Origin of the sequence: Allobosea sp. TND4EK4, from assembly GCF_900156025.1 — a bacterium.
Classification (GTDB): domain Bacteria; phylum Pseudomonadota; class Alphaproteobacteria; order Rhizobiales; family Beijerinckiaceae; genus Allobosea.
The window spans coordinates 108,597-164,617 of sequence record NZ_FTMO01000005.1; the positions used below are offsets into that span (position 1 = coordinate 108,597).

A 56,021-nucleotide genomic window follows, 5' to 3' on the forward strand; every position below is an offset into this window, starting at 1 on the left:
GACCCGAGATCAGGCGCTGCTCGCCCGAGTTGAGGCGGACGATGACGTAGCCCTGGTCGCGGCCGACGATCTGGGCGTAGTTGCCCGCGGACCGCGCCAGAGCGCCGCCCTTGCCGATCTTCAGCTCGACATTGTGGACGATCGTGCCGATCGGCAGCGTGCCCATGGGGGCGGCGTTGCCGGGCTTCACGTCCACGCTGTCACCGGCGACGATGCTGTCGCCGACGGCCAAGCGCTGCGGCGCCAGGATATAGGCCTGCTCGCCGTCCTGATAGTTGATCAGGGCGATGAACGCGGTGCGGTTGGGATCATACTCGATCCGCTCGACCGTGCCCGGGATCCCGGCCTTGCCGCGACGCTTGAAGTCGACGAGGCGCAGCGTGCGCTTGTGACCACCGCCGCGGAAGCGGACGGTGATGCGGCCCAGGTTGTTACGACCGCCCGAGGAGCTCTTGCCCTCGGTCAGCTTCTTGACCGGCTTGCCCTTGTAGAGCTCGCTGCGGTCGACGATCACGAGCTGGCGAAGGCTCGGCGTGATCGGCTTGAAATGCTTCAAAGCCATTGTGCTTCCCTCACAGGCCCGTGGTCACGTCGATCGAATGGCCCTCTTCGAGGGTCACGACCGCTTTCTTGATGTCCGAGCGCTGGCCGAGACGGCCGCGGAACACCTTGACCTTGCCTTCGGTGACGATCGTATTGACGCTCTTCACCTTCACGTCGAACAGCTTCTCCACCGCAGCCTTGATCTGCGGCTTCGTCGCGGTCTTGGCGACCTTGAAGACGACCTTGTTGTGCTCGGAGAGCATCGTCGCCTTTTCGGTAATAACCGGCGCCACGATCACATCGTAGTGGCGCGGGTCGAGGTTCTTGGCGGACTGGCTCATTTGAAGCGCGCCTCCAGCGCATCGACGGCGGCGCGCGTCAGGACGAGCTTGTCGCGACGCAGGATGTCATAGACGTTGATGCCCTGAACCGGCAGCACATCGACATTCGGGATCGCACGAGCGGCCAGGCCGAAATTGGTGTCGATCTCGGCGCCGCCGACAATCAGCGCGCTCGACAGGTCGAGCTTGCCGAAATGGCCGAGCAGCACCTTGGTCTTCGGCTCGGACAGCGTGACGTCGTCGATGATGACGATGCCGGCGTCCTTCGCCTTGGCCGAGAGCGCATGGCGCAGAGCCAGCGCGCGGACCTTCTTGGGCAGGTCGTGCGAGTGATCGCGCACCACCGGACCGAAGGCCTTGCCGCCGCCGCGGAACTGCGGAGCGGAAGCCGCGCCGTGGCGAGCGCCGCCGGTGCCCTTCTGCTTGTAGATCTTCTTGCGGGTGCGGTCGACTTCCGAACGGCCCTTCGACTTGTGCGTGCCGGCGCGCTTCTTGGCGAGCTGGTAGCGCACCATGCGGGCGAGCAGGTCGGCGCGCGGCTCGAGGCCGAACACCGAATCCGACAACTCGACCGAACCGGCGTTGCCGCCTTCGAGAGTGACGATATCGAGTTTCATCACACGTTCTCCTCAGCCGCGGCCGCAGGAGCCTCAACGGTCTCGGCCTTGCTCTCGCCGGCCGCCTTGAACTTGCCCGGGAGCGGCGCATCCTTCGGAAGCGGCCGCTTGACGGCGTCGCGGACATGGATCCAGCCGCCGGCGACGCCGGGGACCGCACCCTCGACCAGGATCAGGCCGCGCTCGACGTCCGTCTGGACGACGCGCAGGTTCTGCGTGGTCACGCGCTCGGCGCCAAGATGGCCGGGCATCTTCTTGTTCTTGAAGGTCTTGCCAGGGTCCTGACGACCACCGGTCGAACCGATCGAGCGGTGCGACACCGAGACGCCGTGGGTGGCGCGCAGACCGCCGAAGTTCCAGCGCTTCATGCCGCCGGCGAAGCCCTTGCCGGTCGTGGTGCCGGAGACGTCGACGAACTGGCCGACCACGAAATGGTCGGCGGTCAGCTCGGCGCCAACCGGGATCAGCGCATCGTCGGACACGCGGAACTCGACGAGCTTCTGCTTCGGCTCGACCTTGGCGACGGCGAAGTGGCCGCGCTGCGCCTTCGAGACGTTCTTGACCTTGGCCAAGCCCGACCCGAGCTGAACGGCGGCATAGCCATTCTTTTCGACCGTGCGATGCGCGACGACCTGACAGTTGTCGAGCTTCAGCACGGTGACGGGAATGTGCTCGCCGGCATCCGTGAAGATGCGGGTCATCCCGACTTTCTGTGCAATCACACCGGAACGCATCGGTGCATACCTTCCCTTGGGGTCATGTCCATCCGGGGATGCCGGAAACAGAGGACCCGTTGAAACTGGATCCGAAGATGGTCCTGACGAAGCGGATCGTGCCTCGTCAGATGGACCAGCTCCGACTTAGAGCTTGATCTCGACGTCGACGCCGGCGGCGAGATCGAGCTTCATGAGGGCGTCGACCGTCTGGGGGGTCGGGTCGACGATGTCGAGAACCCGCTTGTGGGTCCGCATCTCGAACTGCTCGCGCGACTTCTTGTCGATGTGGGGCGAGCGGTTGACCGTGAACTTCTCGATGAGCGTCGGCAGCGGGATCGGGCCGCGCACCTGGGCGCCGGTCCGCTTCGCCGTCGACACGATCTCGCGGGTCGACGCGTCGAGGACACGGTGATCGAACGCCTTGAGGCGGATCCGAATGTTCTGACCGTTCATGGTCTCATGTTCTCCGTGACGTGAAAAGGCGAAGGCCCGAAAGGGCCCTCGCCCTCACGAAAACGCGTTACGCGATGATGCTTGCGACGACGCCGGCGCCGACGGTGCGGCCGCCTTCGCGGATGGCGAAGCGCAGCTTCTCTTCCATCGCGATCGGGGCGATCAGCGTCACCTCCATCGAGATGTTGTCGCCCGGCATCACCATCTCCGTGCCTTCCGGCAGCGAGACCACGCCGGTCACGTCCGTCGTGCGGAAGTAGAACTGCGGCCGGTAGTTGGTGAAGAACGGCGTGTGGCGCCCGCCCTCTTCCTTCGTCAGGATGTAGGCCTCGGCCTTGAACTTCGTGTGCGGCTTCACCGAACCCGGCTTGCACAGCACCTGGCCGCGCTCCACGTCCTCGCGCTTCGTGCCGCGCAGCAGCGCGCCGATGTTGTCGCCAGCCTGGCCCTGGTCCAGAAGCTTGCGGAACATCTCCACCCCCGTCACCGTCGTCTTGACCGTGTCCTTCAGGCCGACGATCTCGATTTCCTCGCCGACCTTCACGATGCCGCGCTCGACGCGGCCCGTCACCACCGTGCCGCGGCCCGAGATCGAGAACACGTCCTCGACCGGCATCAGGAACGGCTGGTCGATCGGACGCTCCGGCTGCGGGATGTACTCGTCCACCGTCTTCATCAGCGCGACCACCGCGTCATGGCCGATCGCCTTGTCGCCGTTGTCCAGCGCGACCTTCGCCGAGCCCTTGGTGATCGGGATGTCGTCGCCCGGGAAATCGTACTTCGACAGAAGCTCGCGGATCTCCATCTCGACCAGCTCGAGCAGCTCGGCATCGTCGACCAGGTCCACCTTGTTCATGAACACCACAAGCGCCGGAACGCCGACCTGGCGCGCCAGAAGGATGTGCTCGCGCGTCTGAGGCATCGGCCCGTCAGCCGCCGACACAACCAGGATCGCGCCGTCCATCTGCGCCGCGCCCGTGATCATGTTCTTCACATAGTCGGCGTGGCCGGGGCAGTCGACATGCGCATAGTGACGGTTCGCCGTCTCGTACTCCACATGCGCCGTCGAGATCGTGATCCCGCGAGCCTTCTCCTCCGGAGCCTTGTCGATCTGGTCATACGCCGTGAACGACGCGCCGCCCGTCTCCGCCAGAACCTTCGTGATCGCAGCCGTCAAAGACGTCTTGCCATGGTCAACGTGACCAATCGTTCCAATGTTGCAGTGCGGCTTCGTCCGCGAAAACTTCTCTTTGGCCATCGTAGCCTCCGTTCGATTCTTCAGTGTTCAGTCGATGGTTCCGGTCAGGCGTACTTGGCCTGGACCTCGGCGGCGACCGCCGACGGAACCTGCTCGTAATGGTCGAACTGCATCGTGTAGTTCGCGCGGCCCTGCGAAAACGAGCGCAGCTGGTTCACATAGCCGAACATGTTCGCCAGCGGGACCATCGCGTTGATCACGACGGCATTGCCGCGCATGTCCTGGCCCTGGATCTGGCCACGGCGCGAGTTCAGGTCGCCGATGACCGAACCGGTGTAGTCTTCCGGGGTCACGACCTCGACCTTCATGATCGGCTCGAGAAGGACCGAACCGGCCTTCTGCAGGCCTTCGCGAAGACCGGCGCGCGAGGCGATTTCGAAGGCCAGGGCCGACGAGTCGACTTCGTGGAAGGCGCCGTCAACCAGCGAGACCTTGACGTCCACCACCGGGAAGCCGGCGAGGACACCCGACGAGATGACCGAGTTGAGGCCCTTCTCGACGCCCGGGATGTACTCCTTCGGCACCGCGCCGCCGACGATCTTCGACTCGAACTCGAAGCCCTTGCCGGTCTCGTTCGGCTCGACCGTGAACTTGACGCGGGCGAACTGGCCCGTGCCGCCGGTCTGCTTCTTGTGGGTGTAATCGATATCGACCTTCTTGGTGATCGTCTCGCGATAGGCGACCTGCGGAGCGCCGATATTGGCGTCGACCTTGTAGGTGCGCTTCAGGATGTCGACCTTGATGTCGAGGTGGAGCTCGCCCATCCCCTTCAGGATGGTCTGGCCGCTCTCCTGGTCGGTCGACACGCGGAAGGACGGATCCTCGTTCGCGAGCTTCGACAGGGCGAGGCCGAGCTTCTCCTGGTCGGCCTTGGACTTCGGCTCGATCGCGATCGTGATGACCGGCTCGGGGAACTCCATGCGCTCCAGGATCACGGCCTGAGCCGGATCACACAGCGTGTCGCCGGTGCGGACATCCTTCAGGCCGGCCAGGGCGACGATGTCGCCGGCGAAAGCCTCCTTGATGTCTTCGCGGTTGTTCGCGTGCATCAGCAGCATGCGACCGACGCGCTCTTTCTTGTCGCGCGTCGAGTTGATGACGCCCTGCCCGGTCTCGACCTTGCCGGAATAGACCCGGCAGAAGGTGATCGTGCCGACGAAGGGGTCGTCCATGATCTTGAAGGCGAGCATGGAGAAGGGATCTTCGTCAGTCGGGTGACGAACGGTCTCTTCCTCGGTCTTGAAGTCGATGCCCTTGATGTCGCCGCGATCGATCGGCGACGGCAGGAAGTCGACCACCGCGTCCAGCAGCGGCTGCACGCCCTTGTTCTTGAAGGCAGAACCGCAGAGGACAGGATGGAAGGCGCGGCGCTGGACGGCCGTGCGGACCAGCTTGCGCAGCGTCTCGGCGTCGGGCTCGGTGCCTTCGAGATAGGCCTCCATCGCCGCGTCGTCCATCTCGACGGCGGCCTCGACCAGCTTGTTGCGATACTCGGCAGCCTTGTCGGCGAGGTCGGCCGGGATGTCCTTCTCCTCGAAGGACGCGCCCAGCGCTTCGCCGTTCCAGACGATCGCCTTCATCTTGATGAGGTCGATCACGCCAGCGAAATCGGACTCCGATCCAATCGGAATCTGAAGGCAAACGGGCTTGCCGGCGACGCGGTCGATGATGTCCTGAACGCAGCGATAGAAATCGGCGCCGATCTTGTCCATCTTGTTGACGAACACGACGCGCGGGACGTCGTATTTGTCGGCCTGGCGCCAGACCGTCTCGGTCTGCGGCTCCACACCCTGGTTTCCGTCGAGCACGCACACCGCGCCATCGAGCACGCGCAGCGAACGCTCGACCTCGATGGTGAAGTCGACGTGGCCGGGGGTGTCGATGATGTTCAGGCGATGGTCACGCCACAGGCAGGTCGTCGCGGCGGAGGTGATCGTGATGCCACGCTCCTGCTCCTGCGTCATCCAGTCCATGGTCGCGGCGCCGTCATGGACTTCGCCGATCTTATGCGACTTGCCGGTATAGTAGAGAATGCGCTCGGTCGTCGTCGTCTTGCCCGCATCGATGTGGGCCATGATGCCGAAGTTGCGATAACGATCGATGGGATGGGAACGGGCCATGGTCGTGCTCTGTCTCTCGGTTCAGCCGGCCGCTTACCAGCGGTAGTGCGAGAAGGCGCGGTTGGCTTCCGCCATCCGGTGCGTGTCTTCACGCTTCTTGACGGCGTTGCCGCGGTTGTTCGCGGCGTCCATCAGCTCGGCCGAGAGGCGCTCGACCATCGTCTTGTCGTTGCGGCCGCGGGCGGCCGTGATCAGCCAGCGAATGGCCAGCGCCTGGCGGCGCTCCGTGCGAACCTCGACCGGGACCTGATAGGTGGCACCGCCCACGCGGCGCGAACGAACCTCGATCGCCGGGGCGACGTTCTCGAGAGCCGTCTTGAAGACGCCGAGCGGCTCGGCCTTGGTCTTGGCCTCGATGATGTCGAAGGCACCGTAGACGATCCGCTCGGCGGTCGACTTCTTGCCTTCGTACATGACCGAGTTCATGAACTTGGTCACGACGATATCACCGAACTTCGGGTCCGGGATAACTTCACGCTTTTCGGCACTGTGGCGGCGGGACATCGTCTAGTCTCCGGTCAATCTGGAACGCTGCGGACCGGCCCGGGTCTCAAGACCCAGCCGGTCGGGCAGAAAATTACTTCGGACGCTTGGCGCCGTACTTCGAGCGGCGCTGCTTGCGGTTCTTGACGCCCTGCGTATCGAGGACGCCGCGCAGGATGTGATAACGCACGCCGGGAAGGTCCTTCACGCGGCCACCACGGATCATGACGACCGAGTGCTCCTGAAGGTTGTGACCCTCGCCCGGGATATAGCCGATCACCTCGAAGCCGTTCGTCAGGCGAACCTTGGCCACCTTGCGGAGCGCGGAGTTCGGCTTCTTCGGGGTCGTCGTGTAGACGCGCGTGCACACGCCGCGCTTCTGCGGGCACGACTCGAGCGCCGGGGCGGTGTTACGCGCCTTCACGGGCGAGCGCGGCTTGCGGATGAGCTGGCTGATTGTCGGCATTCTGGCCTCTCGCCCCACTGAGCGTTTGGAAATTCGTGGTCTCGATATCCAGATCGGCAAAAGCCATGACATAAACGAAGCCGCGCCATCGGCGCCCTGTTCGGGGCCTCAGGCGCGCTCGCCAGCAGAGGAACACGGAACCTCCGCGTTCATGCATCTTGCCATGTCGTCGTTCGACGCTGGAATTCCGACGGAGTTTCGGTCGCGAAACTCGCTTGCGAACGATGCGCAGGCGACAGACGTGTCCGACAACCGTCGACAGTGGCGCGCTTATGACTCACAGGGAGATTCGCGTCAACCCCGAAACCACCGGCAGCACCGCAGTTTCGCCGGGTGCGGCAGGCGCGCGCCCTCTCCTGCCCCACGACGCAACAAAAAGGCCGCCCGAAGGGGGCGGCCTTTCCGATCGTTGCCTGACCGTTAGCCTTACTCGGCAGCCGGAAGCACCGCCGCGGCCTGGGCAGCGGCCTTGGCCGCCGCATCCGCCTTCTGCCCGACGATGAGGTCGTCGCGGCGCGTAGCCACCTGCTTGATGCGGGCGACCTGGGCGCCGGTGCCGGCCGGGATGAGCGAGCCGACGATGACGTTCTCCTTGAGGCCCTCAAGCATGTCCGACTTGCCGTTGACCGCCGCCTCGGTGAGGACGCGGGTGGTCTCCTGGAAGGACGCCGCCGAGATGAAGGAGCGGGTCTGCAGCGAGGCCTTGGTGATGCCGAGAAGGACCGGCACCCCGGAGGCGGGCTTCTTGCCCTCCTCCCGCAGCTTCGCATTGACCTCTTCCAGCTCGATCCGGTCGATCTGGTCGCCGGTCAGGATGTCGCTGTCTCCCGACTCGGTGATCTCGACCTTCTGCAGCATCTGCCGGACGATGACCTCGATGTGCTTGTCGTTGATGGTCACGCCCTGGAGGCGATAGACCTCCTGGATTTCGTTCACCAGATAAGCCGCCAGCTCCTCGACGCCCTTGATCGCGAGGATGTCGTGCGGGGCCGGGTTGCCGTCGAGGATGTAGTCGCCCGTCTCCACGACGTCGCCGTCCTGGAGATGGATGTGCTTGCCCTTCGGGATCAGGTACTCGAGCCCGTCGGAGCCGTCATGCGGCGTCAGCGTGACGCGACGCTTGTTCTTGTAGTCCTTGCCGAAGCCGATGACGCCGGACTTCTCGGCGATGATCGCCGCATCCTTCGGACGACGCGCCTCGAACAGCTCCGCCACGCGCGGCAGACCGCCCGTGATGTCGCGGGTCTTGGCCGAGTCGGTCGAGACACGGGCGAGCACGTCGCCGGCCTTGATCGCGTGGCCAGGCTCCACCGAGATGATGCCCTCGACCGGCAGGATGTAGCGGGCATCGCCGCCACGGGCGAGCTTCGCGATCTTGCCGTCCGTCCCGAAGATCACCATCGCCGGCTTGAGGTCGGCCGTACGGGCCGAGCCGCGCCAGTCGATGACGACGCGCTTGGAGATGCCCGTCGCCTCGTCGGTCGTCTCGGTGATCGACATGCCGTCCACGAGGTCCTCGTAGCCGACGGTGCCGTCGACCTCCGCCAGGATCGGGCGGGAATAGGGATCCCACTCGATCAGGCGCTGGCCGCGCTTGACCTTGTCGCCCTCGTCGACCCGCAGCTTCGAGCCGAACTGGACGCGATGGACCGCGCGCTCGGCACCGTCTGGCCCGACGATCACGATGGCGATGTTGCGCGCCATGGCGATGAGGTCGCCATCGGAGTTCCGCGCGACGTTGCGGTTGCGCATCTTGACCGTGCCTTCGAAGTTCGACTCGACGAAGGACTGGTCGGCGATGGTGGCCGCGCCGCCGATGTGGAAGGTGCGCATGGTGAGCTGCGTACCCGGCTCGCCGATCGACTGCGCCGCGATGACGCCGACCGCCTCGCCCATGTTGACGGGCGTGCCGCGGGCCAGATCGCGCCCGTAACAGGTGGCGCAGACGCCGTTCTTGGTCTCGCAGGTGAGGACCGAACGGATCTTCACCTCCTGGACGCCGGCGGCGTTGATCTTCGCGATGTCGCTTTCCTCGATCACGATGCCCTTGGCGACGATGACCTTGCCCTCGACATCGACGATGTCTTCGGCGGTCGCGCGGCCCAGGATGCGCATGCCGAGCGAGGCCACGACCTGGCCGGCATCGACGATGGCGCGCATCTTGATGCCGTTGTCGGAGCCGCAATCCACCTCGGAGATGATCGCGTCCTGCGCCACGTCGACGAGACGGCGGGTGAGATAGCCGGAGTTGGCCGTCTTGAGCGCCGTGTCGGCGAGCCCCTTGCGGGCGCCGTGGGTCGAGTTGAAGTACTCGAGAACGTCGAGGCCTTCCTTGAAGTTCGAGATGATGGGCGACTCGATGATCTCGCCCGACGGCTTGGCCATCAGGCCGCGCATGGCGGCAAGCTGGCGCATCTGCGCCGGCGAGCCACGGGCACCGGAGTGCGACATCATGTAGATCGAGTTGATCTGCTTGTCGCGGCCGAGATCGTCCTTCTGGACGGTCGAGATGCGGGCCATCATCTCCTGGGCGAGCTTGTCGGAGCACTTCGCCCAGGCGTCGACGACCTTGTTGTACTTCTCGCCCTGGGTGATCAGGCCGTCCTGGTACTGCTGCTCGTAGTCCTTGGCGAGCGCGCGGGTCGTGTCGACGATCTCCCACTTGTTCTCCGGCACGACCATGTCGTCCTTGCCGAAGGAGATGCCGGCCTTGAAGGCGTGCTTGAAGCCCAGCCCCATGACGCGGTCGCAGAAGATCACCGATTCCTTCTGACCGCAGCCGCGATAGACGGCGTCGATCATTCCGGAGATTTCCTTCTTCGTCATCAGCTTGTTGACGACGTCGAAGGACACGGCCGGGTGCTCCGGCAGCGCGGTCGAGAGGATCACGCGGCCCGGGGTGGTGTCGTAGATCTTGGTGTACGGCTTGCCGTCCTGACCGACGCCGGTCCAGCGATATTTGATCTTCGAGTGCAGCGTGATGACCTTCTCATGCAGCGCGTGCTCGAGTTCGCCGAAATCACCGAAGGCCTTGCCCTGGCCGGGCTCGCCGTCCGAGACGATCGAGAGGTAGTACAGGCCGAGCACGATGTCCTGCGAGGGCACGATGATCGGCATGCCGTTCGCGGGGTGCAGGATGTTGTTGGTCGACATCATCAGCACGCGCGCTTCCAGCTGCGCCTCGAGCGACAGCGGGACGTGCACGGCCATCTGGTCGCCGTCGAAGTCCGCGTTGAACGCGGCGCAGACCAGCGGATGCAGCTGGATCGCCTTGCCCTCGATCAGCACGGGCTCGAAGGCCTGGATGCCGAGGCGGTGCAGCGTCGGGGCGCGGTTCAGCATCACCGGATGCTCGCGGATGACCTCGTCCAGGATATCCCAGACCTCGGGCTTCTCCTTCTCGACGAGCTTCTTGGCCTGCTTGACCGTGGTCGAGTAGCCCTTGGCGTCGAGGCGCGCATAGATGAACGGCTTGAACAGCTCCAGCGCCATCTTCTTCGGCAGGCCGCACTGGTGCAGCTTCATCTCCGGGCCGACGACGATGACCGAGCGGCCGGAATAGTCGACGCGCTTGCCGAGCAGGTTCTGCCGGAAGCGGCCCTGCTTGCCCTTCAGCATGTCGGCGAGCGACTTCAGCGGGCGCTTGTTGGCACCCGTGATGACGCGGCCGCGGCGGCCGTTGTCGAACAGCGCATCGACGGATTCCTGCAGCATCCGCTTCTCGTTGCGGATGATGATGTCCGGCGCGCGCAGCTCGATGAGGCGCTTCAGGCGGTTGTTGCGGTTGATGACGCGGCGATAGAGATCGTTCAGGTCCGAGGTGGCGAAGCGGCCGCCATCGAGCGGAACGAGCGGACGCAGATCCGGCGGGATGACCGGAATCTGGGTCATCACCATCCATTCCGGCTTGTTGCCCGACTCCTGGAACGCCTCGATGATCTTGAGGCGCTTCATCAGCTTCTTGGGCTTCAGCTCCGACGTCGTCGTCGCGATCTCATGCTTGAGATCGGCGTTGATCTGGTCGAGGTCGAGCGCGCGCAGCATCTCGCGGATGGCTTCCGCGCCGATCATGGCAGTGAAGGTGTCCGCGCCGTACTCTTCCTGCGCCCGGACGTACTCCTCCTCCGACAGCAGCTGCCGGTCCTTGAGCGGGGTCAGGCCCGGCTCGATGACGACGTAGCTTTCGAAATAGAGGATGCGCTCCAGGTCCTTGAGCGGCATATCCATGAGCAGGCCGATGCGCGAGGGCAGCGACTTCAGGAACCAGATATGCGCCACCGGGGCGGCGAGCTCGATATGGCCCATGCGCTCGCGCCGGACGCGGGCGAGCGTCACCTCGACGCCGCACTTCTCGCAGATGACGCCCTTGAACTTCATGCGCTTGTACTTGCCGCACAGGCACTCGTAGTCCTTGATCGGCCCGAAGATGCGCGCGCAGAACAGGCCGTCACGCTCCGGCTTGAACGTGCGGTAGTTGATCGTCTCGGGCTTCTTGATCTCGCCAAACGACCAGGACAGGATCTTCTCCGGGCTCGCGATCGAGATCTTGATCGCGTCGAAGGCCTGCTGGACCGGCTGCTGGCCGAAAAGGTTCATGACCTCTTGCTTCATCGCCTGTCTCCTTCCGCCGGCGGGGGCGAAGGCCACCCTGCCCGGCTCGTCAATTCCGTCTGCCGGCGGCGTGAGTGCCGCCGGCGAATGTCCAAGGTTCGTCTAGCGGCTCACTCGGCCGCTTCGGCCGGCGGCAACTCGCCCGGCTTCACCTTGTTGTTGATCAGCTCGACGTTGAGGCCGAGCGAGCGCATTTCCTTGACGAGAACGTTGAAGCTCTCGGGGATGCCCGCCTCGAAGTTGTCCTCGCCGCGCACGATCGACTCGTAGACCTTGGTGCGGCCCGCGACGTCGTCCGACTTCACCGTCAGCATCTCCTGCAGCGTGTAGGCGGCGCCATAGGCTTCGAGCGCCCAGACCTCCATTTCGCCGAAGCGCTGGCCGCCGAACTGCGCCTTGCCGCCCAGCGGCTGCTGGGTGACGAGCGAGTAAGGACCGATCGAACGCGCGTGGATCTTGTCGTCCACGAGATGGTGCAGCTTGAGCATGTAGATGTAGCCCATCGTCACCTTGCGGTCGAAAGGCTCGCCCGTGCGTCCGTCATAGAGGGTCGACTGGCCCGACGAATGCAGCCCGGCCTGCTCCAGAAGCCGCTCGATGTCGGCCTCCTTGGCGCCGTTGAACACCGGCGTCGCGACGGGAACGCCGCGGCGCAGGTTCTGGCCCATCTCGACGAGTTCCTTCTCGTCCATCGAGGCGATGATCTCGTTGTCCTCGTAGACGGCATCGAACTCGGCCTTCAGCGCCTTGAAGTCGTTCGACTTCTTGTACGCGTCGAGCGCCTTGCCGATCTGCTTGCCCAGGCCCGCAGCCGCCCAGCCCAGATGGGTCTCCAGGATCTGGCCGACATTCATGCGCGAGGGCACGCCGAGCGGGTTCAGCACGATGTCGGCATGGGTGCCGTCCTCGAGGAACGGCATGTCCTCCACCGGCACGATGCGCGAGACCACGCCCTTGTTGCCGTGGCGGCCCGCCATCTTGTCGCCGGGCTGGATCTTGCGCTTCACCGCGACGAAGACCTTGACCATCTTCATCACGCCCGGAGGCAGCTCGTCGCCGCGCTGCAGCTTCTCGACCTTGTCGAGGAAGCGCTGCTCGAGGCGCTTCTTCGACTCGTCGTACTGCTTCCGCATCGCCTCGATCTCGGTCATCAGCGAGTCTTCGGCGGTGGCGAACAGCCACCACTGCGAGCGCGGGAACTCGCTCATCACCTCGCGGGTGATGACCGTGTCCTTCTTGAAGCCCTTCGGGCCGGCGAGGCCCGTCTTGCCCGTCAGGATCTCGGCGAGGCGGGCGAAGGTGTTGCGGTCGAGGATCGCCTGCTCGTCGTCTCGGTCCTTGGCGAGACGCTCGATCTCCTCGCGCTCGATCGCCTGGGCACGCTCGTCCTTGTCGACGCCGTGGCGGTTGAACACGCGCACTTCGACGATCGTGCCCTGCACGCCCGGGGGGACGCGCAGCGAGGTGTCGCGAACATCCGAAGCCTTCTCGCCGAAGATGGCGCGCAGCAGCTTCTCTTCCGGCGTCATCGGGCTCTCGCCCTTCGGCGTGATCTTGCCGCAGAGGATGTCTCCGGCTGCCACTTCCGCGCCGATATAGACGATGCCGGCTTCGTCGAGGTTCTTCAGAGCCTCTTCCGACACGTTCGGGATGTCGCGGGTGATCTCCTCAGGCCCGAGCTTGGTATCGCGCGCCATGACCTCGAACTCCTCGATATGGATCGAGGTGAAGATGTCCTGGGAGACGATGTTCTCGGAGAGAAGGATCGAGTCCTCGAAGTTGTAGCCGTTCCACGGCATGAACGCGACCAGCACGTTGCGGCCGAGCGCAAGCTCGCCGAACTCGGTCGACGGGCCGTCCGCGACGATGTCGCCCTTCTTGACGACGTCGCCGACGCGCACCAGCGGGCGCTGCGTGATGCAGGTCGACTGGTTGGAGCGCTGGAACTTCTGCAGCCGGTAGATGTCGACGCCCGGCTTGGTCGGGTCCGTCTCGCCGGTGGCGCGGATGACGATACGGGTCGCATCGACCTGGTCGACGATGCCGGCGCGGCGGGCCGCGATCGCGGCGCCCGAGTCACGGGCGACGACCGCTTCCATGCCGGTGCCGACGAAGGGCGCGTCCGCGCGAACCAGCGGCACCGCCTGGCGCTGCATGTTCGAGCCCATCAAGGCGCGGTTGGCGTCGTCGTTCTCGAGGAACGGGATCAGCGCCGCGGCAACCGAGACGAGCTGCTTGGGCGAGACGTCCTGGAAATCGACCTTGTCGACCGGCGTGACGACGACTTCACCCGCGCGGCGGCAGACGACGAGGTCGTCCGTCAGGCGGCCTTCCTTGTCGACGGCGGCATTCGCCTGCGCGACGTTGTACTTCATCTCCTCCATGGCGGAGAGATAGATCACCTCGTCGGTAACCTTGCCGTCGCGGATGCGGCGATAGGGGCTCTCGATGAAGCCGTACTTGTTCACCCGCGCGAAGGTGGCGAGCGAGTTGATCAGGCCGATGTTCGGGCCTTCCGGCGTCTCGATCGGGCAGATGCGGCCGTAATGGGTCGGGTGCACGTCGCGCACCTCGAAGCCGGCGCGCTCGCGGGTGAGACCGCCCGGGCCAAGCGCCGAAAGACGGCGCTTATGCGTGACTTCCGACAGCGGGTTCGTCTGGTCCATGAACTGCGAGAGCTGCGAGGAGCCGAAGAACTCGCGCACGGCGGCGGCCGCCGGCTTCGCGTTGATCAGGTCCTGCGGCATGACCGTGTCGATATCGACCGAGCTCATGCGCTCCTTGATGGCGCGCTCCATGCGCAGGAGACCCAGGCGATACTGGTTCTCCATCAGCTCGCCGACCGAACGGACGCGGCGGTTGCCGAGATGGTCGATGTCGTCGATCTCGCCCTTGCCGTCGCGCAGGTCGACCAGCGCCTTGACGACCGCGAAGATGTCCTCCTTGCGGAGGATGCGGACAGTGTCCTCGGCATCGAGATCGAGGCGCATGTTCATCTTCACGCGGCCAACGGCCGAGAGGTCGTAGCGCTCCGGGTCGAAGAACAGCGACTGGAACATGTTCTCGGCGGTCTCGAGCGTCGGCGGCTCGCCAGGACGCATCACGCGATAGATGTCGAACAGGGCTTCCTCGCGGCGCGAGTTCTTGTCGACGGCGAGCGTGTTGCGAATATAGGGGCCGACCGTGATGTGATCGATGTCGAGCACCGGGATCTCGGTATAGCCCTTGGCGATCAGGTCGACGAGATTGCCCTTCATCTCGCCGGTCTTGGCCTCCGCCGCCATGACCAGCTCTTCGCCGGCCTCGGCGTGGACCTCGCCCGTCTCCGGATCGACGATATCCTCGGCGACATACTGGCCGACAAGATCCTCGTCGGAGGCGCGCAGGAACTTCAGCCCCTTCTCGGCCAGCTGGCGAGCAGTGCGGGCGACAAGCTTCTTGCCGGCCTCGACCACGACCTCGCCGGTATCGGCATCGATCAGATCGACGGTCGCCTTGAAGCCCTTCATGCGCTCCGGGTCGTAGGGAACGCGCCATCCGTCGCCGTCACGGACATAGGTGATGTGGTTGTAGAAGCGGCCGAGGATCTCCTCGCCGTCCATGCCGAGCGCGAACAGCAGCGAGGTGACCGGAATCTTCCGCTTCCGGTCGATACGCGCATAGACAATGTCCTTGGCGTCGAACTCGATGTCGAGCCACGAGCCGCGATAGGGAATGATGCGCGCGGCGAAGAGCAGCTTGCCCGAGGAATGGGTCTTGCCCTTGTCGTGGTCGAAGAAGACGCCCGGCGAACGGTGCATCTGGGAGACGATGACGCGCTCGGTGCCGTTGACGATGAAGGTGCCGTTGTCGGTCATGAGCGGCATGTCGCCCATGTAGACATCCTGCTCCTTGATATCTTTCACCGACTTCGCCTGGGTGTCCGGATCGATATCGAACACGATCAGGCGCAGCGTCACCTTGAGCGGCGCAGAATAGGTCATGCCGCGCTGGCGGCACTCGTCGACGTCGTATTTCGGCGGTTCGAAGGTGTACTTGACGAACTCCAGCAGCGAGGCGCCGGAGAAATCGCCGATCGGAAACACCGACCTGAAGACGGACTGAAGGCCCTCGTCGGCGCGGCCGCCCTTGGGCTCGTCGACCATCAGGAACTGGTCATAGGACGCCTTCTGAACCTCGATGAGGTTCGGCATCTGAGCCACTTCCTTGAGCTTGCCGAAGAACTTGCGGACGCGCCTGCGGCCCTGAAGCGAATTGACCATGTTGTTCCTCGCGTTCTCTGGCACCGTCCGACGCAGGGCGACCACGAGGCCACCATGTTCCGGCAGATACCGACCTCTCCGTTCAGAACCGGCCCCGGCGCATCCCTTCGGGCGCCCCGGCTTCGGCTCCATGGACGGCTCACCGGGCGGTCGGCACAGCATGCGCTGGCCGCCGGGTGAACCGTTTGGCGCTTGATGCGCCGCCCTCAACTCGTTGTCGAAAGCCTCGCCGCGCGGTTGCAGCGGGCCTCCTGCGACAACTCCCGCGCAAATCCGCGGAAACGACGCAACAGCCCCGGAGGCAAGGCGCCCCCGGGACTGTCTGTTTTGCTAGAGCAGGACCGGCACCAGCCGGCCCGGGCTCACTTGAGCTCGACCTTGGCGCCGACGGCCTCGAGCTGCTTCTTGAGCTTCTCGGCCTCGTCCTTGCCAACGCCTTCCTTGACGGGCTTCGGAGCGCCTTCGACCAGGTCCTTGGCTTCCTTGAGGCCCAGGCCGGTGATGGCGCGGACTTCCTTGATGACTTCGATCTTCTTGTCGCCGGCCGAGGCCAGGACAACGGTGAACTCAGTCTGCTCCTCGGCGGCGGCAGCCGGGGCGCCGGCGGCCGGGCCAGCCGCAACGGCGACGGCGGCGGCGGCGGAGACGCCCCACTTCTCTTCGAGCATCTTGGCGAGGTCAGCGGCCTCGAGAACGGTGAGCGACGACAGCTCGTCGACGAGCTTGGCGAGATCGGCCATGGTTTAACTTCCTGTCTTAAGAGGTTCGAACGATAAGGGTTTGCTGGCTATCAAGCCGCATTCTTGTCGGCATAGGCCTGAACCACGCGAGCCAGCTTGCCGGCGGGCGCGTTCGTGAGCTGCGCGAGCTTCGTAGCCGGGGCCTGGACAAGGCCGATGAGCTTGGCGCGCAGTTCGTCGAGCGAGGGCATCGTGGCCAGGGCCTTGACACCATCGGGGTTCAGGGCGGTCGTGCCCATCGCGCCGCCCAGGATGACGAGCTTGTCGTTCTCCTTGGCGAAAGCGGTGGCGACCTTCGGCGCCGCGACCGGATCGTTGGAATAGGCGATCAGGGTGGGACCCGTCAGCAGCTTGCTGATGGACGCGACGTCGGTGCCTTCAAGAGCGATCTTGGCCAAGCGGTTCTTTGCGACCTTAACAGTGGCGCCATTCGCCTTCATCTCGCGACGAAGCTTCTGGAACTGGGCCACGGTCAAACCCGCATAGTGGGCCACGACGACGACCGACGTGTTCGCAAACACGTCGTTCAGCGAAGCGACGGCATCTTTTTTTGCCGCTTTATCCACTGGGCTCTCTCCGGTTGACGACGAGCATGACACTCGCCGCCGGTTGCAAATGCCGCTTCCAGAACCCCGGTTGACACCGGCGTGCCGTGAAGCGACGCTTGGTGCCCTGTCCCCGCTCGAAGACCTCTTGATGAGGCTGCGACCGGGCGAGATGGTTCGAACCGTCTTCTTCCGGATCCTGCGATCCGGGACTAAGCTCTTGCACCGTCTATGCAGGCCTCTTGGCGAAATTATGCCCGCAGCCGAAGCTCCGGAGCACCTGCAGTCTCAGACAGGACTGGGTGATTCCATGCCGCAAGATCGCTCTTTCGGCCCCGAAACACCCATTTTTCAGCGGAATTCCGCCAAAAAACGCGAAATAGACCCCTGCGCGCGAAGCGCGCCGGAGCCCTGTGACTCATGGAAACAGGCGAGCGTCATAACGTCTTCACCCGCTCCTGCCAAGTAGCCTCTCGATTCCTTGAAATCAAGAGCGACCGGAGCGGGGCGGGCCTGGCGGCCTGCCCCGCTCGGGCGAATTACGCACCCATGACGGTGTTCGGCTCGATCTTGACGCCCGGGCCCATCGTCGAGGACAGCGCGACGCGCTGGATATAGGTGCCCTTGGCGCCGGCCGGCTTGGCCTTGGCGACCGAGTCGACGAACGCCTTGATGTTCTCGGCGAGCTTCTCGGCCGAGAACGAGGCCTTGCCGACCGCGGCATGCACGATACCGGCCTTCTCGACGCGGAACTCGACCGAACCGCCCTTCGAGGCGGCGACGGCGGCGGTCACGTCCATGGTGACGGTGCCGACACGCGGGTTCGGCATCAGGCCGCGCGGGCCGAGCACCTTACCGAGGCGGCCGACGAGGCCCATCATGTCCGGGGTCGCGATGCAGCGGTCGAAGTTGATCTCGCCCTTCTGGACGGACTCGACCAGATCCTCGGCACCGACGATGTCCGCACCGGCCTTCTTGGCCTCCTCGGCCTTGGGGCCGCGGGCGAAGACGGCGACGCGCAGCGTCCGGCCCGAGCCGTTCGGCAGGTTGCAGACGCCGCGGACCATCTGGTCGGCGTGACGCGGATCGACGCCGAGATTCATCGCGATCTCGACCGTCTCGTCGAACTTGGCGTTGGCGCGCTCCTTGATGAAGGTCACGGCCTGATCGAGCGTGTAGAGCTTGGTGCGGTCAATGCCTTCACGGCCCTTGACGACGCGCTTTCCCACATGTGCCATTGTCAGATCTCCCTCAGCCCACGACTTCCAGGCCCATCGACCGGGCGGAGCCCTTGATCATGGACGCTGCGGATTCGACGGTGCTGCAGTTGAGATCGGCCATCTTCTTCTCGGCGATCTCATTGATCTGAGCGACGGTCACCTTGCCGACATTGCCGCCGCGGCCCGGGGTCTTGGAGCCCGAGGTCAGGCCGGCGGCCTTCTTCAGCCAGTACGAGACCGGCGGCTGCTTCATTTCGAAGGTGAAGGAGCGATCCGCATAGGCGGTGATGATCACCGGGATCGGCATGCCCTTTTCCATCTGCTGGGTCTTCGCGTTGAAGGCCTTGCAGAATTCCATGATGTTGAGGCCGCGCTGACCCAGCGCCGGACCGATCGGCGGCGACGGATTGGCCGCGCCCGCCGGAACCTGAAGCTTCACGTAGCCCGTGATCTTCTTCGCCATGATGGCTGCTCCTGCCGCCTGCCCCGCTGCCTGGCGGAACGACGACGCCCCTGCCCGTGGAAGCTCTCCAGGGGGGCCGGGGTGGTTGCAGTGCGTGGTGCGGCGCCTGTGATCCGGCTGGCGACCGGCACGCCTCCCACGCGGTTGAGGCGCGCCCTATGGCACAGAAGGCGCGACAGTGGAAGTCCCTTTCGCGGGCGCCCGCTGACTCGTCAGGCCGCTTCGCCCTCCGGCTGGGCCTGCCGCGTCTGCGCGATGAAGCTCTCGACCACCTCGCGCAGGCCTGCCGCCTGCCGATCGAGGTCGGTGGAAGCCTGCATGGCAGCCTCCGCCGTCCGGCGCCACTGCTCGGTCATGGCGGCCACCTGCTCGACCTGCTCGGCGACGAGGCGCACATCCCCTGCCGTGCTGGCCGTGCTCTCGGCGATGGCGGAGGAATTGGCTTCCTGCTGGCGGGTCAGCTCGGCGATCGAATCCGCGGCCGCCTCGACATCGTCGATCGAGTCCACCAGCGTGCCGACGCGGCAGGTGAGCCGGTCCGCAGCCACGCGGATCAGGTCGAGACCGCTCTGCACCTCCACCGTCGCCTGCGCCGTGCGCTGCGACAGCTGCTTGACCTCGGAGGCGACGATCATGAAGCCTCGCCCGGCTTCGCCCGCACGCGCGGCCTCGATCGTGGCGTTGAGCGCCAGCAGATTGGTCTGGCTGGCGACGGAGGAGATGATGTCGATGATGCTGGAAATGCGCCCCACGGCCTCGTGCAGCGCGCCCGTATCCGCCCTCGCCTCTCCGACCAGAGCCTTGGCCCCGATGCTGACCTCGGCGCTGCGCTGCGCCTCGCGGGCCGCTTCCCTGACCAGGGCGGTGATCTCGCCGATGGTCGACGCGACGTCGCCGACATGGGCAGCGACACGCTGCGTCGATTGGGCGGCGGCGCTGGCGCGGCGATCGACATCTCCGGAATAACCGCCGAGTTCACGAGCGGCCTGCGACATCCGGCTGGAATGGGTCTCGAGCGCGGCCCCGATCGCCGCGATGCGATCCTGGAAGGCAAGGCTCTGGGTTCTGGCCTCCTCTCGCCGCTGGATATCGTCGGCCATCGCAGCCATGCGCTGGACCGCAGCCTCCTGCCCGGCCTTTTGATCATTCAGATGAGCGCTTAGCGCCCTGGCTAAGGCACCGATCTCGTCGCTGCGCGCAGCCACGCCGGACAGCCAGGACGTGCTGCCCGGCCCCTCGCGCAGCACCCGCGCCATCTCGATGATCGGCCGGACGAGCCAGCGGTATTCCAGCCCGACGATCAGGAAAAGGGCCAACAGACCGGCAGCCCCGAGCACGGCCTCGATCCGCTCGGATTCGTCGATCTGGCTTCTGAGCCGCGCGCCGATATCCATCAGCGCACCGTTCAGGGCGAGATGCATGTCCTCGTGGATCGCCGGCCACTGGCGGAACACGGCGAGGTTTTCGCTGCCCTCGGGCGCTTGCTGGCGCGCCGTGCCGAGGAGGACCTCGGACTGGCGGGCACGATCACGGACCTCGCCTTTCGTCCAGGCGCCGATGTCGGCTATGGCCCGCGCCATCTCGTCGATCGGCGTCGTGCTGGTAGCATGAGCCGGATCGCCATGCAGCACCGTGTGCAGCTTCTCGAAAGCCGCAGCGGCCTCTTCAAGCCGCACCAACGCCCGCCCGCTCGTCGATAGCTCGCTTGCGATATGGTCCAGCCGCTCCGAGCGGAGGACTTCGTTGATCGTGTATGCGCCGAGGAGGGGGCCGAGAATGGCACCCCAGAGCACCATGCGCTGGCCGACCGTCGCTTTGAAATGCTGCAGAACCATGTCGACCAAAAGGAGCTCTTTTGACGACTCACTGTCAGCCCGACCCCTTAAAGTCGGCTTAACGCAACGTCACATAGTACTATGGGATAGTGATCGCGGCGATCAGAGCTTCTCGACCTGGCTGTATTCAAGCTCGACCGGCGTGGCGCGGCCGAAGATCGAGACCGCGACCTTGAGCCGCGCGCGGCCATGGTCGACATCCTCGACGACGCCGTTGAACGAGGCGAACGGACCATCCGCGACCTTCACCTGCTCGCCGACCTCGAACACGATCGTCGGCTTCGGGCGCTCGACGCCCTCGGCGACCTGACCCTTGATGCGCATCGCCTCGCTCTCGGGGATCGGCATGGGCTTGGCCTTGTCGGCGCCCAGGAAGCCGGTGACCTTCGGCGTATTCTTGATGAGGTGGTAGACCTCGTCGGTCATCTCGCACTTCACCAGCACATAGCCCGGGAAGAACTTGCGCTCGGCCTCGACCTTGCGGCCGCGGCGAACCTCGACGACCTTCTCGGTCGGCACCAGCACCTCGTCGAACTTGTCGGCCAGGTTGCGCTGTTGCGCCTGGTCGCGGATCGACTGGGCGACCTTGTTCTCGAAGTTCGAATAGGCGTGGACGATGTACCAGCGGGTGCTCACGTTCTCAATTCCGTTCAACGGGCGCCGAGGATGAGGCCGAGACCCCAGCGGATGAGGGTATCGGCGAAGAGGAAAAACAGGCTGGAGACGACGACCATCGCCAGCACGAGGCCGGTGGTGATCAGCGTCTCGCGGCGCGAAGGCCAGGTGACCTTGCCGGCCTCGGTGCGCACGTCCTGCAGGAACTGGAAAGGATTGGATTTCGCCATGGACCACCTTGGATTCCGATCCGCTCCACGACCCCTGCCGCAGGCCGAATCGGCCGTCCTGAAACATTCGCGGCGCGGGACCCGGGAGGGTCGCGCGCCGTCATCGAGAGCCCTCTTACATCGCCGCAGGCCTTAAGCCAAGACCCTTCGAACGAGAGCTGTTTGCCTGCGCGCGGGCCGATGATCCGCAGCGGACTCAATCCCGCTGCGCCGCGATCAGCAGGAAGAGCGGTCGCGCCCTCTCCTTCGCCCAGGACGGCTCCGCGGCGACCTGTTGCGGGCTCGGCCCCCATTCGACCAGCCGCCGCAACGAAAAGCCCGCACCGCGCAGCAGGTCGAGATAGGTCGCGATCGTGCGGTGCTGCTTTATCACGCCGTCGGCCAGCCAGTTGCTGACCCGCGGTCCCTCGTCGAGGTAGCCGTTGACCGGCCAGGTGGGGCGACCATCCGCATCTGCGAGCCAGCTCTGCCGCGCCGGTGCCGTCAGGAGAGGATGCTCGACGGAGCAGACCAGCACCCCGCCCGGCGCCAGGCCGGTATGGATCCGGGCAAGCACGGCAGCGAGATCGACGATGTAATGGAAAGCCAGCGAGCTGTGAGCGAGGTCGAAACCGGCTGCATCGGGCGCGAAGCTCTCGAGATCGGCGCGCCGATAGCCGATACAGGTATCCGGCGTCTCGCGCCGCGCCCGCTCCAACATCCTCTCGGACACGTCGACGCCAAGCACGCTCGCCGCCCCCTCGCCTGCCGCGAAACGGGCGAACCAGCCGAAGCCGCAGCCGAGATCGAGCACCCGCGTCCCTGCGAGCGGCGGCAGCATCGCCCGCAGTTCCGGCCACTCAGGCGCTCCCGCAAGCCCCTGAACGGAGCGCGGAAGGCGACTGTAGCCCGCAAAGAAAGTCTCGTCGTCGTAGATGTTCTGGGTCATGGCGCCGGAGGATCCGCATTGCGGACTGCACGCGCCTCGCCGAAAGGCGACTGGCAGGGGCGGTAGGGCTCGAACCTACGACAACCGGTTTTGGAGACCGGTACTCTACCAACTGAGCTACACCCCTGCAGGTGCGCGTCATGTGCCCCAAGGCGGCACGCATTTCAAGTCGAAATTGTACCGACCCTTTGAAAATTCCACGGATCCGGCAGGACGCGGAGGGTCCGAAAAACAGAAAAAGGGCGGTGTCGCCACCGCCCTTTCCCAAATCAATGCGCAGCAGTCGCCGTGATCAGGCGATGATGCTTGCGACGACGCCGGCGCCGACGGTGCGGCCGCCTTCGCGGATGGCGAAGCGCAGCTTCTCTTCCATCGCGATCGGGGCGATCAGCGTCACCTCCATCGAGATGTTGTCGCCCGGCATCACCATCTCCGTGCCTTCCGGCAGCGAGACCACGCCGGTCACGTCCGTCGTGCGGAAGTAGAACTGCGGCCGGTAGTTGGTGAAGAACGGCGTGTGGCGCCCGCCCTCTTCCTTCGTCAGGATGTAGGCCTCGGCCTTGAACTTCGTGTGCGGCTTCACAGAGCCCGGCTTGCACAGCACCTGGCCGCGCTCCACGTCCTCGCGCTTCGTGCCGCGCAGCAGCGCGCCGATGTTGTCGCCAGCCTGGCCCTGGTCCAGAAGCTTGCGGAACATCTCCACCCCCGTCACCGTCGTCTTCACGGTGTCCTTCAGGCCGACGATCTCGATTTCCTCGCCCACCTTCACGATGCCGCGCTCGACGCGGCCCGTCACCACCGTGCCGCGGCCCGAGATCGAGAACACGTCCTCGACCGGCATCAGGAACGGCTGGTCGATCGGACGCTCCGGCTGCGGGATGTACTCGTCCACCGTCTTCATCAGCGCGACCACCGCGTCATGGCCGATCGCCTTGTCGCCGTTGTCCAGCGCGACCTTCGCCGAGCCCTTGGTGATCGGGATGTCGTCGCCCGGGAAATCGTACTTCGACAGAAGCTCGCGGATCTCCATCTCGACCAGCTCGAGCAGCTCGGCATCGTCGACCAGGTCCACCTTGTTCATGAACACCACAAGCGCCGGAACGCCGACCTGGCGCGCCAGAAGGATGTGCTCGCGCGTCTGCGGCATCGGCCCGTCAGCCGCCGACACAACCAGGATCGCGCCGTCCATCTGCGCCGCGCCCGTGATCATGTTCTTCACATAGTCGGCGTGGCCGGGGCAGTCGACATGCGCATAGTGACGGTTCGCCGTCTCGTACTCCACATGCGCCGTCGAGATCGTGATCCCGCGAGCCTTCTCCTCCGGAGCCTTGTCGATCTGGTCATACGCCGTGAACGACGCGCCGCCTGTCTCCGCCAGAACCTTCGTGATCGCAGCCGTCAAAGACGTCTTGCCATGGTCAACGTGACCAATCGTTCCAATGTTGCAGTGCGGCTTCGTCCGCGAAAACTTCTCTTTGGCCATGACACCCTTGTCCTCGAAGGCGGCCCTTCGGGCCTAGAAACGCGGGTCGCATTAGGAGGTTTTGCGCGAGGATGCAAGGTTCCCCGCTTCCCGAGTCGCTCCGAGGCCGTGACGCCGCGGCATCCCGCGGCGCCAGAGCAAGCGCAGCTCGGCGGCCGTCGCGGATTCGCACCGCGAGGCTCGGGGCATCGCGGCGAAGCCCTGCGGGCCCAGCTTGTAGAGCAGCTTGCTAACCGGAAAGCCCCCGTCGGGCGCTTTCGTCAGCCCCCAGCGCGGCAACCACCTCGGCGTCGTCCGCGTCTTCGAATGCAAGGATGGCGCACAGCAGCATGCGCCGGAAGCGTATCATGCCGGGTCCCCCAACCCGCGAGCGACATCGCGAATCGCAAACATGACGGCGAAATACTTCCTTAACGGCTGTCGGCGGCCCCGAACACCCGCCGATAGCGCGCCACCGTCTCCGGATCGCCCGAGACCTTCTCGGGATTGTCCGACAGCTTCACCGCCGGCCGGCCGTTGGCCTTCGTCACCTTGCAGACCAGCGACATCGGGTCGAGCGCGCGCGAGCCGTCGGGCGAGCAGCCGACCAGGTCGTTGGTGAGGTCGGTACCCCAGCCGAAGGCCATGCGCACCTTGCCGTCGAAATGCCGGTAGACGCGCTCGATCGCATCGACATCGAGCCCGTCCGAGAAGACGAGCAGCTTCTCGCGCGGGTCGCGCCCATGGTCGCGCCACCACGCCATGATCGTCTCGCCCGCCGGGATCGGCGGCGCGCTGTCGGGCCTGAAGCCGGTCCAGTCCGCCACCCAGTCGGGCGCGTGGCGCAGGAAGCTCTGTGTGCCGAAGGCATCGGGCAGCGCGATCAGCAGGTTGCCGCCATAGACCTGCCGCCACTCGTCGAGCACGCGATAGGGCGCGCGCAGCAGCGCCTCGTCGGACTCGGCGAGCGCCGCCAGCACCATCGGCAGCTCATGCGCATTGGTGCCGATCGCTTCGAGATCGGTGTCCATCGCCAGAAGCACATTGGACGTGCCGGTGAAGGCGGGGCCCAGCCCTTCCTTCAGCGCCTCCACGCACCAGCGCTGCCAGAGATGGCCATGGCGCCGCCGCGTGCCGAAGTCGGAGAGCTTCAGGTTCGGCAGCTTCTGCAGCCGCTCGACCTTGTCCCACATCTTGGCCTTCGCACGGGCATAGAGCACATCGAGCGAGAAGCGCTTCTGCCCCACCATGACCCGCCGAGCCCTGAGTTCGTTGATGATGGCGAGCGCCGGCACCTCCCACATGGTGGTGTGGGTCCATGGCCCGTCGAAATGCAGCTCGTACTGGCCGTCGACCTTGCGCAGGTCGTATTCGGGCAACTGGAACGAGGCCAGCCAGCCCATGAAGTCCGGCGAGAACATCTGCGTCTTGCCGTAGAAGCTGTTGCCCGCCAGCCAGATCAGCTCGTTCTTGGTGAAACGCAGCGAGCGCGCATGGTCGAGCTGCGCCCTGAGCTCCCCCTCATCGACGATGTCGCCGAGGCGGATATGCTTCGAGCGATTGATCAGCGAGAAGGTAACCTGCACCTCCGGGTGGAAGGCCCGGATCATCTGCAGCATCAGCAGCTTGTAGAAATCGGTGTCGAGCAGGCTCCGGATGATGGGGTCCAGCCGCCAGCCATGATTGTAGGTCCGGGTCGCGATGTCGGTGTAGATCATGTCGGCATCAGGTCCGGGTCAGGCGATCGGCAGCCGACGCATTGAGCGCCGGCGAGGCAAGCTGCGCATCAGAACAATGCCGCGAGCGAAGGCGCAAGCGCCGGCCACGCAGCCATGCCCAGCGACAGCGCCATGAGCGCGATCAGCAGCACCCCGAGCAGCGGCAGCACCGCCCGGAACACATCCGCGGCCGGCACGCGCATGATGCCGGAGACGACATAGACCAGGATGCCGAGCGGCGGCGTCAGTCCATGGATCATCAGATTGACGACGAGCACCACGCCGAACTGGATGGGATCGAGCCCCGCCGCGATCGCCACAGGCAGAAGCAGAGGCGCCAGCAGCAGGATCGCCGCGCCGATATCGAGGAAGAGACCGGCGGCCAGCAGCACCAGATTCGCCAGCAGCGTAACCGCGAGCGGCCCCGCCCCCAGCGCCGTGACGACACCGGCCATCTGCTCCGAGACGCGATCGACCGCGAGCAGGAAGGCGAAGGGCGCGGACGCTCCGATCAGCAGGCCGATCGCCGCCGCTTCAGCCGCGGATTTTCGCAGTGCGGTCACGACCCCGCGCCCGTCCAGGCTCCGCAGCGCCAGGCAGGCGAGCCCGGCATAGGCCACCGCCAGAGCGGACGCCTCCGTCACCGTCACAACGCCGAAACGGATGCCGACCACGACCACGATACCCAGTCCGATCGCAGGCATGGCTCCGATCAGCGCCCTGCCCCGCTCTGCCGCGCTCGCCTTGGGCGAAGCGTCCACCACCCCGCGCACCGACACATGGATGCCGATGGCCAGCGCCAGGGCCAGAACGCCGCCGGCGACGAAGCCGCCCACCAGCAGCGAGCCGACCGAGAGATTGGTCGCGCTCGCCAGGATCAGGAAGGCGATCGAGGGCGGGATGATGTTGTCCAGCATCGAGACCCCGGCGACGATGGCGGCCGCGTTGGCCGGCGGATAGCCGCGCGCCACCAGCGTCGGCGCCATCACCTTGGCGCCGAAGGCTGCGTTCGCGATCGAGGAGCCCGATGCGCCCGAGAAAAGAACGCTGGACACCAGCGCCGTCTGCGCCAGCCCTGCCCGCCGGTGCCCGACCAGCGTCGCGGCGAAGCGGATCAGCCGCTCGGCCAGCCCCCCTTCGGTCAGCAGTTCGCCGGCCAGCAGGAAGAACGGGATCGCCAGCAGCAGGAACTTGCCGGCGCCGCCGACCATGGTCTGCACGATCGCCGGCTCCGGCATCAGCCCGCCGAACGGCCCTGTCATCGAGACCCCCGCCAGCAACGCGAAGGGCAAGGGCGCGCCGAGGAGCAGCCCCGTACCCGCAAACAGCGTCGCGACCAGGCTTGGCGCCATCCCAATGTCGAGGGAGAGCTGCGCAACGCCGTAGAGCGCAACCCCCACCAGCAGCGACGCGGCGGCGGCGGCGAGGCCGCGCTCCCGCATGGCGCTGAGGAGCAGCGTCAGGATCGTCAGCGCCCCGCCGCCGGCGAAGGCAGCGAAGCGCAGCCATTCCGGCAGGCCGAGCACTGTCGAATGCCCGCCGACAAGCGCGGCGACGCTGGCCCCGCCGCTGGCCAGCACGAGCGCGCCGTGAAAGGCGATACCGTCTGCCAACACGGCAGCGATCCGGCCGAGCCCTTGCGGCAGCGAACGCACGAGAACGTCGAGCCGCATCGCCAGCACGCCGTTCGCCGCGAGCGGCATGCCGATGGCCACGAGCGCGAGGAAGAGCCAGGTCGCGAGTTCATCGGACCAGACGAACCCCGCTCCGGCGACATAACGCGCGACGACAGCCGTCATGACGAGGGCGAACAAGGCCGCCAGGAGAAGCGCGCCGGCGCCTTCCAGCAGCCTGCGCAGCCGGGCTTCGATGCGGGCAAGCGGCCGCCGCGTTCGGTTCTCCTTCCGCATCCGATCCCGTGCCATCGCGCCTTTCCGCATCCCCGGCCTGCTGTGGCGAGCCGGTAGCCCTATCGTCAAGCGATCTCGCCGCTCGGAGCTCTGGCGCTCCGGACAGCGCCTCGCCATTGCCGGGCTACCCCCTCCCGCGCTATGGCCCGGTGCGACAGGATCGAATGCCCATGCCACCCGAATCGCCCTCTTCCGCCGGCTTCGGCACGAGTCCCGCCGCGCCCTGCGACCTCGCCGTCATCGGCGGCGGCATCAATGGCTGCGGCATCGCGCGCGATGCGGCCGGGCGCGGCGCCTCGGTGGTGCTGTTCGAAAAGGACGACCTGGCGGGCGCCACCTCCTCGCGCTCCACCAAGCTCATCCATGGCGGGCTGCGTTATCTCGAACACTACGAATTCCGGCTGGTGCGCGAGGCTCTGATGGAGCGCGAGCGGCTCTGGGCGATCGCGCCGCACATCATCTGGCCGCTGCGCTTCGTTCTCCCGCACCACAAGGGGCTGCGTCCGGCCTGGCTGCTGAGGCTGGGCCTTTTCCTCTACGACCATATCGGCGGCCGCAAGCGACTGCCGCCGACACGCACGCTCGACCTCGCCCACGATGCGGCCGGCAAGCCGCTGAAGGACGACCAGGCCAAGGCCTTCGAATACTCCGATTGCTGGGTCGAGGACGCCCGCCTCGTCGTGCTGAACGCGATGGATGCGGCCGTGCGCGGCGCCTCCGTCCACACCCGCACGCGCGTCGTCTCGGCCAGCCGCGAGAACGGCCTCTGGCATGTGACCACCCAGAACGAGACGGGGCGCTCCGATGTCTGGGCACGCTCGCTCGTCAACGCCGCCGGCCCCTGGGTCGGCGAGGTGCTGAACGGCGTCGTCCACAACAACGCCAAAGCCAGCGTACGCATGGTGCAGGGCAGCCACATCGTCGTGCCGAAGCTCTACGAGCACGACCGCTGCTACATCTTCCAGAACGCCGACGGGCGGATCATCTTCGCGATCCCCTACGAGCAGGACTTCACCCTGATCGGCACCACCGACCGGGACTATCAGGGCGACCCGGCGGACGTCTCCGCCACGCCCGAGGAGATCGCCTATCTATGCTCGGCGGCGAGCGAATATTTTCGGCAGCAGGTCGCGCCTGAATCGGTGGTCTGGACCTATTCCGGCGTGCGCCCGCTCTATGACGACGGCGCCTCCAAGGCTCAGGAGGCGACGCGCGATTACGTCCTGACGCTGGACGCCCCGCAAGGCGAAGCGCCGCTTCTTTCCGTCTTCGGCGGCAAGATCACCACCTATCGCCGCCTCGCCGAGGCGGCTATCGGCAAGCTCGCGCCGCATGCACCCTGGGCCGCCCGCGCACCCTGGACCGTGAGCGGCGCGCTGCCGGGCGGCGATTTCGCGATCGACGGTTTCGAGGGGCTCGTCTCCCAGATCGCGCAGGCTCACCCCTGGCTGGAGCCTCGCACCGTCACCCGGCTCGTGCGCCTTTATGGCACCCGCGCCCGCGAGGTCCTGGCCGGAGCCAGGGACCATGCCGGCCTCGGTCGCCATTTCGGCGCCGATCTCTATGAGAACGAGGTCCGGTATCTGATGCGGGCGGAGTGGGCTTGCCGCGCCGAGGACGTGCTCTGGCGACGCAGCAAGCTCGGCCTGCGGCTTGATCAGGCGCAGCGCGAGGCGCTCGACGCCTTCATGCTGGGCGCCTGACGATCAGCGCGCTCAGATCTTGGCGGCGACGGCGGTGATCTCGATGCCGTAGCCGGGCGAGGCCAGCCGTGCCTCGACGGTTGCCCGTGCCGGCGCGTGGCCCGGCGCCACCCAACTGTCCCAGACCGCGTTCATCTCGCCGATGCGCGAGATGTCGCTGAGAAAGATCTGGACGCTGAGGATGCGCTCCTTGCTGCTGCCGGCCTGTGCCAGCGTGTCCTCGAGCAATGCGAGCACCTCCGCCGTCTGCTCGGCAAGCGGGCGGCCCTCCGTCTGCTCCGGGACATGCCCCGCGAGAAAGACGATGCCGTTGAAGATCGCGGCGTCGCACCAGCGGGCGGTCAGCCCGATGCGGTCGATGGTCATGGCGTTTCCTGTCTGATGAGGCGGGGCCGCCCGCTTCGCCCGCGGCCCGCGCTCCGTCAACCCTCGGATCGACGGCGCGATCGCGCTGGCAGGCGATTTGCCACCAGAGCTCGAAGGCCCCGCTCGGAGTATCGGTGTGAGACGAATCGGACAGGCACTGCGCCAAAATGAGATCGAAGGCTTCGGCGATCTGGCCCGGCTGGCCGGCGCGGTTGCGCTCGCCTCGGGAGCGGCCGCAAGCGGCATCGCCCTGCTGATGGTGATAAACTTCCGCTGAGGCGGTGGCCCTTCGCCTGAGAAGGCGGAGGCGGTGGAGCGGGTACCGGGAATCGAACCCGGGTATTCAGCTTGGAAGGCATGAGGGTTTCCGAGCGAACACAACGGGCGTTCCAACTTCGGAGCCGGCAAGAGCGGGCGATTTTGACGCCCTAGTTGGAATGCTCCACGCTGGTCGCCGCTGGCAACCCTCGGCGCCATGGAGCGGCAGGATGCAACTTCGTGCTCTTGTGATCGGGGCCATGCTCGCGTCGACGGCAGGGCCCGCGCCTGCCGCGGAGATTCGTCACCGGCCCCTCAGCGAGGGGGCGGGTTTCATCTCCATCGAAGGCCAGATCCACCTCGGCGACGAGATAGCTTTTGCCGAAGCCGCCTCCCAGTATCAGCGCGCAGCCGTCCTGCTCGTCAGCCCTGGCGGCAGTGCGGTTGCAGGAATGGCGATGGGCGAGACAATCCGCACAAGGCGCTTCTCCACTGGCGTTGCTCCGGGAACGGTGTGCGCGTCGGCTTGCGCGTTGGCGTGGCTCGGCGGCGTCAGCCGCGTCATGTCCGCCACCTCTCGCATAGGTTTTCATGCGGTCTTCCAGGAGGACCGCGGCGGCCCGCGTGTCAGCAGCGTCGGCAATGCCCTCGCCGGCGCCTACGCCCAGAAGATGGGGCTGCCGGTCGAAGCGATCGCGTTGATCGTCCGCGCGGATCCGAGCGGGATGGAGTGGCTGACGCCCGCCAAGGCCAAGGCGGCAGGCATCGCACTCTCGATCCTCGAGATCGAGCCGCCCTCGGGAAATGCGGCCCCCGAGGCGCAGCCTCGCCAGCACTTTGTGACTGGCCTTGATCCAAGCGGAGATAACTGGCTAGCGTTGAAGGCAGCGCCAGATATTCGCTCCCCTCGCTTGGCGAAGCTGCCGCCTGGAACGGGGCTTCGCGTAAAGCAGCGCGCCGCACGCTGGCTACTCCACGAGCTCGATGATGGGCGATCGGGCTGGGTTGCGAGCGAATATGTCGGGTGCTGCCGGTGAGACTCACATGCCGCATCCACAGCCAGAGAGTGCTCTGCCTGACATCTGGCTGGGGCGCGCATGCTGGAGCGAGGTTGACGCCAACTCAGACCTGCAGGCACCTGCAATGCGCTGTTCGATCACGTCCATAAGGCAAACGTGCAGAAAGCCACGCTGTGCGTACTGCAAGCAGCGGGGGCACGGACACGATGACGCGGTATCACAGGTTTGACAGCCGCCATCCTTTCCATTGTAGTGCGGACTCATCGGGGCTATTTGCCCGGGGAACGCGCTTCAGTCAGATGTTGAGTGCTACGTCGGCGTTGTGTCGACCTCTAGTTGCCCCCCGCCCAGGCCCTCCGCCTGCTGCGGGAACTGGTGTCGGACAGGAAGCGTTAACCTCGGGTATGGTATTGGGAGACGACACCATGTCTGCCGCATTGGATATGAGGATGAACTTCCGCCCTCGAGCTCACACACGCACTGAGCAGGAATACTCTCGCGCCGTGGCCGAGGCTGCAGCTGCGCGCGCAGTAGATGACATCCTGATTGCCCTCGTCCGCGCGGGAAATTCACCGGAGGTCGCAAAGAGCGTTGCCTACGCCGCTCAAGAATTTCTGGTTGGGGCAGAGGGCTATGAAGATCGCGCGCGTCAGATTTTGATAGGCGCGGGCTTTCGCAATGGCGAGCTGGGTTCATTGATTGATCAGCTTCGGAGCTTGCTTCTAGAGCACGCGTGATTCCTGCGGCGAGCGACTATGTCTGACAGCCAGTCTAGCTCGCCTACCTCAGGCGATCCGAACTCGACGCCGCCAGCTTCTGAGCTAGCGAAGCAACTTGCTGCGACGCTCGGTTCGGTTCGGTCACGGTTTAACCGGGAAAGCGCGCGTGTTGATAAGGAATCGAGCAGCGGCGGAATAGGTCGGTGGATTGGCGATGCTTCTCACCATCCAGGAAGCATTGCCTTCATCGCAGTTATCGGTCTGCTTATCTGCCTATTCACTTGCCTCATTATCTTCGCTTTCGCCCCAACAGCGCGTCTTGCCGTTATCATTGACAAGATTCACACCACCGGCGCCGCTTTAATTGCGCTCCTTGGCACCATTCTCGGTTACATCTTCGGCAAAGCAAACTCCCGATAGCGTTCCCACCAAGCAGCTGGGAGAAGACTTCGGGCTTCTCGCCGCGCTTCGATCGATCAGAGAGGATCGCGCGCCGGCGACGCGGCCTAACGATGTCTGGGCAATGGATTTCGTCCATGACCAGCTCGCCACGGGCCGCAAGATCCGGGTTCTGACGGTGGTCGACACCTTCTCGCGCTTCTCGCCGGCGGTCGATCCCCGCTTCAGCTACCGGGCCGAGGACGTCGTCGCCACGCTGGAAAGGGTCTGCGCGAAACTGGGCTATCCGAAGACGATCCGGGTCGATCAGGGCTCCGAGTTTGTCAGTCGCGACCTCGACCTGTGGGCCTTTGCCAAGGGCGTCACCCTGGACTTCTCTCGGCCGGGCAAGCCGACCGACAACGCCTTCATCGAGGCGTTCAACGGGCGCTTCCGCAGCGAGTGTCTGAACACCCACTGGTTCCTGACACTTGCGGACGCCGCGGAAAAGATGGAGGCTTGGCTCAGATACTACAACGAGGATCGGCCGCACGGGGCCATCGGCAACAAGCCTCCGATCCTGCTGCAGAATCGCGGCGGAGCACCCAGCCCACCGCCGTGACCGAAGGCCGGAAACTCTACCGTTCGGCGGTCCAGTAGATGGTCTCGGATCACTTGAGTGACGGACTCTACTCAAATCTGGAGGAAGATCAGGGTCTCAGGTCACCCACTCAATCTCGATTTCGAAACTGCGATACGACACGGCGGGCCGTGGTGCTTGACGAGCGCGCCGCCTCCGATTTCGGCGTCCTGCAGAAGGCGCTCGGCGACCGTAGGGCAAATGCCATGACCGAGGACGATCCTCGGACGTTCAGGCAGATTCCGAGACAGATCAACACTACCGCGATTGCGGCGAGCCAAAGCCAGTACTCGAGCAGATGCGTCAGGGCATGAGTGTCCAAGTCACCCGGCCCGCCGATGTTCCAGCTACCGCTTCACGCCCTGCTCGTCGCGAGCAATGACACGAGCGCCGTTCGTCTTTGCCATCTTGGCTGCGGCGGCCTCGACCTTCGCCCGACTGGCATCCGTATTCCAGAACAAGCCGCTTTGGTCCTTGACCGCCCAGTTCGGACCGAGCCGGCACACCTTCAGAACTTCCACCATGACGCCACCTGCACGCTACGCACCGTGTGACTCAACGGCATGCGATGAGCGGTGTTCCGAACCTTCCAAGGCCGCACGCAGCGTTCAGCGATGGGTGATGCCGTGGAGAGACCGTACGATGCAGATCAGCACCGCTGTGGTTTGATCCCGGTCGTCGAACAATTCGTCTTGATCGACGCTCCCCACATAGCTTTTCAGGGCTGCCATGTCGCTGAAGGACGGCCGTGGCCAGGCTGCCTGCATGCCGTTCTCATTCTCGCCCGCGACGTCGGCTGACCCCTCTGGTGGGCTAACGGTTCTCGCCAGGTGGTCCAACGACAATTCGATCGTCTCGAACGCCTGCCGTATCTGGGTGTCGCTGCCATAGATCTCGAACTTGATCAGCATGGATATATAGACGATCAGTCCCTCGATCGTGACGGGGACAACCTTGGCCGCCTTCTCGAAACAGCAGGTGGCGATGTCGCAATAGAGGTCGTTGGCCAGATCGAGCTCGGCGCTGGTACGCAGTCGACTATGCTCGAGTGTTCTGGTCCAGGCGTCGTAGCAAGATGCCCAGACGACGTATTCTTTCAGGAACGGATCCTGTCCAAAGGCCCTGTCAGGCATAGAGCCGCCTCCGGGTTGGGACGATGGGAGCCTTCGGCACTTCGATCACAGGGCTCTGGATGCCTTTGAAGGCGAGAGTTCTCCGCCACGCCTCCTCGGTGACGCTGATCATCGTGCCGACGCAGTTCATTCCGTCGATGTCCGCGGGGAGGCCAAGCGGGCGGACCTCCCAGCCGAGCTCCAGAAAGCGCGGCAGCCACCAGGTCTCCATCACGACGGTAATCGCGCGGTAGTCCTGCCGCAGGCAGTATTCCAGCATCGCCGCAAGAACGGTGTGGAGCGTCTTGCTGCCCGGCCCGCGGCGATCGGGCACGACGAAGATGCGTGTCCATTCGACGATGTCGGCCCCGCGCTGGATGCCTTCGACATTGGCGAGGAATGGAAAGACGTCGGCCATCAGGTGCGGCTTGAGAGTGGGCACCAGCCGGGTTCCGCCGATCACGCGGCCGTGGTCGAGGTCGAGCAGGTAAACGGCTTCTTCGGTGTCGAACTGATCGACCTCCCGGCCATCCGGTCTTCGCAACTGCTCCCAGCGGCGCTCATCGACATAGATCCGATGGCGGAGCCGGTAGTGCTGCTCAAGCTCGTCGCCATACAGGTGCTTGTTGTCCCGATCGATGACGTGAACCATCGGCCCCTCCCGCGTTAACGCAGGGGAAGCGTGCGGCCGCCATCTGTGGGCTGGTATCCCGGAATCCCGGTATATTTGAACTAAAGTGTAATTTCCTGTCGGCGCATGGCCTCGACGACTGTGTGGGTGCGCCCCCTGACGCTGAGTTTGCGGGCCGCACTCCTGTAGTGAGCCTCGACCGTCTCACCACTGATGCCGAGCCGCTCGGCGACGGCCTGGGTGTTCCTGCCCAGTGCGAACCAGGTCAGCACCTCGCGTTCTCGCGTCGTCAGGCGCCGGGCCAGCGAGGGTGCAGCGCTGCACGCCTTGGCCTTGCTGTGCGCATAGATCGACATCAGGTTGATCGCGGCCCTGGCCTCCCTCGTCAGGTCCGGCCGATCTCCCGCCATCGTCACGACGGCCTGAAACCCGTCCTGATTGTGGATCGGCACGCAAAACCCGTGAACCATCGAGAAATCCCGGGCTCGCTGCATGACCTCGCGCTGATACTTCGTGGCAAGCTCGTCACGGTAGATGTCTGACCATGCGAATGGATCGATCGACTGCTTGCAGTGGGCCGCGATCGGGTCGTGGTCAGCAAAGGATCGCGCGACATAGAGATCGAACCAGCCGCTGGGCCATCCGTTGATCAGGACGAGGGGATCGATGCGGTCTCCCGTGTCCGGCAAGCCGGTGATCAGGAAAGCGTGATAGCCGAAGGAGGCGAGCTTGTCCCGAAGGGCACCGACGACGCTTTCCGCGTTCGTCAGCGCGCTGAGCTGCGAGATGAAATCGAGTGCGTCCCGCCCTGTTTCGAAGCGCCGTCCTGGCATGCTCGCTCCTGGCCGTTCTGGCCGATTTGATCTCGCGCTCGCTCCAGCGCGGCCTTGAAGTTTTCGTGGAGATTGGACAGCGGCCCTGTATGGACGAGCCTGGCGTAGCCGCGCTTGATGCAGGCATCGATCTCGGCGGCCGGCACACCCTCGCTCTCCATTGCGAGCACGGCCTGCAGGAGCGCCGTGAGACGCCGATCGAAGGCCGGCAAACTCTCCAGATCGACGATCACCACCTGACGATCACCCGTTCGACTTCCCAGCCTTCCGGATCAAGTCACGCCTCGGACCGATTGACAACGGCAGATCGTGAAATGCCAGCTCAAGTCATCCTAAGGCCACGCTTCCGCGCGGGGGGGGGCGGCGATGCGCTCCAAGGCTCGATGTGGTGCGCCCGTGGAGCGAGCAGGGCTCACAGCGCCCGGATCTGCTCCTCGAATTCCTCCGGGATCGCACCATGGCGCGCCAGGACCTCGAGCGCCGCCACCTCGCCGGTCTCGTCGTCGGCCGAGACATGGATGACCGCGACGCCCTCGGCCGTTCTCCCCAGCCTTTCGCCGTCCATCAGGGCATGGTGCTTCGTCTTGGCCGGCACGCGCTGGCCGGGCACGAGCCGCTTCCGGTGCGTCTTGAACGGCTGGAGGAAGAAGGTGTCGACGTTAGCCACGGCTTGACTCCCGAGAGCGATTTGTTCTCATTCCGTTCTCATAACCGAGAGCGCAGCCGATGTCAGCCCAGCAAGCCGAGCCGTCCGCAGAAGACACCACAATCGATGCCGAAATCACGGGCGTGATCGCCGACCTGCTGGAAGAGCACGGCTCGGAAATGGCCGCGCTGCGGGCCCTCGCCCACGATTTCATCGTGCTGATGGCGGATGCCGATCGCTCGGTCTCGCGCGGCTATCTGCGCGGGCTGTTCTCGCAGGGCGCCCGGCCGGTCCGCGAGCCGGACGCGTGAGCGAGCCGCCGGGCCCGCACACCACGCTGGAGTTCTATCCCTGGATCGTGGTGCGCTTCCGCTGTACGCGCTGCCGGCGCTATGGCGATGCGAGGCTGGCAAAGCTGGCCGAGAAGTTCGGATCGCAGGAGACGATGGCAGAGCTGATCGCGCGCTTCCATGCGACCTGCCCGGGCCGGCCGACGACGAAAAGCGGCCGCATCGTCCACGATCGCGACATGGCCTGCGGCGGCTATTGCCCCGATCTCGCGACCAATCCACCGCCGGACCTGCCGCCCCGCATGCGCAGCTTCACCTTGATCAAGGGCGGGGCCGGAGACATGCTGCCGGGCGAGGCAGCGCCAGCAGAGCGCCGCCGGCGGGTTGGCGGAGACGAGTGACGGCTGGGCGCCACAAGCTGCCCCACGGCTGTCGCCGAAAGCCGGACGCTGGACGCGCTCAACCGACTTCGCGCACCTCGCAGACCCGCCGCGATGCCAGCCATCGCGCCGTCAGGCCAGTTCGGACCCAGGATCGTCGTGATGTCGGGCCGGATCATGCCGAGGGCAGGCAAACTTTCGGACCGCGTCCGCTTCATCCCGAAGCCGTACCGGCCCGCGCCGATTGAGGAAGCCTTGCGTCAGGCAGCCTAGTACTTCGCCCTACCGACAAGCTTGAACCGAACGCCTTCCGGCCTAAAGTCCAGGTGGCCCTCGCCTTCGAAGTAGGCCGCCACGATCCGCTCGATCAGCTTCGAGCCGAAACCACGATTGGAGGGCGGCGCAACAGGCGGTCCGTCGTTCTCGATCCACTCGAAAACGAACGCGCCGCCGGGCCGCGCCCACTTCATCGCCACCCGACCGGTCTCGCCGGACAGAGCGCCGTACTTGATAGCATTGGTGGCCAGTTCGTGGATCGCGAGCGATAGTCCCAGAGCCTCTTGGGGGGTTAGCTTGTCGCCGTCGCCGGCGACGTCAATGCGATGCTCGGCATGCCGGTGCGGCATCATCGCAGCATCGACGACCTCCTTAACGTCGGCCTCGGTGAAGTTCGTCTGCGTGAGGATGTTCTGCGCCCTCGCCAAAGCTTCAAGACGCGCGCTGATGGCAACTTGGCCTTCCTCGATCGAGGATGCGTTCCGCAGGGTCTGGCTGACGATCGCCTGCACGATGGCAAGCGTATTTTTCATCCGGTGCGCGAGTTCAAGGTTGAGCACCCGCTGTGCTTCCTCGGCACTCTTCGCCCGCGTAATGTCGGATGCCGCGCCCATCCAGCTGACGATAGCGCCAGTCTCGTCGAACAGGGGAACAGCTCGCGACAGAGCCCATCCGACCGTGCCGTCCGCGCGATTGACCTTGTGTTCGATATTGTACGTGTCGCGTTGCTCTATCGAGCGATGTATCTCGGCGCGGACGAGGTCCCGATGCTCCTCCGGAATGTACTCTTCGAGCCAGTTGCGGTTTCCGCTCGCGCTATCGGGAATGAAGCCGCCGCCCTGGAGCTGATCCAGGACGCTCCAGTCGCCGTTCAACCGGTAACGAACTTCGGATGACGAGCGAATAAGCGCGTCCAGGATCGCGGTGGCTTCCTCCAGTTCCCGGCGGTTCGACTTGCGAAGTGCTTCCAGTGCCTCTTCCTGTTCCGCGCATCGCGCCAGGAGCTGCGCGATCTCGGCCGGATCGCTTACGGCGAGCGTGCTGTCAGTCAAGAGGTTGCTGCTTTTCGCGCGGGAAAGAGAGTCCACATTTTACCGGGCGAGTCTGACGATGTCACCTTGCAGCGTGGCCTCCCGCTGCGGATCGATCGCCGTCCAGCCTCGCGGGTGAATTTTGCCGGCACGACCTTCGCCGTGCGGCTTTGCCCTACAGCGGACTCTGGGAGTGTCTGCTAGGGCCAACGGCAGACACATCGAGCAACAGCCGCTAGCATAGCGAAATGTGCAACCTCTACAGCCACACCCGCAACGTCGATGCGATGCGGAAGCTTTTTGCTGCCTTCGACGTGATGGCGCAGGTGGTGCCTCAGCCGGGGATATTCCCCGACTATGAAGCGCCGATCATCCGGAACGAGGGCGAAGGCCCGCCGCGGCTGACGATGACGCGCTGGGGCATGCCGTCGTCGAAGAAGGCGATCCTCGACGCAGCGACCAAGCGGGCCGACAAGCTGCGGGCGAAGGGGAAGCCGGTCGACTTCGACGAACTGCTGAAGATGGAGCCGGACGGCGGCACGACCAACGTCCGCAACACCTCGAGCTCGCACTGGAAACGCTGGCTCGGCGTCGAGAGCCGTTGCCTCGTCCCCTTCACCTCCTTCAGCGAATTCGACTGGGGCTCGAAGCAGGACATCTGGTTCGCCTTCGGGGAGGAGCGGCCGACCGCGTTCTTCGCCGGCATCTGGGCGCCGCAATGGACCAGCGTGCGCAAGATCAAGACCGGCCTGGAGACGATCGACCTCTATGGCTTCCTGACGACAGAGCCGAATGCTGAGGTCGGTGCCGTCCACCCCAAGGCCATGCCGGTGATCCTGACCACACCGGAAGACTGCGAGACCTGGATGACGGCGCCGTGGGATGTCGCGAAGGAGCTGCAGCGCCCGCTTCCGGATGGTTCGCTCGATGTCGTGGCGCGGGGCGTGAAGAATGATGGCGAGTCGCTCGGCTAGCGAGCCCTCGCCTCGGCCATCAGTTCCCTCAAGAGCTCCTCGATCTTCTCGTCGCTGAACTGATCGATCGCTTCCGGCCCGCCGGGAGGGCCGCTCGGCCGAAATCCGTTGGCGATCAGAAGCTGGTTGAAGCGCGGAATGGCTGCCTTAAGGACCTCTCGTCGCACTTCAGGAGGTTGCTCCAGAACCCGATCGACCGTCAGCCTCGGCAGACGCATTTGGCCGGCTTGAGTCAGCGCCTCGTGCAGCAGGGCCTGAGGGACCGTCGTTGATGGCGGCTTTTCCTGATGAGCTTCAGCTGCGGTTGCGACGGCGTAGCTCAAGCCGGTACCGGGCAGTGATGCCGTAATGCGCTTCGTGGGTGAGCCGCCGAAAAGCCGGAACGAGAGGGATAGAGGCGACCCACCAACCTGGCCTCGCACTCCGCGATGCGAGAGGTTCAAGCGGAACCCTGGAAAGATCCTCAAGGACTTGCGCCACCGAAAGCCCATCTCTCACACGCCCGTCAAGATCCACCTCGGCCCGTATCAGCCGATCGTCGTCCACAAAACGAAAACTACTGCTCGGCGCGCAGTCGAGCGCCAACGATCTTATCGATCTCGGCGGCGCTGAAAGCGCCGGGTGGGGGCTGCTGACCTAGACCGACTTTTATGATGCGGACGTAGGCGTCCTGGCCGGGCTTCACGACCGTTTCACTGTAGCCAGGACTGGTCGTAATGAAGGCAGAATTGCCGATGCGATTTACAGTCGAGGTTCCGGGCGTGGTGATGATGCCAACCGAAGCTTGGTCTTGAGATCCAGCTATCACGAAATGCGTGCCGCCTTGGGCGAGCGTCAGCTCGGCCGACTTCAGCAGCACGAAGTCCTGAACTCGCGAGGAAGCGGTGTAGCCATTTCCACGGGCGACCACCCTCCAGATATCTGATGTTACCTGCTCTGCCTTGACGCCGCCCGCATACCCCATTTCCCCGTATTTGGTCGCGCAGGATGCTAGGGCCACGCTCAACGCGGCGACCATCACGAGCTTCTTCATTTTCCCCTCCAGACTCGACCTTCAGATCAGCACACGCATGGCGCGCCAGTCGAGTCGGCCTTTCGCCTATGGCTAAACGCTCATGGACTAATGACGGCGTCGCGGGCTGCGGCTCTCACGGTCGCTGCAGGAACCGGATCGCGGGCCGGCTGCTGCCGTCCCGCTTCTGCCGGAGGTCGCCGCGGACTTTCTCCTGCCCCTCCGTGTGCTCGGGCGCCCCAACCGCGACGCTCTCTGAGGTGCAGTGGGTCCTGGGAGGGGAGCCACAGACGCGGCCGAGTTGGCCCCAACCGACGCATCGGCCATTCGGGCCGCGGTAGCCAGGTCCGCCACGCGACCCGCAGCCCGAAGCGGCCTCTACATCGTACCCTGCCAGGGTAAGGGACGCGGCGAGAAGCCCTACCCTCGCCAGCCGGCGCATTTGCCATTGGCCTTCCGGTAGCCGGGGCCGCCCTTCGATCCGCAGCCTCCGCGGGCCAGTTGGAACGCCTCAGCCGTAATCGCGACGGCGGTCTCCCTCACCTGCTGGGTCGGCGCCGATGCCTGTACCGGCATCGCGATCCAAGCGGTTACGGCCACAGCTGCCAAACGGTAGATCATGTGCATCATTCCCTCCCGCGGGTTTACTCCGCCATCCCGATCATCTGCCGGGCAGCAGCGCTGGCGTTCGTCAGCGCCTTCTCCCGCTCCTTCGCCAGGTCGCCATCCTTAGCCGCCAGGAAGGAAGCTCGTGCCGCGGCCTCAATCTCCGGCCGGCAGAGCTCCAGCATGCCCTCGTAGAGCTTCCGCTGCTCGATGAACTTGCCATTGCGGGCCGCGGCGAAGGTCGACAGGCACTCCCGGAGATCCTTCGGCAGCGCTGCCGCAGCGCTACCGACATTGCTCGGAGATGGAGCGGGTTGTGGGGTGACTGCCGCTGGCGTCGTGGGGTTAGGGGCCGCCTGAGGGCGACCACCCTGCCCGGCCTTCAACTGCACCGCATTGGTGACCACGTTGTTCCGGACGACCTTCCGCAGCTCCTCGCGCAGGTCGGGCTCGGCCGCCGCCGAATAGTTTTGCCCCATCCTTGTGCGGACGAGGTCGACCCGGGCCTGAAGCGCGTCATCGATCTCCTTCCGGCAGATCGTCATCGCGGCAGTGGAGAGAACCTCTGCGGTCTCTGACGATGAAATGAGCTTTCCCAACTGGTCGGTGGTGCAATCATATGCCCTGTCACGGAGGGTGTCGGCCGCTCGCTCGAGCCTTTCGATATTCTGCTGCCGCTCGACCTCGCGCCGGGCCTGTTCCGCCCTGGCGGCGGCCTCGGCCTGGTCCAAAGCAGCGATGCGGCGATCCATGTCCGGCTGCAGCCTTGACCGCACCGCCCTGGGCAGGTCGTCGCTATAGGCCCCCTTCACGAACACCAAGCCGGTGCCGGATCCATGTAGATTGTCGTGCGCCACTGCGATCTCGACCAGAGCATTGGTGCAGGCACGCCAGCCTTCGGCGATCATTGGGCCGAGGTTGTTTTGCCGGTAGCCATTCACGACGTCAGGGTGACGCGCCGCCTCCCGGGCGATGCAATCTGTGGCTGCCCTGATGGTCGGCAACAGCAGGCGGCGCTTCTGCTGCTCAGTCATCTGAGCCCACGCGCTCGAGGCAGCGAGACCTGCTGCCGCTATCAGAGCGATACGCGCCGACCACATTTGCCACGACCTCGACACAATCGCTCAACTAAAGCGCGAGAATGGGGACGTGACAAGCGGCTTGGTCACGTCGGGAGTAGCGGTCCCCTCCATCTACTCGGGCAGGGCTGTCGAAGACATGGCCGCGGCTAGGGTCGCTGCTAGCTGGCACGCCGCTTCGAGCAAGCTCGCACGCGACGCCCCAGAACTCATCGTTCCCAGGGCTTTTTCGCGGGGCCCTTCAGCGCGAAAAGCTGCCTAAGTAACCGGGTTTTGCGCGCGAACGCCACTGGCGAAAGGCCGTCGCTTTCTCGCGGGATCCATAATCTGCCCCCGCGGGCTCGGTTATACTTAGGACTAAAGTCCTCGATTTGCTCACTCGAGTAGTAGACGCGACCCGCAGTTGAGATTGGCGCGATCCGCCCATCGGCGACATAGCGCTGGAGGGTTCGCGTGGAGATGCCGCAGAGTCGAGCGAACTCGGTCTGGTTCAAGATTCTTTTTTTTCGACGGGCTTGGCAGCACCGACCAGCTTGAGAATATCGAGAGCGACGTCGTAAGGCAGCACCAGATCCATCGTGAGACGGTAAGATCCGTCGGGCTGGGCCACCAGGTTGGGGCCAGACTGTGACGCCTCCACCTTAGCCGGAATCAACTCCTGCGGCGGAATCTCTAGGACAGCAGCGAGCGCTTGAACAACCTCCGGGCGCGGCAGGTTTTGGCCCGACTCGTAGCGAGACATGCTGGCTCGGTCCAACTTGACGTCGTTGGTCAGCATAGCCCTGACGCGGCGGGTGAGCTCAGCCTGGTTGAGGCCTAGCTCTTGTCGCCGCCGGGCCAACGTCTGCGCAAACCGCATCGCCCTCAAGCGGTCGTCCTGACTCTTCATGCCCAAGCGCCTCGCGTGACCGTTGAAAACGGTTACGCAAGCTGTGCATGAAATTCAAGCCGGTCCTATGCGCTGGCCCTTGGGAGCCGGACGAGGAGCCCGCACCCCTCCCCCTCTTTCGTCTTCGCCACTCAACTGGCGCGCCGCCTCGCCCCGCCGCAGGATCTTGCCGACGGCCGGGTTGCTGGCCGGCGCAGGAACCTTGCCGGCGTCGGCGCTGAGCAACTGCTTGGCGAGCTTCGGGTCAAACATCGCCCGCGCCAGCAGGCGATCGGCCGCGGCCGCGCTGCCGTCGTCGAGTTGCGAAGCCAGCAGCCTCGCGGTGCGGGTGATGCCGCCGCCCTTCAGCATGCCGAAATAGAGCTTCGCGCCGGCCTCGAAGGTCCGCCAGTAGTCGGCGCCGGCCTCGGCCGTCTTCGATCCGACGCCCGCCTGCTGCGCGCGCTTGGCGAGAGGCGCGAGCACCTTCTGCGCGCTCTGCAGCGAGTTCATCTCCTCGGGGCTGTACAGCTTCGCCAGGGTGCCGCGGTTCTGCTCGAAGAACTTGGTGAGCTGCGCGAAATTGACGTTCTGCGCGCCCTCGCTGACGTTCTGCGGCGCGACGCCGGAGACTTTCGTGGCGATATGCTCGGCCACGGCCGCCTTCAGCCCGTCGCGCGCCGCCGGGTTCTTCCCGACGCTGGCGACGAGATCGGCCATCGCCTGCTCCGGGTTCTCGGCGGAGAAGACGGCGGCCGCCGCGTTGTCGGGGCTCTTGTTGCGCACCGCGCCGAGGATGCCGCCCTCGGCCTCGCTGCGGACCGTCCCGGCCCGGCGCTCGGCGTCGGCCAGTTGCGTCGCGTATTCGCCCTTCAGCGCCGTGCCGCGCCGGGCGTCGCGCACGAGGCCGTCGATCTCCTGGCGCAGGCCGGGGACGGCTTCGACGAGTTCGCTGTTGCGGTTGCGCCAGAGCGCGAGCTTCTCGCCGTCGATCGCGCCGCCCTTGGCGACGCCGCGCGAGGCGAGCTGATCGAAAAGCCAGGTGCGGGCGTTGGCCGCGACCGCGTCGCGGTTGCCGCCGAGCTCGGCGATCCGCATCAACGCTTGCGCGTCCTCCGGCCTCGTCAGGAAGTTGCCGGCCATCTCCGACGGCAGGACGCTCGGGCTGTTGGGGTTGCTCTTCAGCGTGGCGTCGACGCGGCCGCCGGCGCCCTCGCGGAAGTTCGGCTGCACGCGGGTCGCGAAGTTCTCGCTGGCGGCGCGCGCGGCCTCGCCGGCGGGGCTGCCCTCGGCGGCCAGCCGCTCGGCGTAGCGGGCGGTTTCGTCCTTGAACTGGCGAAGCTGCTGCACGACCGCGCCATTGTCGAGGTTCGCCTTGATGTCGGCCTCGATCTCCGCCCGCAGGCGGTTGACGTCGGCCATCGTGGCGTTGCCCTCCATCTCCGCGAAACGGGTCGTGTACTTCTGCACGGCCGGGTTGAGCGGCGCGACGGCGCTGCCCTGTCCGGAGACCGCCTGCGCAGTGTCCGCCAGCGGCTGCACCGGCACTTCCGCCTGGGCGATGGCCGGGTCGTTGTAGAGCGCCGCCGAACGCTGCTGCTCGGCCTGGCGCGTGGTGCGGTAGGTCTCGTCGATGTTGCGTGAAGCTGCACTCCCCCGCCCGATGTTGGCGTTGAAGTCGTCGGCGATCGGGCGCTGCGCGGTCTCGACCGCGCGGATCTCGCCGGCCGCCTTGTCGACGGGGCGCTGCGCCTGCTCCAGCCGCATGTCGACGATGTCGCCGGCGCGCTGCGGGAAAGCGCCCGGGTCGGCATTCGTCGGCCGCAGGCTGTTGACCTCGCCCACGGCGGCATCACGCAGCGCCGTGTCGCGGTCGACGAAGCTGAAGCGCGACTTCACGGACGGGTCGACGCCGGCGGCCTCACAGGGTAGCGCAGTGCCGCCAAAAGGCGGCGCGGTACTCCGCCGACCAGGGCGGGTCGGCGAGCGCGGCGAAGGCCTCAGCCAGTGGGTGGGCGAACTCGAAGCGCGTCGCGCCCCGCAGGAGCATGCGGGCCGCAAAGCGCTGCCCGACCGGCAACAGATCGACCAGCGCAATGAGCGGTGCGGGCAGTGCGCCAGCAGCAACCCATTCTTCCGCTTCGTCCTCGGAGATCAGGCCGGCCTCGGCCAGCCCCTGCGCGAACTGACGATCCGAGATCGCGCCGGGCGGCAGCTCGACGACGGGCGACGGTGGCTCGAAGCCAAGCGCCTGGCCCAGCTCCGCCGCCTGTTCGGCAGCGTCTTCCCAAAGCGGATCACCGGGGATGACATGATAGGGAAGACCGCCGACACGCGCGACGAAGCTGCCATCTTCACGACGGAATAGGAGCTCAACCATCAAGCGATCCTCCAAGCAAAGCCGACCCAAGTGACGTTCGCGGCTGGAGCAACGAGCGCGGAGCCGCCTGCTCCCACAGTTGCGGCGATGCCCGAAGCGTAGGCCCCGGTTGATGCGTTGAAGCCCGATACGAAGCCCCACCAAGTCCCCCCGGATGGGAAATTGTAGCCGTTGCTCGCAGCCGTCCCGACTGGCACCAACTGCCCCACGCCCGATGCACTCGATGGGCTGGCGGGCGCTGACAGCGCCGCTCGCCCCGCCGCCGCATCGGCCGCGACGAGCAGGTCCTGGCCAGTGGCAGTCGCAATCAGGGTACGGATGTCGCTTGCGGAAAGCTCCTCAACGACGCCTGCGCCCGCCGTCTTGCGGCCCAGCACGATGCCCGTCGGAACGTCAACCAGCTTGGCGAACGTCACCAGCTTGTCGGCGAGCTTGGCCCGCCCGTCCGCATCCGCCGACAGGAAGCCATCCGCCACTTTCGCCGTCGTGACAAACCCATCGGACATCTTGGCCCAGCCGGTCGCATCGCCGCTGAGCGCACCGTCGGCGATCTTGGCGGTCGTGACAAACCCATCGGTCATTTTGGCCCAGCCGGTCGCGTCGGCGCTGAGCGCACCGTCGGCGATCTTGGCGGTCGTCACGGCCTCGTCTTCCAGCGCGTCGGTCGCGAGCCGGTCGAAGACCAGCGCGTCGGCCTTGCGCTGCAACACGCGGTTGTTGGCGCCTGCGGCGATGTCTGTGGGTGTTCCTACCGAGTTGGCCGAGCGGCCGATGACGCTCACGCCGACCGAATTTCGGAGCTTGGCGTCCGTGACGGACCTGTCCGGGATGAAAGCTGGCGCGAGATCGGTGAAATCGGCCACCGAGAGCCACAGCGTCGGCTCGACGTTGGGCGTCTCGCCGATGACCGACAGATGGGACACGAGCGCGCGGTAGAACACGCTGTCGTAGGTCACGCCGTCGCCGGCGACGTAGTTCTCGGGGGCGGTCCAGCCTCCGCGAAGGGTGAACCCGACGCTCAGCGAGTCCGCGAGCTGGTCCTGCCCAACGGAGCCGTTGGCGAGCCGGCCGTCGTCGCGCTGGATGAGCGCGAGATTGGCCTGGGTCTGGTCGAGGGACAGCTTGACGGCGCCGAACTCGGCGTCGAGCGACGCTCCGGGCGTCTTGCCCGTCGGGTTCAACGTCTCCTCGTTGCTGAAATTGGCCTGGCGATCGTAGGGGGTCGGTTGCGCCATCTCGGTTTCTCGATAAGTCATTATCCAACTAGGAGACGTTCAAGATAATATGTTGCGATTTGATTTGCAATTATTTTCACCATAGGCTGGCGAGTTTCCTGAGCCCGAAAAAATTGGGCGGCATAGCATGACCTCTGCGGCCGCCGCGCGCGCCGCCCCCCTACCCGGGGGTGGTGTGGGGGGGGGGGAATCCAGCGTTGCCGGCTCAGCGCACTGCCGGCCGCCTCGGGCCAACCTGCACTCTCGTCGCCTAGGGAAGGCGCAGACTATGCAGCCTGACCAATGGCTTGACCCGGCATCGCTTGCGCGTTTGGCGCGCTAACGTCCTTCGCGCGGCTTGCGCGCTCCTGCTCGAGCTTCTCCACCAGGCTCGCGAGCTCCTCGGCTGTCATGGCGGATATGGACTTCTCGGCCGCCTCTTGGATCTGCGCCCGCGGCGCGACGTAGCCGGCGCGCTCGAGCAGAAAGCGAGCGGCTTGGACGCGGACCTTAGGCGATGCAGACTCGTCGTCCAGGATCCGTCCGAGCAGCCGGATGGCTTTGGGTGCGAGCTCGTTACGGATGACGCTGCGCATGCGCCACTCGACACGACGTGAAACGCGAGGGCTCTGGAGGAGGCCAATATATGACCTGGCTGGGTAACCCGCCCCGCTCGCCGCGTCGCCCGGACTGAGGCCCTCGCAAAGGAGTTCCACGAAGGCATCCTCGCGCTCTGTCAGGTTCGTCGTGAGCGTCGCCATGGCCGCGGGCCTCTTCGAAATGCGTTGCGCCGCTGCTGCTTTGCGTTGCGCGATTGTGCATGATAGTGAATTTTGATCACAATCGCCACCAGCCGGGGGCGCGATGGCGCTGTAACGCCGCAAAATCACACTCTAGAAGTAATGGTTCTGTCGCAACACAAATCTACACTCTTCACAAGCAAGTAGTTTTGGATTATTACTTGACAGATTTAGCGTATGGCGCGATATTCGTTGCGGGTCTGAACAGCCCGACAGTGAACCGCTACATTTCCGGGGTCTCCGTGTGCATGTCCAGGGCGCAAGCCTAAAGACACGCGAGGGCCGACTACTGCCGGCTGTTCAGCCCCGGATCTGAAACCGCGCCCTGAACAGGCGCTCGCCGAAAGCAGTAGCCATGACCGACGCATGCATCAGCGCCATCTCGCTCGATCCGACCGCCCTCCCCGACTTCGACTATGTCAGCCTCGGATTTGAGGCCTCGACCGCGGCAGGCGAATATCTGGAATTCCGCGCTGTCGCGGATCCGGTGAACGGCTGGAATCTGCTGGTCACCTGCCCCGACGATCTGATGCGCGAGATCGGCGAACTCATCCAGGCGCGAGTGGGGTTCCGTCAGTGACTTTCCGGACGTCAGCGGCGGCCCGGCGAAGGTGGTCGAAAACCGCTCCTGACGGTTTAGCGTCCCACGGCAACCCATCCCCGTCCCGCCATGCACTGGTCGTGCAGCGTATCGAAGTGAATGCCGGGCCGCAGCGCGTTCGTCGCGAAGTCACACGCCGCACTGTCCGCTGAGAGCACAGCCTGGGGGCGCTCAACGCCCCCGGGCTTCAGTGTGTCCTGGAACACGGTCGGCTTGGAGGCGCAGCCCCCCAACACTACAACCATGATAATCGCAAGCTTCATCGCTTCTCGTCCTCCGCGAAGTAGGCATAGCGCGCGCACGGGCGCCGCGCTATGTCGACCCAAACGGGCGCCGCCTCACGTTCTGAGTTGATCGGCCTCAGCGACCGCCTGCGCCTCTGCTGCGCCCTTCTCCGTCAGGCGGTACAGCCAGCGTATCGGCGACTGCTGCGGGGCCCCGTGATCCAATGGCCCGCGATGGGCCATCCCTGGTGGCGCTGGCACGCGCTCAAGATAGCCGTAGCGGATGAACTTGACGCCGATGAACCCATGAACGGCGCCGCGGCTCAGCTGCGGGCAAGCCCGCCGCAAATCCGCCATGACGTAGCACTTGCCGGGCTCCATGAGCCGCAGGAGGTGATCCATCCTGCGGCCGCCGGCGGCGGGCCGCGGCAGCGGGTGCGCGCGCGCCAGCGAGCGTAGGTGCGCGACCTGGGCGGGCGACGGTGGGCGCCTGGCTTTACTCCGAGAGGGCTTGGACGTCGCCGGGCGCTCGTCGACCTCAGCGACAATGTCGCCGAGGCCCATGGCGGCCAACACGGCGCGATCGGACGATGCCTGTCTTAAATCTGGATTTGCCAAGGTCGACCTTTTTCCCCGATTCATTTTCCGGATCGCTTTTGGGGTTTCGGGCTCAGCCGTCGGTCGAACGGTGGCCAGACGCGAACACCGGGCTTGCGGTGCATTTTGCAGCGGCGGCTGGGCATGAACTTCCTGTGCGATACCGGCAGGCGAAAGACGAACGGCCCCCCGCACTCGGCACAGGCACTGCGCCAGACGGCAAGCCGGGTCTCCCGCCCGTCACGGCAGGTGTGCGGCTCAACGTCGATGCAAAGGTAGACCTGGCCTTGGAACGTCTTCGTTTTGCCGATCAACGTGTTCTTTCTGCCTATCGCGGTCACGGTGTTTCTCACTTCCGTTTCGAGTTTCGTCCGGCCGTGCCTTCATGTCGTTCGTTTCCCAGTTCGATCGGCCTCGCCGATGTTTGTTGCAGTTGCGCCACCGCAGCAGCGGGGCCACCCCTCGGGGGGCTCCTCCTCAGAGAGCCTCCCCCGGAGGGGAGGAGGTGAGGAGGTTCCCTAACCTATTGAAAACGCTGATTTTTTGATCTACCTCCTCAGGCTGTTTTCGGAAACTTTGAGGAGGTTCCCGAAATATTCAACAATCGCAGCCACTTAGACCCCTCCTCCTCAAAATTTCGAGGCGTGAGGAGGTCCATCCTCCTCAGCAGAAGAACGCTTCTGAGGAGGCCGCATCGAGCCGCAGAAATGAGCCGACGCTATCCTCGACGCGCAGGTGCATCTGCCCCCGATCGGTCTCGACCGTGGCCGCACCGGCGAACAGTTCCTTGATTGCTCGTGCTCTGTTGCGGGTGTCCGCGAACGGCCCGCGGAGCGCCGGGTCCACCTCGTTCGCCACCGCGGCCAGCTTGTGCTCCCCGGGGCCGAGGTTCGTCAGCGCCTCAGCCAGGATGTTCAGGAGCCCCTCATCGGTCTGGCCCGTCAGCAACGTCACCGGCGCCAGTATGCCGATTTTCTGCCCGTCCAATCCGCCGACCGGCACCGAGGTGCGCTTGTACCAAGTGGCCCCAGGCTTCTTGAGGAAAAGGTTCGTCTTGGCGTCGTCCAGCCGGACATAGAGATGCCGGTCCTTGAGATTGACGCCGTGCTCCTTGGCCGCCTTCTCGGACATCTCGAAGAGGGTGACGCTGGTGCGCATGACACCCGCCTGCGAGCCGCCGCCGCGCAGAGTGTCGACGTTCCCGACATGCCCCTCCGAGGACGCTCCATCGGGCTTGCGGGTATGCGCGCCGGCGGCCGTGGCGCATTGGCACTCGACGGCGATACGCCTCAGGACGCCCCACACCTGACGCATCTGCTCGTTGGAGTTCTCGGTGACCTTGTGGAGCTCGGCCAACGGATCGGCGATGAAGAGCCCGATGCCCTTGTCGTTGATCTGCCGGATGATCTGGCCGACCTGGGGCGTCGCGACGACGTCTTCTTCCGAGCTGCCACGAGTGGCGAGGGTCAGCGGCCGCTCGACGCCCGAACTAAGGAACAGCATCTGCCGCCCGTCGAGTTCGGTATCAGCCCAGGAGACGCCGAAATGCTGCATGGCGGCTGCAAGGCGACGATCGAGCTCGTCCATGTCGTCTTCCTGGTTCCAGTACCAGACCGGGACGCGCTCCAGGACTGGCCGCCCGATGATGTCGCTGCGCCCCGTCGCAACCGCCAAAGCCGCCTGGATCGCGAATTGGGTCTTCCCGGTGCCCCCGGGAGCGATGATGCCGGACGTGAAGTTGCGGGCGAACGTGTTGCCGACGATCCAGCGACGGACAGGTATGGCCGCAGGATCCCGGCGACGCGGCGGCTCCGCCAACGGCCATCCCGGCTTCGGCGACGCGCTCTCCGGCTTGTCAAGATCCTCCGCCTCGAAGTCGGCCATCGGGTGCAGCACGCCAGGCGTCAGCCGGCCATGCCGATACGCATTGGACGCTTTCGCCTCCCAGAACTCCTCTCCCTGCGGCGGGTGAGACTTTTCCTCGTCGAAATGCTCAAGGCAAAGGGCGACGATCTCGGATTCGCTGACGCCGAAGTCCTTCAGCCGGCAAGCGACCTGATAGCCCGTGTGGTCGCCGTTGCCACTGTCCGCGATGACGAGAGGCGCCTCGTTCCTGAGCCAGGCGGTCGCACGCTCGATCGCATCCGGGGTGTCGAGATCCACCATCGGCTGGGTCGACCCGGTTTTCGCAGTGTGTACCCCGCAAAGCGACGCGAACCACGGCGCGATCGGCTTGGCTGGAAGATCAGATTGGACCTCGTAGGTGCCTTCGCCGACTGTGCTGCCCGGTCCGACCACGAGGCCCCCCTCACTGCGGATATCAATAGCGGCCGCGATCCTGGATGCACTGCATCGGACCTCGAAGCCGGTGCTGTCGTAGTACAGGTGGAGACCGCCCGACGGCGTTCTCACCGTGAAGGTCGCAACGTCGAGTCGAAGCCGCGACTTGAGATCCTCAAGGCTCTCCAGCCCTAGCCGATCGCCCTTCACATCGACGTCGACGACTGTCAGGCCGTCGCCCGTCGCGATGCCAATGTTGTAGGGGATCGGCTCGCCGAAGGGATCGCGCCACATTGCGTCAATCCGCGTGGGATCGGTGGTCGCCTGATCCTCCCAGCCCTCGTGCGCCGGCTTCTTCTGGTCGACCTGCAGCGGGAAGACCCGGAAGCCTCGGCGGCCAAGTTCGACCGCCGACCCGAGCAGTTGCTCGGCCATCGACTGTGTTGCGACTTCGACGGCCATCGGGCCTCCAGTGCGTACCCCGCAGCAGATGCCTGCTGCAAACTTGTTGCATTTATATATGCAACAATATACACATTACCGCAACGGTTTTCGATGGGATGAGGGAGCAAGATGGCTAGGAAACGGATTCCGGACGTTGCGCGGCTCCATGAGATCAGGCAGCAGGCCGCAGAGATGCTCGCCGCGCTGAACTCGTTCGATGATGTCGTCGAGGCCTATCTCAGCAGCAATCCCGAACGGATCGACCGGTTCGGCATGATGGCCGCTGACCGACCCGATTTCGTCCACCGCATGCGTAAAGGGCAAGACTTCCGCCGCAGCACCCTTCAGAGGGTGGCCGCGTACATCGGACGCGATGATGAAAATGCGTGAGCGCATGGTCCACATCGCAGCCCGTCCAAGCATTTCGTCTCGTCATCGTCCGCGGTGAGGACAGCTGCTCGTGGCCCGCGCCGAAATGCTCATGCCAGACCTCAAGCTCAGCACCGTGGCGCGGCTCCTGGGCTTCGCCAGCGAGCGAGAACTCGCGGGCCTGCTCGACGAGTATCTGGCGCGAGGTATGCCGGCGCCAGATCCCATCACGAGGCGGATCGATCCGGTAGCCTTCGAGCGCTGGCGCCGACTGCGGGCGCCGCATCTCTTTCCGGAGCTCTGCGAGACAAGCGCCGCGCTGGACCCGAGGCGGCTTTGGGCCGAGCGGAGGGCCGCATGGCGGGGCGACGCGGCGTAAAAATCCCCTACTCCAGGGTGAAGAAGAACGGCCGCCGCTACTGGGAGCCGACTCCCGAGATGCAGAAGGCGGGCTTCCTGCCAAAGCCACTCGGTGAAGAGGATCCCGACAGCCGCGCCGCGGCGCTGCGGCTGTATCAGGCCTGGGAAGCATACCGAACCGGCAAGCCTGCGCCGACGCCCGCCATCCTGCCAAAAGGGCGCGAGGCTGCAGAGGTTGCCCGAGTGTGGCCCAGGGGTTCAATCGGCGAGGCTTATGTCCGGTTCATGCGAACTGCCGAATGGGGCAAGCTCGCCCATTCGACGAGGAACCGGGACATCCTGCCGAGCTGGGCCTACATCCGTGACCAATGGGGCGCCACCGATCCCAACCTAATGACCCTCGACATCCTGTCGGAGTGGCGCCAGGAGCTCGAGGAGCACCACGGGCCGAACGTCGCGCATAAGGTGACCAAGGAGTGGCGCAGGCACTGGCGCGTCATGACAGCGCTGAAGGTCGCGACCTGCGCCGACCCTTCAATGGGAATCCGCAACAACGCACCGCCGCCGCGGTGGCAGACCTGGACTGCCGGCGAGGTCGTCCGCCTGGTCAAGGCAGCAATCCGCCTCAGGCGTCTCCGCCTGGCCGTCACGATCGCATCCATCTGGGATACGCAATTCCAGCCCGGAGACGTCCGCACGCTGAAGGCTCGGCATCTACGGTACGTCGGCGCTGCTGGCGACGAAGCGATTTTTGACCGGACGGTCGACGGTCGCCAGAAGACGGGCAAGCCGGCGATCGGCACGCTGTCGCGTCGCACGCGCCGGCTGCTGGCGGCCTACGTTCGGACGATGCCGGCCTCGACGCCGGAGGCTTGGCTTCTGCCACTCTCGACAGGGCGTGTGCCATCGATCAGCGAGCTGACCCGCGAGTTTCGCGAGCTCTGCGAGACGGTCTTTCCGGGAGACGCGCGGCAGCTGCGCGACATGCGTCGTTCCGGCACCGTGGAGGCCTTCGCCGGCGGAGCGAGCCCAGCGGACGTCGGCACCAAAATGGCGAACTCGATCGGCCGCTCGAACACCCTGATGGCGACCTATAATCCAGTCGACCTCGCGAGTGTCCGACGTGCCGATGCCGCCAGGCGAATCGGGCGAGCCAAGCGCCGCGACGAGACATGAAGTGAACGGAAGTTGGAATTCCAACCCGGTCAGCAGCCCGGATAGTTGGAACGCTGAAACGGGGTCGGCGCCAAGTGATTGCAATGGCGAGCAAAAATTGGAGCGGGTACCGGGAATCGAACCCGGGTATTCAGCTTGGAAGGCTGCTGCTCTACCATTGAGCTACACCCGCGACGGCGCCAAATTCCCCATGGCGCCGGTGGAAGTCAAGCCTCGCGCGCTGCCGTCCAGCGATCTTCGGCGCTTTTGCCGAGCTCCCGCGATCGGCCGAGCCGGGTCAGCGCCCCTTTTCCTGCCGCCAGGCGGCGAAATCGGTCTTCGACTGCTCGTCCGTCGGAGGATAGAGCCCGAGGATGGAGCGGCCTTCCAGCACCTTCTCGGTGACGAAATCCTCGAAGGCGGTCATCTCGGTCGCCTCCTCGGCGATCTCGTCGGCGAGATGGGCGGGAATCACGACCACGCCCTCGCCATCGCCGACCACCACGTCTCCGGGGAACACCGGAGCATCGCCGCAGCCGATCGGGCCGTTGATCTCGATCGCCTGATGCGCGGTCAGATTGGTCGGGGCCGAGGGCCGCTGGTGATAGGCCGGCATGGCGAGCTCCGCGATCTCGGGGCTGTCGCGAAAGCCGCCATCGGTGACGATGCCGGCAGCGCCCCTGACCATCAGCCGCGACACCAGGATCGAACCGGCCGAGGCGGCGCGGGCATCCTTGCGGCTGTCGACGACGAAGACAGAGCCCGGCGGGCACTCCTCGACCGCCTTGCGCTGAGGATGAGCCCGGTCGAGGAAGACGCTGAGTTGATTCAGGTCTTCCCGCGCCGGGATGTAGCGCAGGGTGAAGGCAGGCCCGACCATGTTCTCGCCCTTGAAGCCGAGCGGGTGCACGTTCTGGATGAACTGGTTGCGCAGGCCGCGCTTGAACAGCGCCGTGCAGAGCGTCGCCGTGCTGACGGCCTTCAGCTTCTCGCGGGTCTGGTCGGACAGCATCGTCTTGGCTCCGGTCTAGAAAATCACGGGTTCGGAAACGGGCGCGCCGAAATCGGTGCGCAGGAAATCGAAATCGCAGCCCTCGTCGGCCTGGCCGATATGGCGCGAGAACATCCAGCCATAGCCTCGCTCGTAGCGCGGTGGCTCGGGCTTCAGCGCGGCCTGGCGCCGCGCCAGCTCCTCGTCGGAGACCTCCATCCGGATCGACCGGTTCGGCACGTCGACAGTGACGATGTCCCCGGTCTGAACCAGCGCGAGCGGGCCGCCGACATAGGATTCCGGCGAGACGTGCAGGATGCAGGCGCCATAGGAGGTGCCGCTCATGCGGGCGTCGGAGATGCGCACCATGTCGCGCACGCCCTGCCTCACCAGCTTCCTGGGGATCGGCAGCATGCCCCATTCCGGCATGCCGGGGCCGCCGAGCGGGCCGGCATTTCGAAGCACCAGGACGGTATCGGCGGTGACGTCGAGATCTTCGCGATCGATATTGGCCTTGAGCATCGGATAGTCGTCGAAGACGAGCGCCGGGCCGGAATGCTTCAGCAGATGCGGCGAGGCGGCCGAGGGCTTCATCACGCAGCCGCGCGGGGCCAGATTGCCCTTGAGCAGCGCGAGCGCCCCTTCCGCATAGATCGGATTGTCGAGCGGGCGGATGACGTCGTCATTGTAGATTTCGGCGCCGACCAGGCTCTCCCGCCAGGTCTTTCCCGACGCGTTGATCTGGTCGAGGTCGAGGAAGCCGGTCAGCCGCGTCAGGAGGCCGAGCAGCCCGCCGGCATAGTAGAAGTCCTCCATCAGGTAGGTGTCGCCGCTCGGCCGGACATTGGCGATGACCGGGACCTTCCGGCTGGCCGCGTCGAAATCCTCCAGCCCGATGGCGTGGCCGGCCCGGCGGGCCATCGCGACGATGTGGATGACCGCATTGGTCGAGCAACCCATCGCCATCGCGACGGCGATCACGTTGCGGAAGGCGGCCTCGGTCTGGATCTTGGCCGGTGTCAGGCCTTCATGGACCATTGCGACGATGCGCCGGCCGGTCGCCGCCGCCATCCGGATGTGGTTGGCATCGGCGGCGAGGATCGACGAGGCGCCGGGCAGCGTCATGCCGAGCGTGTCGGCAAGGGCCGTCATGGTCGAGGCTGTGCCCATGGTCATGCAGACGCCGTAGGACCGCGCGATGCCGACCTCCATCTCCGACCAGTCCTTGTCGGAGATGTTGCCGGCCCGGCGCTCGTCCCAGTATTTGAAGGCGTCGGAGCCCGAGCCCAGCACCTTGCCGTGCCAGTTGCCGCGCAGCATCGGCCCCGCCGGCATGAAGATCGCCGGCACGCCGGCGCTGGTCGCGCCGAGCAGCAGGCCTGGCGTGGTCTTGTCGCAGCCGCCCATCAGCACCGCGCCGTCGACCGGGTGAGAGCGGATCAGCTCTTCGGTCTCCATCGCCAGGAAGTTGCGATAGAGCATGGTGGTCGGCTTCACCTTGCTCTCGGAGAGCGAGATCGCCGGCAGCTCGACCGGGAAGCCCCCCGCCTGCAGGATGCCGCGCTTCACGTCCTCGACGCGCTGCTTGAAATGGGCATGGCACTGGTTGAGGTCGGACCAGGTGTTGATGATCGCGATGACGGGCTTGCCGCGATACTCCTCCGGCGCATAGCCCATCTGGCTCATGCGGGAGCGGTGCCCGAAGGAGCGGAAATCGTCCGGCTCGAAATAGCGCGCGCTGCGCTCGTTGGTGGGCTTGTCGGTCATCGGCAGTTCCCCGAGGGGTGATGGATGGGCCTCAATGCTGCAGGCCCCATTTGAGCACAGTCCGAGCCTCGATCGTCCGGAAGATCAGGTTCTCGACGACGAGCCCGATCAGGATGACGGTCAGTAGGCCGGCGAAGACCGCCGGAATCTCCAGCAGGTTGCGGTTCTCGAAAATGAACCACCCCAGGCCTCCCTGCCCCGACGAGACGCCGAAGACGAGCTCGGCTGCGACGAGCGTGCGCCAGGCGAAGGCCCAGCCGATCTTGAGGCCGGTCAGGATCGACGGGAAGGCAGCCGGGATCAGGATCTTGCGGATATAGCGGAAGCCGCGAAGGTCGTAATTGCGCCCGACCATGCGCAGCGTCTCCGAAACGGAGCGAAAGCCCGAATGGGTGTTGAGCGCCACCGGCCAGAGCACCGAATGGATCAGGATGAAGACGAGGCTGCCATTGCCGAGCCCGAACCAGATCAGCGCCAGCGGC

Annotated in this window: 55 protein-coding genes, 2 tRNA genes and 1 pseudogene (2 of these 58 cut by a window edge); 13 read left to right on the forward strand and 45 right to left on the reverse strand. The window is 65.4% G+C overall.

Annotated elements, in window-relative coordinates:
- The 23 genes from rplB to BW981_RS11475 form a co-directional block, all read right to left on the reverse strand.
- Nucleotides 1–562 carry the 5' portion of a 50S ribosomal protein L2 gene (rplB, locus tag BW981_RS11365; protein WP_076439192.1) on the reverse strand. 281 nt of this gene lie to the left of the window's left edge, so 562 of the gene's 843 nt are visible here — the first part of the coding sequence; its start codon is at nt 560–562; its stop codon lies off the left edge, out of view.
- 10 nt (nt 563–572) lie between these two features.
- Nucleotides 573–884: a 50S ribosomal protein L23 gene (locus BW981_RS11370; RefSeq protein ID WP_076439195.1), complete on the reverse strand. Its 312-nt coding sequence runs from the start codon at nt 882–884 to the stop codon at nt 573–575.
- On the reverse strand, nt 881–1,501 hold the full coding sequence (rplD, locus tag BW981_RS11375; protein WP_076439197.1) for a 50S ribosomal protein L4: 621 nt from the start codon (nt 1,499–1,501) through the stop codon (nt 881–883). Before rplD ends, BW981_RS11370 begins: the two co-directional genes overlap by 4 nt.
- Nucleotides 1,501–2,235 (reverse strand): 50S ribosomal protein L3, encoded by a 735-nt coding sequence (rplC, locus tag BW981_RS11380; protein WP_076439199.1) that lies wholly within the window; start codon nt 2,233–2,235, stop codon nt 1,501–1,503. Before rplC ends, rplD begins: the two co-directional genes overlap by 1 nt.
- Nucleotides 2,236–2,361: 126 nt before the next feature.
- A complete protein-coding gene (gene rpsJ / locus BW981_RS11385) occupies nt 2,362–2,670 on the reverse strand; it encodes a 30S ribosomal protein S10 (RefSeq protein ID WP_038365384.1) in 309 nt (102 codons plus the stop codon).
- Between the two features lie 67 nt (nt 2,671–2,737).
- The gene (gene tuf / locus BW981_RS11390) at nt 2,738–3,928 is read right to left on the reverse strand and encodes an elongation factor Tu (RefSeq protein WP_076439201.1); all 1,191 of its coding nucleotides are present in this window, start codon (nt 3,926–3,928) and stop codon (nt 2,738–2,740) included.
- Nucleotides 3,929–3,972: 44 nt separating this feature from the next.
- Nucleotides 3,973–6,048, reverse strand: a complete 2,076-nt coding sequence (gene fusA / locus BW981_RS11395; RefSeq protein ID WP_076439203.1) for an elongation factor G — start codon at nt 6,046–6,048, stop codon at nt 3,973–3,975.
- 33 nt (nt 6,049–6,081) lie between these two features.
- Nucleotides 6,082–6,552 carry a 30S ribosomal protein S7 gene (rpsG, locus tag BW981_RS11400; protein ID WP_076439205.1) on the reverse strand — a complete coding sequence of 157 codons (471 nt, stop codon included), beginning with the start codon at nt 6,550–6,552 and terminating at the stop codon, nt 6,082–6,084.
- Between the two features lie 73 nt (nt 6,553–6,625).
- Entirely contained in the window at nt 6,626–6,997 is a 372-nt protein-coding gene (gene rpsL / locus BW981_RS11405; RefSeq protein WP_038358286.1) for a 30S ribosomal protein S12, read from the reverse strand.
- Nucleotides 6,998–7,423: 426 nt separating this feature from the next.
- Nucleotides 7,424–11,608, reverse strand: a complete 4,185-nt coding sequence (gene rpoC, locus BW981_RS11410) for a DNA-directed RNA polymerase subunit beta' (RefSeq protein WP_076439207.1) — start codon at nt 11,606–11,608, stop codon at nt 7,424–7,426.
- 110 nt (nt 11,609–11,718) lie between these two features.
- Nucleotides 11,719–15,870: a DNA-directed RNA polymerase subunit beta gene (rpoB, locus tag BW981_RS11415; RefSeq protein ID WP_076439209.1), complete on the reverse strand. Its 4,152-nt coding sequence runs from the start codon at nt 15,868–15,870 to the stop codon at nt 11,719–11,721.
- A 362-nt stretch (nt 15,871–16,232) separates the two neighbouring features.
- Complete coding sequence (gene rplL / locus BW981_RS11420; protein ID WP_076439211.1) at nt 16,233–16,610, reverse strand: 50S ribosomal protein L7/L12; 378 nt, start codon at nt 16,608–16,610, stop codon at nt 16,233–16,235.
- 50 nt (nt 16,611–16,660) lie between these two features.
- Nucleotides 16,661–17,176 (reverse strand): 50S ribosomal protein L10, encoded by a 516-nt coding sequence (gene rplJ / locus BW981_RS11425; protein WP_076439213.1) that lies wholly within the window; start codon nt 17,174–17,176, stop codon nt 16,661–16,663.
- Between the two features lie 518 nt (nt 17,177–17,694).
- The gene (gene rplA / locus BW981_RS11430; protein ID WP_076439215.1) at nt 17,695–18,393 is read right to left on the reverse strand and encodes a 50S ribosomal protein L1; all 699 of its coding nucleotides are present in this window, start codon (nt 18,391–18,393) and stop codon (nt 17,695–17,697) included.
- Nucleotides 18,394–18,406: 13 nt separating this feature from the next.
- Complete coding sequence (gene rplK / locus BW981_RS11435; protein ID WP_076439217.1) at nt 18,407–18,838, reverse strand: 50S ribosomal protein L11; 432 nt, start codon at nt 18,836–18,838, stop codon at nt 18,407–18,409.
- Between the two features lie 212 nt (nt 18,839–19,050).
- Nucleotides 19,051–20,673: a methyl-accepting chemotaxis protein gene (locus tag BW981_RS11440; RefSeq protein WP_244560304.1), complete on the reverse strand. Its 1,623-nt coding sequence runs from the start codon at nt 20,671–20,673 to the stop codon at nt 19,051–19,053.
- Between the two features lie 102 nt (nt 20,674–20,775).
- Complete coding sequence (gene nusG, locus BW981_RS11445) at nt 20,776–21,309, reverse strand: transcription termination/antitermination protein NusG (RefSeq protein WP_076439221.1); 534 nt, start codon at nt 21,307–21,309, stop codon at nt 20,776–20,778.
- 14 nt (nt 21,310–21,323) lie between these two features.
- Nucleotides 21,324–21,518, reverse strand: coding sequence for a preprotein translocase subunit SecE (secE, locus tag BW981_RS11450; protein ID WP_076439222.1), 195 nt, complete (start codon nt 21,516–21,518; stop codon nt 21,324–21,326).
- Between the two features lie 196 nt (nt 21,519–21,714).
- Nucleotides 21,715–22,446, reverse strand: coding sequence for a class I SAM-dependent methyltransferase (locus tag BW981_RS11455; protein ID WP_076439224.1), 732 nt, complete (start codon nt 22,444–22,446; stop codon nt 21,715–21,717).
- 51 nt (nt 22,447–22,497) lie between these two features.
- Nucleotides 22,498–22,573 (reverse strand) — tRNA-Trp (locus tag BW981_RS11460).
- Nucleotides 22,574–22,738: 165 nt separating this feature from the next.
- Entirely contained in the window at nt 22,739–23,929 is a 1,191-nt protein-coding gene (gene tuf / locus BW981_RS11465) for an elongation factor Tu (RefSeq protein WP_076439201.1), read from the reverse strand.
- A gap of 410 nt (nt 23,930–24,339) precedes the next feature.
- Complete coding sequence (gene pncB, locus BW981_RS11470) at nt 24,340–25,626, reverse strand: nicotinate phosphoribosyltransferase (RefSeq protein ID WP_076439226.1); 1,287 nt, start codon at nt 25,624–25,626, stop codon at nt 24,340–24,342.
- 68 nt (nt 25,627–25,694) lie between these two features.
- Nucleotides 25,695–27,551 (reverse strand): TRAP transporter large permease, encoded by a 1,857-nt coding sequence (locus BW981_RS11475; RefSeq protein WP_244560294.1) that lies wholly within the window; start codon nt 27,549–27,551, stop codon nt 25,695–25,697.
- Between the two features lie 155 nt (nt 27,552–27,706).
- On the opposite strand from BW981_RS11475, the gene glpD reads away from it, so the two are divergent.
- Entirely contained in the window at nt 27,707–29,239 is a 1,533-nt protein-coding gene (glpD, locus tag BW981_RS11480; protein ID WP_076439229.1) for a glycerol-3-phosphate dehydrogenase, read from the forward strand.
- Nucleotides 29,240–29,251: 12 nt separating this feature from the next.
- On the opposite strand, the gene BW981_RS11485 is transcribed toward glpD, so the two are convergent.
- Nucleotides 29,252–29,605, reverse strand: a complete 354-nt coding sequence (locus BW981_RS11485; RefSeq protein ID WP_076439231.1) for a RidA family protein — start codon at nt 29,603–29,605, stop codon at nt 29,252–29,254.
- 136 nt (nt 29,606–29,741) lie between these two features.
- Between BW981_RS11485 and BW981_RS23045 the strand changes: the two genes are divergently transcribed.
- The 5 genes and pseudogenes from BW981_RS23045 to BW981_RS11500 all read left to right on the forward strand — a co-directional run.
- Nucleotides 29,742–29,882, forward strand: coding sequence for a hypothetical protein (locus BW981_RS23045; protein WP_175624100.1), 141 nt, complete (start codon nt 29,742–29,744; stop codon nt 29,880–29,882).
- 211 nt (nt 29,883–30,093) lie between these two features.
- Nucleotides 30,094–30,900: a hypothetical protein gene (locus BW981_RS11490; RefSeq protein WP_139333731.1), complete on the forward strand. Its 807-nt coding sequence runs from the start codon at nt 30,094–30,096 to the stop codon at nt 30,898–30,900.
- A 407-nt stretch (nt 30,901–31,307) separates the two neighbouring features.
- Nucleotides 31,308–31,619, forward strand: a complete 312-nt coding sequence (locus tag BW981_RS11495) for a hypothetical protein (RefSeq protein WP_139333732.1) — start codon at nt 31,308–31,310, stop codon at nt 31,617–31,619.
- An 18-nt stretch (nt 31,620–31,637) separates the two neighbouring features.
- Nucleotides 31,638–32,021: a hypothetical protein gene (locus BW981_RS23050; RefSeq protein WP_175624094.1), complete on the forward strand. Its 384-nt coding sequence runs from the start codon at nt 31,638–31,640 to the stop codon at nt 32,019–32,021.
- 55 nt (nt 32,022–32,076) lie between these two features.
- Nucleotides 32,077–32,601: pseudogene (locus BW981_RS11500) on the forward strand (integrase core domain-containing protein); the annotation flags it as partial.
- Nucleotides 32,602–32,966: 365 nt separating this feature from the next.
- Here the strand turns inward: BW981_RS11500 and BW981_RS23055 are convergent.
- The 6 genes from BW981_RS23055 to BW981_RS11530 all read right to left on the reverse strand — a co-directional run bounded on the left by BW981_RS23055 (nt 32,967) and on the right by BW981_RS11530 (nt 35,862).
- Nucleotides 32,967–33,143 (reverse strand): hypothetical protein, encoded by a 177-nt coding sequence (locus BW981_RS23055; protein WP_175624101.1) that lies wholly within the window; start codon nt 33,141–33,143, stop codon nt 32,967–32,969.
- 84 nt (nt 33,144–33,227) lie between these two features.
- Nucleotides 33,228–33,752 carry a hypothetical protein gene (locus BW981_RS11510; protein WP_076439237.1) on the reverse strand — a complete coding sequence of 175 codons (525 nt, stop codon included), beginning with the start codon at nt 33,750–33,752 and terminating at the stop codon, nt 33,228–33,230.
- Nucleotides 33,745–34,383 carry an acyl-homoserine-lactone synthase gene (locus BW981_RS11515; RefSeq protein WP_076439239.1) on the reverse strand — a complete coding sequence of 213 codons (639 nt, stop codon included), beginning with the start codon at nt 34,381–34,383 and terminating at the stop codon, nt 33,745–33,747. The genes BW981_RS11510 and BW981_RS11515 overlap by 8 nt, the downstream gene beginning before the upstream one ends.
- An 80-nt stretch (nt 34,384–34,463) precedes the next feature.
- A complete protein-coding gene (locus tag BW981_RS11520) occupies nt 34,464–35,195 on the reverse strand; it encodes a LuxR family transcriptional regulator (RefSeq protein WP_076439240.1) in 732 nt (243 codons plus the stop codon).
- Nucleotides 35,129–35,431, reverse strand: a complete 303-nt coding sequence (locus BW981_RS11525; RefSeq protein ID WP_076439242.1) for a hypothetical protein — start codon at nt 35,429–35,431, stop codon at nt 35,129–35,131. The genes BW981_RS11520 and BW981_RS11525 overlap by 67 nt, the downstream gene beginning before the upstream one ends.
- 176 nt (nt 35,432–35,607) lie before the next feature.
- Nucleotides 35,608–35,862 (reverse strand): hypothetical protein, encoded by a 255-nt coding sequence (locus BW981_RS11530; RefSeq protein ID WP_076439244.1) that lies wholly within the window; start codon nt 35,860–35,862, stop codon nt 35,608–35,610.
- Between the two features lie 59 nt (nt 35,863–35,921).
- On the opposite strand from BW981_RS11530, the gene BW981_RS11535 reads away from it, so the two are divergent.
- Both BW981_RS11535 and BW981_RS11540 read left to right on the forward strand, forming a co-directional pair.
- Complete coding sequence (locus BW981_RS11535) at nt 35,922–36,152, forward strand: hypothetical protein (RefSeq protein WP_076439245.1); 231 nt, start codon at nt 35,922–35,924, stop codon at nt 36,150–36,152.
- Complete coding sequence (locus tag BW981_RS11540; RefSeq protein ID WP_076439247.1) at nt 36,149–36,532, forward strand: hypothetical protein; 384 nt, start codon at nt 36,149–36,151, stop codon at nt 36,530–36,532. The genes BW981_RS11535 and BW981_RS11540 overlap by 4 nt, the downstream gene beginning before the upstream one ends.
- A gap of 248 nt (nt 36,533–36,780) precedes the next feature.
- On the opposite strand, the gene BW981_RS11545 is transcribed toward BW981_RS11540, so the two are convergent.
- A complete protein-coding gene (locus BW981_RS11545) occupies nt 36,781–37,839 on the reverse strand; it encodes a sensor histidine kinase (RefSeq protein ID WP_175624102.1) in 1,059 nt (352 codons plus the stop codon).
- A 227-nt stretch (nt 37,840–38,066) separates the two neighbouring features.
- On the opposite strand from BW981_RS11545, the gene BW981_RS11550 reads away from it, so the two are divergent.
- Nucleotides 38,067–38,792 (forward strand): SOS response-associated peptidase, encoded by a 726-nt coding sequence (locus BW981_RS11550; RefSeq protein ID WP_076439250.1) that lies wholly within the window; start codon nt 38,067–38,069, stop codon nt 38,790–38,792.
- Here BW981_RS11550 and BW981_RS11555 read toward each other — a convergent pair.
- The 8 genes from BW981_RS11555 to BW981_RS11600 all read right to left on the reverse strand — a co-directional run bounded on the left by BW981_RS11555 (nt 38,789) and on the right by BW981_RS11600 (nt 46,712).
- Complete coding sequence (locus BW981_RS11555) at nt 38,789–39,115, reverse strand: hypothetical protein (protein WP_244560295.1); 327 nt, start codon at nt 39,113–39,115, stop codon at nt 38,789–38,791. The genes BW981_RS11550 and BW981_RS11555 overlap by 4 nt on opposite strands.
- A 233-nt stretch (nt 39,116–39,348) precedes the next feature.
- Nucleotides 39,349–39,825, reverse strand: coding sequence for a CC0125/CC1285 family lipoprotein (locus BW981_RS11560; protein WP_076439253.1), 477 nt, complete (start codon nt 39,823–39,825; stop codon nt 39,349–39,351).
- A gap of 623 nt (nt 39,826–40,448) precedes the next feature.
- Complete coding sequence (locus BW981_RS11570; RefSeq protein WP_139333734.1) at nt 40,449–41,444, reverse strand: hypothetical protein; 996 nt, start codon at nt 41,442–41,444, stop codon at nt 40,449–40,451.
- Nucleotides 41,445–41,979: 535 nt separating this feature from the next.
- Nucleotides 41,980–42,378 carry a helix-turn-helix domain-containing protein gene (locus tag BW981_RS11580; RefSeq protein WP_076439260.1) on the reverse strand — a complete coding sequence of 133 codons (399 nt, stop codon included), beginning with the start codon at nt 42,376–42,378 and terminating at the stop codon, nt 41,980–41,982.
- A gap of 54 nt (nt 42,379–42,432) precedes the next feature.
- Nucleotides 42,433–44,256, reverse strand: coding sequence for a hypothetical protein (locus BW981_RS11585; protein ID WP_076439262.1), 1,824 nt, complete (start codon nt 44,254–44,256; stop codon nt 42,433–42,435).
- A 22-nt stretch (nt 44,257–44,278) separates the two neighbouring features.
- Nucleotides 44,279–44,740: a hypothetical protein gene (locus BW981_RS11590; RefSeq protein WP_139333735.1), complete on the reverse strand. Its 462-nt coding sequence runs from the start codon at nt 44,738–44,740 to the stop codon at nt 44,279–44,281.
- Complete coding sequence (locus BW981_RS11595) at nt 44,737–45,972, reverse strand: carbohydrate-binding protein (RefSeq protein ID WP_076439266.1); 1,236 nt, start codon at nt 45,970–45,972, stop codon at nt 44,737–44,739. Before BW981_RS11595 ends, BW981_RS11590 begins: the two co-directional genes overlap by 4 nt.
- Before the next feature lie 266 nt (nt 45,973–46,238).
- Entirely contained in the window at nt 46,239–46,712 is a 474-nt protein-coding gene (locus tag BW981_RS11600) for a hypothetical protein (protein ID WP_076439268.1), read from the reverse strand.
- Nucleotides 46,713–47,106: 394 nt separating this feature from the next.
- Between BW981_RS11600 and BW981_RS11605 the strand changes: the two genes are divergently transcribed.
- Complete coding sequence (locus BW981_RS11605; RefSeq protein WP_076439270.1) at nt 47,107–47,331, forward strand: hypothetical protein; 225 nt, start codon at nt 47,107–47,109, stop codon at nt 47,329–47,331.
- A 359-nt stretch (nt 47,332–47,690) separates the two neighbouring features.
- Here the strand turns inward: BW981_RS11605 and BW981_RS22590 are convergent, their stop codons facing one another.
- Nucleotides 47,691–47,978 (reverse strand): hypothetical protein, encoded by a 288-nt coding sequence (locus tag BW981_RS22590; RefSeq protein ID WP_139333736.1) that lies wholly within the window; start codon nt 47,976–47,978, stop codon nt 47,691–47,693.
- A gap of 858 nt (nt 47,979–48,836) precedes the next feature.
- Nucleotides 48,837–50,915 carry a bifunctional DNA primase/polymerase gene (locus BW981_RS11620; RefSeq protein WP_076439276.1) on the reverse strand — a complete coding sequence of 693 codons (2,079 nt, stop codon included), beginning with the start codon at nt 50,913–50,915 and terminating at the stop codon, nt 48,837–48,839.
- Nucleotides 50,916–51,026: 111 nt separating this feature from the next.
- Here BW981_RS11620 and BW981_RS11625 point away from each other — a divergent pair, with 111 nt between their 5' ends.
- The 3 genes from BW981_RS11625 to BW981_RS11635 all read left to right on the forward strand — a co-directional run bounded on the left by BW981_RS11625 (nt 51,027) and on the right by BW981_RS11635 (nt 52,802).
- Nucleotides 51,027–51,287, forward strand: coding sequence for a hypothetical protein (locus BW981_RS11625; protein ID WP_076439277.1), 261 nt, complete (start codon nt 51,027–51,029; stop codon nt 51,285–51,287).
- 70 nt (nt 51,288–51,357) lie between these two features.
- Nucleotides 51,358–51,645, forward strand: a complete 288-nt coding sequence (locus tag BW981_RS11630; RefSeq protein ID WP_139333737.1) for a hypothetical protein — start codon at nt 51,358–51,360, stop codon at nt 51,643–51,645.
- Entirely contained in the window at nt 51,624–52,802 is a 1,179-nt protein-coding gene (locus BW981_RS11635) for a hypothetical protein (RefSeq protein WP_139333738.1), read from the forward strand. Before BW981_RS11630 ends, BW981_RS11635 begins: the two co-directional genes overlap by 22 nt.
- Nucleotides 52,803–52,900: 98 nt before the next feature.
- On the opposite strand, the gene BW981_RS11640 is transcribed toward BW981_RS11635, so the two are convergent.
- The 4 genes from BW981_RS11640 to BW981_RS11655 form a co-directional block, all read right to left on the reverse strand.
- Nucleotides 52,901–52,974: transfer RNA gene (locus tag BW981_RS11640), tRNA-Gly, on the reverse strand.
- Between the two features lie 105 nt (nt 52,975–53,079).
- Entirely contained in the window at nt 53,080–53,793 is a 714-nt protein-coding gene (locus BW981_RS11645; RefSeq protein WP_175624104.1) for a ribonuclease activity regulator RraA, read from the reverse strand.
- 15 nt (nt 53,794–53,808) lie between these two features.
- Complete coding sequence (gene araD / locus BW981_RS11650) at nt 53,809–55,539, reverse strand: L-arabinonate dehydratase (protein ID WP_076439282.1); 1,731 nt, start codon at nt 55,537–55,539, stop codon at nt 53,809–53,811.
- A 31-nt stretch (nt 55,540–55,570) separates the two neighbouring features.
- On the reverse strand, nt 55,571–56,021 hold the 3' portion of the coding sequence (locus tag BW981_RS11655) for an ABC transporter permease (protein WP_076439532.1). Its footprint extends 383 nt past the window's final position; 451 of the gene's 834 nt are visible here — the last part of the coding sequence; its start codon lies beyond the right edge, outside the window; it ends in the stop codon at nt 55,571–55,573.

What these genes read in the sequence shown, in the direction of transcription:
- pncB (WP_076439226.1), bottom strand. Translation starts at nt 25,626, where the DNA reads ATGATCTACACCGACATCGCGACCCGGACCTACAATCATGGCTGGCGG.
- rplA (WP_076439215.1), bottom strand. Translation starts at nt 18,393, where the DNA reads ATGGCACATGTGGGAAAGCGCGTCGTCAAGGGCCGTGAAGGCATTGAC.
- BW981_RS11370 (WP_076439195.1), bottom strand. Translation starts at nt 884, where the DNA reads ATGAGCCAGTCCGCCAAGAACCTCGACCCGCGCCACTACGATGTGATC.
- BW981_RS11560 (WP_076439253.1), bottom strand. Translation starts at nt 39,825, where the DNA reads ATGAAGAAGCTCGTGATGGTCGCCGCGTTGAGCGTGGCCCTAGCATCC.
- BW981_RS11535 (WP_076439245.1), top strand. Translation starts at nt 35,922, where the DNA reads ATGTCAGCCCAGCAAGCCGAGCCGTCCGCAGAAGACACCACAATCGAT.
- rpsL (WP_038358286.1), bottom strand. Translation starts at nt 6,997, where the DNA reads ATGCCGACAATCAGCCAGCTCATCCGCAAGCCGCGCTCGCCCGTGAAG.
- rpsJ (WP_038365384.1), bottom strand. Translation starts at nt 2,670, where the DNA reads ATGAACGGTCAGAACATTCGGATCCGCCTCAAGGCGTTCGATCACCGT.
- BW981_RS11475 (WP_244560294.1), bottom strand. Translation starts at nt 27,551, where the DNA reads ATGGCACGGGATCGGATGCGGAAGGAGAACCGAACGCGGCGGCCGCTT.
- glpD (WP_076439229.1), top strand. Translation starts at nt 27,707, where the DNA reads ATGCCACCCGAATCGCCCTCTTCCGCCGGCTTCGGCACGAGTCCCGCC.
- BW981_RS22590 (WP_139333736.1), bottom strand. Translation starts at nt 47,978, where the DNA reads ATGGATCACCTCCTGCGGCTCATGGAGCCCGGCAAGTGCTACGTCATG.
- BW981_RS11635 (WP_139333738.1), top strand. Translation starts at nt 51,624, where the DNA reads ATGGCGGGGCGACGCGGCGTAAAAATCCCCTACTCCAGGGTGAAGAAG.
- BW981_RS11520 (WP_076439240.1), bottom strand. Translation starts at nt 35,195, where the DNA reads ATGCCAGGACGGCGCTTCGAAACAGGGCGGGACGCACTCGATTTCATC.
- rplK (WP_076439217.1), bottom strand. Translation starts at nt 18,838, where the DNA reads ATGGCGAAGAAGATCACGGGCTACGTGAAGCTTCAGGTTCCGGCGGGC.
- BW981_RS11455 (WP_076439224.1), bottom strand. Translation starts at nt 22,446, where the DNA reads ATGACCCAGAACATCTACGACGACGAGACTTTCTTTGCGGGCTACAGT.
- BW981_RS11580 (WP_076439260.1), bottom strand. Translation starts at nt 42,378, where the DNA reads ATGAAGAGTCAGGACGACCGCTTGAGGGCGATGCGGTTTGCGCAGACG.
- rplL (WP_076439211.1), bottom strand. Translation starts at nt 16,610, where the DNA reads ATGGCCGATCTCGCCAAGCTCGTCGACGAGCTGTCGTCGCTCACCGTT.
- BW981_RS11605 (WP_076439270.1), top strand. Translation starts at nt 47,107, where the DNA reads ATGACCGACGCATGCATCAGCGCCATCTCGCTCGATCCGACCGCCCTC.
- BW981_RS11490 (WP_139333731.1), top strand. Translation starts at nt 30,094, where the DNA reads ATGCAACTTCGTGCTCTTGTGATCGGGGCCATGCTCGCGTCGACGGCA.
- BW981_RS23055 (WP_175624101.1), bottom strand. Translation starts at nt 33,143, where the DNA reads ATGGTGGAAGTTCTGAAGGTGTGCCGGCTCGGTCCGAACTGGGCGGTC.
- rpsG (WP_076439205.1), bottom strand. Translation starts at nt 6,552, where the DNA reads ATGTCCCGCCGCCACAGTGCCGAAAAGCGTGAAGTTATCCCGGACCCG.
- tuf (WP_076439201.1), bottom strand. Translation starts at nt 3,928, where the DNA reads ATGGCCAAAGAGAAGTTTTCGCGGACGAAGCCGCACTGCAACATTGGA.
- araD (WP_076439282.1), bottom strand. Translation starts at nt 55,539, where the DNA reads ATGACCGACAAGCCCACCAACGAGCGCAGCGCGCGCTATTTCGAGCCG.
- BW981_RS11485 (WP_076439231.1), bottom strand. Translation starts at nt 29,605, where the DNA reads ATGACCATCGACCGCATCGGGCTGACCGCCCGCTGGTGCGACGCCGCG.
- BW981_RS11570 (WP_139333734.1), bottom strand. Translation starts at nt 41,444, where the DNA reads ATGACTGAGCAGCAGAAGCGCCGCCTGCTGTTGCCGACCATCAGGGCA.
- BW981_RS11595 (WP_076439266.1), bottom strand. Translation starts at nt 45,972, where the DNA reads ATGGCGCAACCGACCCCCTACGATCGCCAGGCCAATTTCAGCAACGAG.
- BW981_RS11515 (WP_076439239.1), bottom strand. Translation starts at nt 34,383, where the DNA reads ATGGTTCACGTCATCGATCGGGACAACAAGCACCTGTATGGCGACGAG.
- rpoB (WP_076439209.1), bottom strand. Translation starts at nt 15,870, where the DNA reads ATGGTCAATTCGCTTCAGGGCCGCAGGCGCGTCCGCAAGTTCTTCGGC.
- BW981_RS11510 (WP_076439237.1), bottom strand. Translation starts at nt 33,752, where the DNA reads ATGCCTGACAGGGCCTTTGGACAGGATCCGTTCCTGAAAGAATACGTC.
- rpoC (WP_076439207.1), bottom strand. Translation starts at nt 11,608, where the DNA reads ATGAAGCAAGAGGTCATGAACCTTTTCGGCCAGCAGCCGGTCCAGCAG.
- BW981_RS11550 (WP_076439250.1), top strand. Translation starts at nt 38,067, where the DNA reads ATGTGCAACCTCTACAGCCACACCCGCAACGTCGATGCGATGCGGAAG.
- secE (WP_076439222.1), bottom strand. Translation starts at nt 21,518, where the DNA reads ATGGCGAAATCCAATCCTTTCCAGTTCCTGCAGGACGTGCGCACCGAG.
- BW981_RS11645 (WP_175624104.1), bottom strand. Translation starts at nt 53,793, where the DNA reads ATGCTGTCCGACCAGACCCGCGAGAAGCTGAAGGCCGTCAGCACGGCG.
- fusA (WP_076439203.1), bottom strand. Translation starts at nt 6,048, where the DNA reads ATGGCCCGTTCCCATCCCATCGATCGTTATCGCAACTTCGGCATCATG.
- tuf (WP_076439201.1), bottom strand. Translation starts at nt 23,929, where the DNA reads ATGGCCAAAGAGAAGTTTTCGCGGACGAAGCCGCACTGCAACATTGGA.
- BW981_RS11440 (WP_244560304.1), bottom strand. Translation starts at nt 20,673, where the DNA reads ATGGTTCTGCAGCATTTCAAAGCGACGGTCGGCCAGCGCATGGTGCTC.
- BW981_RS11600 (WP_076439268.1), bottom strand. Translation starts at nt 46,712, where the DNA reads ATGGCGACGCTCACGACGAACCTGACAGAGCGCGAGGATGCCTTCGTG.
- BW981_RS11495 (WP_139333732.1), top strand. Translation starts at nt 31,308, where the DNA reads ATGTCTGCCGCATTGGATATGAGGATGAACTTCCGCCCTCGAGCTCAC.
- rplC (WP_076439199.1), bottom strand. Translation starts at nt 2,235, where the DNA reads ATGCGTTCCGGTGTGATTGCACAGAAAGTCGGGATGACCCGCATCTTC.
- rplD (WP_076439197.1), bottom strand. Translation starts at nt 1,501, where the DNA reads ATGAAACTCGATATCGTCACTCTCGAAGGCGGCAACGCCGGTTCGGTC.
- BW981_RS11625 (WP_076439277.1), top strand. Translation starts at nt 51,027, where the DNA reads ATGGCTAGGAAACGGATTCCGGACGTTGCGCGGCTCCATGAGATCAGG.
- BW981_RS11620 (WP_076439276.1), bottom strand. Translation starts at nt 50,915, where the DNA reads ATGGCCGTCGAAGTCGCAACACAGTCGATGGCCGAGCAACTGCTCGGG.
- BW981_RS23050 (WP_175624094.1), top strand. Translation starts at nt 31,638, where the DNA reads ATGTCTGACAGCCAGTCTAGCTCGCCTACCTCAGGCGATCCGAACTCG.